The sequence below is a fragment of the Granulicella sibirica genome (assembly GCF_004115155.1).
GTDB classification, from domain to species: Bacteria; Acidobacteriota; Terriglobia; order Terriglobales; family Acidobacteriaceae; genus Edaphobacter; species Edaphobacter sibiricus.
On the sequence record NZ_RDSM01000001.1, the window covers coordinates 1,613,027 to 1,670,125 of the forward strand.

General features: G+C 55.2%; 51 protein-coding genes and 3 pseudogenes (1 of these 54 running past the window's edge). 26 read left to right on the forward strand and 28 right to left on the reverse strand.

What is annotated here, in order from left to right; translation table 11 throughout:
- The 10 genes from GRAN_RS06695 to GRAN_RS06735 all read right to left on the reverse strand — a co-directional run.
- On the reverse strand, nt 1-793 hold the beginning of the coding sequence (locus GRAN_RS06695; RefSeq protein ID WP_128912161.1) for a sensor histidine kinase. It extends 2,321 nt beyond the left edge of the window; the window shows 793 of its 3,114 coding nt (coding positions 1-793); the start codon lies at nt 791-793; the stop codon falls past the left edge of the window.
- Nucleotides 717-1,853 (reverse strand): hypothetical protein, encoded by a 1,137-nt coding sequence (locus GRAN_RS25420; RefSeq protein ID WP_161570873.1) that lies wholly within the window; start codon nt 1,851-1,853, stop codon nt 717-719. The genes GRAN_RS06695 and GRAN_RS25420 overlap by 77 nt, the downstream gene beginning before the upstream one ends.
- 878 nt (nt 1,854-2,731) lie before the next feature.
- Nucleotides 2,732-3,364, reverse strand: coding sequence for a response regulator (locus tag GRAN_RS06700; RefSeq protein WP_128913012.1), 633 nt, complete (start codon nt 3,362-3,364; stop codon nt 2,732-2,734).
- Nucleotides 3,361-6,420, reverse strand: coding sequence for a sensor histidine kinase (locus GRAN_RS06705; protein WP_161570874.1), 3,060 nt, complete (start codon nt 6,418-6,420; stop codon nt 3,361-3,363). Before GRAN_RS06705 ends, GRAN_RS06700 begins: the two co-directional genes overlap by 4 nt.
- Nucleotides 6,404-7,345, reverse strand: coding sequence for a LamG domain-containing protein (locus GRAN_RS06710; protein ID WP_150133252.1), 942 nt, complete (start codon nt 7,343-7,345; stop codon nt 6,404-6,406). The genes GRAN_RS06705 and GRAN_RS06710 overlap by 17 nt, the downstream gene beginning before the upstream one ends.
- Nucleotides 7,346-7,819: 474 nt before the next feature.
- Nucleotides 7,820-8,668, reverse strand: a complete 849-nt coding sequence (locus tag GRAN_RS06715) for an SDR family oxidoreductase (RefSeq protein ID WP_128912164.1) — start codon at nt 8,666-8,668, stop codon at nt 7,820-7,822.
- 110 nt (nt 8,669-8,778) lie between these two features.
- Complete coding sequence (locus tag GRAN_RS06720; protein WP_128912165.1) at nt 8,779-10,419, reverse strand: FAD-dependent oxidoreductase; 1,641 nt, start codon at nt 10,417-10,419, stop codon at nt 8,779-8,781.
- Between the two features lie 53 nt (nt 10,420-10,472).
- Complete coding sequence (locus GRAN_RS06725) at nt 10,473-10,658, reverse strand: hypothetical protein (protein ID WP_128912166.1); 186 nt, start codon at nt 10,656-10,658, stop codon at nt 10,473-10,475.
- A complete protein-coding gene (locus tag GRAN_RS06730; protein WP_128912167.1) occupies nt 10,651-11,268 on the reverse strand; it encodes a cytochrome b in 618 nt (205 codons plus the stop codon). The genes GRAN_RS06725 and GRAN_RS06730 overlap by 8 nt, the downstream gene beginning before the upstream one ends.
- Nucleotides 11,265-12,323 (reverse strand): catalase family peroxidase, encoded by a 1,059-nt coding sequence (locus GRAN_RS06735; protein WP_128912168.1) that lies wholly within the window; start codon nt 12,321-12,323, stop codon nt 11,265-11,267. The genes GRAN_RS06730 and GRAN_RS06735 overlap by 4 nt, the downstream gene beginning before the upstream one ends.
- A gap of 262 nt (nt 12,324-12,585) precedes the next feature.
- Between GRAN_RS06735 and budA the strand changes: the two genes are divergently transcribed.
- From budA to cydB, 6 genes are all read left to right on the forward strand, one after another.
- Complete coding sequence (gene budA / locus GRAN_RS06740; RefSeq protein ID WP_128912169.1) at nt 12,586-13,431, forward strand: acetolactate decarboxylase; 846 nt, start codon at nt 12,586-12,588, stop codon at nt 13,429-13,431.
- Complete coding sequence (alsS, locus tag GRAN_RS06745; RefSeq protein WP_128912170.1) at nt 13,428-15,110, forward strand: acetolactate synthase AlsS; 1,683 nt, start codon at nt 13,428-13,430, stop codon at nt 15,108-15,110. Before budA ends, alsS begins: the two co-directional genes overlap by 4 nt.
- Before the next feature lie 32 nt (nt 15,111-15,142).
- Nucleotides 15,143-16,630: a malate dehydrogenase (quinone) gene (gene mqo / locus GRAN_RS06750; protein ID WP_128912171.1), complete on the forward strand. Its 1,488-nt coding sequence runs from the start codon at nt 15,143-15,145 to the stop codon at nt 16,628-16,630.
- Between the two features lie 63 nt (nt 16,631-16,693).
- Nucleotides 16,694-17,050 (forward strand): cupin domain-containing protein, encoded by a 357-nt coding sequence (locus tag GRAN_RS06755; RefSeq protein WP_128912172.1) that lies wholly within the window; start codon nt 16,694-16,696, stop codon nt 17,048-17,050.
- Between the two features lie 522 nt (nt 17,051-17,572).
- Nucleotides 17,573-18,970 (forward strand): cytochrome ubiquinol oxidase subunit I, encoded by a 1,398-nt coding sequence (locus GRAN_RS06760; RefSeq protein WP_128912173.1) that lies wholly within the window; start codon nt 17,573-17,575, stop codon nt 18,968-18,970.
- Entirely contained in the window at nt 18,967-20,016 is a 1,050-nt protein-coding gene (cydB, locus tag GRAN_RS06765) for a cytochrome d ubiquinol oxidase subunit II (RefSeq protein ID WP_128912174.1), read from the forward strand. The genes GRAN_RS06760 and cydB overlap by 4 nt, the downstream gene beginning before the upstream one ends.
- Before the next feature lie 582 nt (nt 20,017-20,598).
- Here the strand turns inward: cydB and GRAN_RS06770 are convergent.
- On the reverse strand, nt 20,599-21,705 hold the full coding sequence (locus tag GRAN_RS06770; protein WP_128912175.1) for an NADH:flavin oxidoreductase/NADH oxidase: 1,107 nt from the start codon (nt 21,703-21,705) through the stop codon (nt 20,599-20,601).
- Between the two features lie 399 nt (nt 21,706-22,104).
- Here GRAN_RS06770 and GRAN_RS06775 point away from each other — a divergent pair, with 399 nt between their 5' ends.
- The 6 genes from GRAN_RS06775 to fumC all read left to right on the forward strand — a co-directional run bounded on the left by GRAN_RS06775 (nt 22,105) and on the right by fumC (nt 27,845).
- Nucleotides 22,105-23,202, forward strand: a complete 1,098-nt coding sequence (locus tag GRAN_RS06775) for an NAD(P)-dependent alcohol dehydrogenase (protein ID WP_128912176.1) — start codon at nt 22,105-22,107, stop codon at nt 23,200-23,202.
- A gap of 65 nt (nt 23,203-23,267) precedes the next feature.
- Nucleotides 23,268-23,843, forward strand: coding sequence for an alpha/beta fold hydrolase (locus GRAN_RS06780; protein ID WP_206662711.1), 576 nt, complete (start codon nt 23,268-23,270; stop codon nt 23,841-23,843).
- Nucleotides 23,774-24,061: a hypothetical protein gene (locus GRAN_RS25850; RefSeq protein ID WP_338323418.1), complete on the forward strand. Its 288-nt coding sequence runs from the start codon at nt 23,774-23,776 to the stop codon at nt 24,059-24,061. The genes GRAN_RS06780 and GRAN_RS25850 overlap by 70 nt, the downstream gene beginning before the upstream one ends.
- A gap of 65 nt (nt 24,062-24,126) precedes the next feature.
- Nucleotides 24,127-24,852 (forward strand): DJ-1/PfpI family protein, encoded by a 726-nt coding sequence (locus tag GRAN_RS06785; protein WP_128912177.1) that lies wholly within the window; start codon nt 24,127-24,129, stop codon nt 24,850-24,852.
- An 87-nt stretch (nt 24,853-24,939) separates the two neighbouring features.
- Nucleotides 24,940-26,481 carry an NAD-dependent succinate-semialdehyde dehydrogenase gene (locus tag GRAN_RS06790; protein WP_128912178.1) on the forward strand — a complete coding sequence of 514 codons (1,542 nt, stop codon included), beginning with the start codon at nt 24,940-24,942 and terminating at the stop codon, nt 26,479-26,481.
- Nucleotides 26,376-27,845, forward strand: coding sequence for a class II fumarate hydratase (fumC, locus tag GRAN_RS06795; RefSeq protein ID WP_128912179.1), 1,470 nt, complete (start codon nt 26,376-26,378; stop codon nt 27,843-27,845). Before GRAN_RS06790 ends, fumC begins: the two co-directional genes overlap by 106 nt.
- A 78-nt stretch (nt 27,846-27,923) precedes the next feature.
- Here the strand turns inward: fumC and GRAN_RS06800 are convergent, their stop codons facing one another.
- Both GRAN_RS06800 and GRAN_RS26945 read right to left on the reverse strand, forming a co-directional pair.
- A complete protein-coding gene (locus tag GRAN_RS06800; protein ID WP_128912180.1) occupies nt 27,924-28,361 on the reverse strand; it encodes a GlcG/HbpS family heme-binding protein in 438 nt (145 codons plus the stop codon).
- 408 nt (nt 28,362-28,769) lie between these two features.
- Nucleotides 28,770-29,027: a MarC family protein gene (locus GRAN_RS26945; RefSeq protein ID WP_128912181.1), complete on the reverse strand. Its 258-nt coding sequence runs from the start codon at nt 29,025-29,027 to the stop codon at nt 28,770-28,772.
- 262 nt (nt 29,028-29,289) lie between these two features.
- Between GRAN_RS26945 and GRAN_RS06810 the strand changes: the two genes are divergently transcribed.
- The 3 genes from GRAN_RS06810 to GRAN_RS06820 all read left to right on the forward strand — a co-directional run bounded on the left by GRAN_RS06810 (nt 29,290) and on the right by GRAN_RS06820 (nt 31,717).
- Nucleotides 29,290-30,306 carry an aldo/keto reductase gene (locus GRAN_RS06810; protein ID WP_128912182.1) on the forward strand — a complete coding sequence of 339 codons (1,017 nt, stop codon included), beginning with the start codon at nt 29,290-29,292 and terminating at the stop codon, nt 30,304-30,306.
- A gap of 493 nt (nt 30,307-30,799) precedes the next feature.
- The gene (locus GRAN_RS06815) at nt 30,800-31,321 is read left to right on the forward strand and encodes a Dps family protein (protein WP_128912183.1); all 522 of its coding nucleotides are present in this window, start codon (nt 30,800-30,802) and stop codon (nt 31,319-31,321) included.
- 108 nt (nt 31,322-31,429) lie between these two features.
- On the forward strand, nt 31,430-31,717 hold the full coding sequence (locus GRAN_RS06820) for a ubiquitin carboxyl-terminal hydrolase 14 (protein ID WP_128912184.1): 288 nt from the start codon (nt 31,430-31,432) through the stop codon (nt 31,715-31,717).
- 270 nt (nt 31,718-31,987) lie between these two features.
- On the opposite strand, the gene GRAN_RS06825 is transcribed toward GRAN_RS06820, so the two are convergent.
- Complete coding sequence (locus GRAN_RS06825; RefSeq protein ID WP_128912185.1) at nt 31,988-32,209, reverse strand: hypothetical protein; 222 nt, start codon at nt 32,207-32,209, stop codon at nt 31,988-31,990.
- Nucleotides 32,210-32,530: 321 nt separating this feature from the next.
- Between GRAN_RS06825 and GRAN_RS06830 the strand changes: the two genes are divergently transcribed.
- On the forward strand, nt 32,531-32,893 hold the full coding sequence (locus GRAN_RS06830; protein WP_128912186.1) for a tyrosine-type recombinase/integrase: 363 nt from the start codon (nt 32,531-32,533) through the stop codon (nt 32,891-32,893).
- A gap of 240 nt (nt 32,894-33,133) precedes the next feature.
- On the opposite strand, the pseudogene GRAN_RS06835 reads toward GRAN_RS06830, so the two are convergent.
- Together GRAN_RS06835 and GRAN_RS06840 are read right to left on the reverse strand one after the other, a co-directional pair.
- Nucleotides 33,134-33,334: pseudogene (locus GRAN_RS06835) on the reverse strand (relaxase domain-containing protein); the annotation flags it as partial.
- 838 nt (nt 33,335-34,172) lie between these two features.
- A complete protein-coding gene (locus tag GRAN_RS06840; protein WP_161570875.1) occupies nt 34,173-34,727 on the reverse strand; it encodes a TetR/AcrR family transcriptional regulator in 555 nt (184 codons plus the stop codon).
- A gap of 804 nt (nt 34,728-35,531) precedes the next feature.
- Between GRAN_RS06840 and GRAN_RS06845 the strand changes: the two genes are divergently transcribed.
- Nucleotides 35,532-36,152 (forward strand): NAD(P)-dependent oxidoreductase, encoded by a 621-nt coding sequence (locus GRAN_RS06845; RefSeq protein ID WP_128912188.1) that lies wholly within the window; start codon nt 35,532-35,534, stop codon nt 36,150-36,152.
- Nucleotides 36,153-37,230: 1,078 nt separating this feature from the next.
- Here the strand turns inward: GRAN_RS06845 and GRAN_RS06850 are convergent.
- Together GRAN_RS06850 and GRAN_RS25855 are read right to left on the reverse strand one after the other, a co-directional pair.
- Nucleotides 37,231-37,632: a GNAT family N-acetyltransferase gene (locus tag GRAN_RS06850; RefSeq protein ID WP_128912189.1), complete on the reverse strand. Its 402-nt coding sequence runs from the start codon at nt 37,630-37,632 to the stop codon at nt 37,231-37,233.
- 433 nt (nt 37,633-38,065) lie between these two features.
- The gene (locus GRAN_RS25855) at nt 38,066-38,671 is read right to left on the reverse strand and encodes a hypothetical protein (protein ID WP_206662713.1); all 606 of its coding nucleotides are present in this window, start codon (nt 38,669-38,671) and stop codon (nt 38,066-38,068) included.
- Nucleotides 38,672-38,909: 238 nt separating this feature from the next.
- Here GRAN_RS25855 and GRAN_RS06860 point away from each other — a divergent pair, with 238 nt between their 5' ends.
- Nucleotides 38,910-39,359, forward strand: coding sequence for an MmcQ/YjbR family DNA-binding protein (locus GRAN_RS06860; protein ID WP_128912190.1), 450 nt, complete (start codon nt 38,910-38,912; stop codon nt 39,357-39,359).
- Between the two features lie 252 nt (nt 39,360-39,611).
- Here the strand turns inward: GRAN_RS06860 and GRAN_RS06865 are convergent.
- Nucleotides 39,612-40,818 (reverse strand): annotated as a pseudogene (locus GRAN_RS06865) (IS3 family transposase).
- Between the two features lie 984 nt (nt 40,819-41,802).
- Between GRAN_RS06865 and GRAN_RS06870 the strand changes: the two are divergent.
- Entirely contained in the window at nt 41,803-42,690 is an 888-nt protein-coding gene (locus GRAN_RS06870; protein ID WP_128912191.1) for a hypothetical protein, read from the forward strand.
- Here GRAN_RS06870 and GRAN_RS06875 read toward each other — a convergent pair.
- The 3 genes from GRAN_RS06875 to GRAN_RS06885 form a co-directional block, all read right to left on the reverse strand.
- Complete coding sequence (locus tag GRAN_RS06875) at nt 42,680-43,444, reverse strand: DUF899 domain-containing protein (RefSeq protein ID WP_128912192.1); 765 nt, start codon at nt 43,442-43,444, stop codon at nt 42,680-42,682. The genes GRAN_RS06870 and GRAN_RS06875 overlap by 11 nt on opposite strands.
- Nucleotides 43,445-43,570: 126 nt before the next feature.
- Nucleotides 43,571-44,035, reverse strand: a complete 465-nt coding sequence (locus GRAN_RS06880) for an SRPBCC family protein (protein ID WP_128912193.1) — start codon at nt 44,033-44,035, stop codon at nt 43,571-43,573.
- 9 nt (nt 44,036-44,044) lie between these two features.
- Entirely contained in the window at nt 44,045-44,410 is a 366-nt protein-coding gene (locus GRAN_RS06885) for an ArsR/SmtB family transcription factor (RefSeq protein WP_128912194.1), read from the reverse strand.
- A gap of 1,023 nt (nt 44,411-45,433) precedes the next feature.
- Between GRAN_RS06885 and GRAN_RS26950 the strand changes: the two genes are divergently transcribed.
- Nucleotides 45,434-45,859, forward strand: coding sequence for a class I SAM-dependent methyltransferase (locus tag GRAN_RS26950; protein WP_128912195.1), 426 nt, complete (start codon nt 45,434-45,436; stop codon nt 45,857-45,859).
- Nucleotides 45,860-46,706: 847 nt separating this feature from the next.
- Here the strand turns inward: GRAN_RS26950 and GRAN_RS06895 are convergent.
- On the reverse strand, nt 46,707-47,108 hold the full coding sequence (locus tag GRAN_RS06895; RefSeq protein ID WP_241654483.1) for a GNAT family N-acetyltransferase: 402 nt from the start codon (nt 47,106-47,108) through the stop codon (nt 46,707-46,709).
- Here GRAN_RS06895 and GRAN_RS26080 point away from each other — a divergent pair.
- Nucleotides 47,043-47,240, forward strand: a complete 198-nt coding sequence (locus GRAN_RS26080) for a hypothetical protein (RefSeq protein ID WP_241654499.1) — start codon at nt 47,043-47,045, stop codon at nt 47,238-47,240. The two genes, GRAN_RS06895 and GRAN_RS26080, sit on opposite strands and share 66 nt — an antisense overlap.
- A gap of 184 nt (nt 47,241-47,424) precedes the next feature.
- On the opposite strand, the gene GRAN_RS06900 is transcribed toward GRAN_RS26080, so the two are convergent.
- Nucleotides 47,425-48,642: an acyltransferase family protein gene (locus GRAN_RS06900; RefSeq protein WP_128912197.1), complete on the reverse strand. Its 1,218-nt coding sequence runs from the start codon at nt 48,640-48,642 to the stop codon at nt 47,425-47,427.
- Between the two features lie 40 nt (nt 48,643-48,682).
- Here GRAN_RS06900 and GRAN_RS06905 point away from each other — a divergent pair, with 40 nt between their 5' ends.
- A complete protein-coding gene (locus tag GRAN_RS06905) occupies nt 48,683-49,840 on the forward strand; it encodes a sensor histidine kinase (RefSeq protein ID WP_128912198.1) in 1,158 nt (385 codons plus the stop codon).
- Nucleotides 49,837-50,538, forward strand: coding sequence for a LytR/AlgR family response regulator transcription factor (locus GRAN_RS06910; RefSeq protein WP_128912199.1), 702 nt, complete (start codon nt 49,837-49,839; stop codon nt 50,536-50,538). Before GRAN_RS06905 ends, GRAN_RS06910 begins: the two co-directional genes overlap by 4 nt.
- 247 nt (nt 50,539-50,785) lie before the next feature.
- Here the strand turns inward: GRAN_RS06910 and GRAN_RS06915 are convergent, their stop codons facing one another.
- Genes GRAN_RS06915 through GRAN_RS06925 form a run of 3 tightly spaced genes read right to left on the reverse strand, consistent with a single transcriptional unit; the run spans nt 50,786 to nt 52,134 of the window.
- A complete protein-coding gene (locus GRAN_RS06915) occupies nt 50,786-51,142 on the reverse strand; it encodes a nuclear transport factor 2 family protein (RefSeq protein ID WP_128912200.1) in 357 nt (118 codons plus the stop codon).
- 33 nt (nt 51,143-51,175) lie between these two features.
- Nucleotides 51,176-51,637, reverse strand: coding sequence for a nuclear transport factor 2 family protein (locus GRAN_RS06920; protein ID WP_128912201.1), 462 nt, complete (start codon nt 51,635-51,637; stop codon nt 51,176-51,178).
- Nucleotides 51,638-51,660: 23 nt separating this feature from the next.
- Nucleotides 51,661-52,134: a MauE/DoxX family redox-associated membrane protein gene (locus GRAN_RS06925; protein ID WP_128912202.1), complete on the reverse strand. Its 474-nt coding sequence runs from the start codon at nt 52,132-52,134 to the stop codon at nt 51,661-51,663.
- A 559-nt stretch (nt 52,135-52,693) separates the two neighbouring features.
- Here GRAN_RS06925 and pdxR point away from each other — a divergent pair.
- Nucleotides 52,694-54,184, forward strand: a complete 1,491-nt coding sequence (gene pdxR, locus GRAN_RS06930) for a MocR-like pyridoxine biosynthesis transcription factor PdxR (RefSeq protein WP_128912203.1) — start codon at nt 52,694-52,696, stop codon at nt 54,182-54,184.
- Between the two features lie 215 nt (nt 54,185-54,399).
- A pseudogene (locus GRAN_RS06935) lies at nt 54,400-55,221 on the forward strand (Tn3 family transposase); the annotation flags it as partial.
- Nucleotides 55,222-56,230: 1,009 nt separating this feature from the next.
- Here the strand turns inward: GRAN_RS06935 and GRAN_RS06940 are convergent.
- The gene (locus tag GRAN_RS06940) at nt 56,231-56,581 is read right to left on the reverse strand and encodes a hypothetical protein (protein ID WP_128912204.1); all 351 of its coding nucleotides are present in this window, start codon (nt 56,579-56,581) and stop codon (nt 56,231-56,233) included.
- Between the two features lie 194 nt (nt 56,582-56,775).
- On the opposite strand from GRAN_RS06940, the gene GRAN_RS06945 reads away from it, so the two are divergent.
- Entirely contained in the window at nt 56,776-56,961 is a 186-nt protein-coding gene (locus GRAN_RS06945; RefSeq protein WP_128912205.1) for a hypothetical protein, read from the forward strand.
- Nucleotides 56,962-57,099: the final 138 nt, after the last annotated feature.

Sequence of the window (57,099 nt, forward strand, 5' to 3'; positions counted from 1 at the left end):
TCCAGAGGTGTAGGCCATTATCGGAGCCGATCCAAACACCATCCTCGGCAGGCGCAAGAGCATTTATGCTCCGAAGCGCTGAGTGAGGAATCACTTGCGTGTAGGCACCATTGCCGAATTTGTATAGACCTGAGTCTCGCGTAGCAAGCCATAGCTCCCCGGGCGAAGTTTCGAGCATCGACACGACTATGCCGTCAATCTTGTCAGGTGATAAGAACTGACTGAATTGACCGTTCCGAAAACGGACGGTCTTCCGTTGCAGGCCCCACAAAAGCATATTCTTGCTAGAATCTCGCGACATGGCGGTGAAAGTTATGTCGAAGAGTTCAAACGCGGACTCCGCATCGTCAAATGTCCCGTCACGATATCTCAAGACACGTGATCCATTCAGACGGATCCATAGATTGCCGTCGGCATCTTCTACCAATCCACGAACTGCGCCGAATGGTCTATTGTCCGAAGGTAAATGAACAATAAGGGTGAATTCGTAGCCGTCGAACCGGAGCAATCCATGCTCAGTGCCGAACCAGAGGTAGCCGTCCCCGGATTGAGCGATGGCGAAAGCAGTACCACCTAAATATCCCTTATCCGGTCCCCAGGAAGAATGTACGTATTGATCGAGCGACGCCCGGCCGCCAAGCGCAGATGCGGATATCCAGCCGTGAAAGAGCACAAAAACTGCGAGGCCGCATATGACGGTCTTGAATCCGAATTGACTAGGGTAGGTATTCAAACTTTTGAACCACAATTTCAATGGGATGCTGAAGGCTGCTGTGCGAGTGATGAAAGTCATAGAAGTCGAGACGGATCGTCTCGTTTGACGGTATTGGGATATCCCCCCTAAAGACGTGATCCGTTATTCGATCACGAGAAGCGGTAGAAAGACCTCTGAAGCTCGCGAACTCTGCCATGCCGGGTTGCCAGTGTATTTCATGGGTTATCAGCCCATTTGGAATACTGAAGTGAGTTGAATTGCCGGGAACGTAGTACGGAGCAACTAGATAGCCAGCATTATCTTCGCTTGGCTTGCCCCACCGGCTCAGTTGGATGCCCAGGCCAGTTCGATGTGCTGAGTCTTCGCTGTCAAGGTAGGTAAAGACCTGCACAACCGCCGAGGGCGGTAGGCGGGCACTGTTCGAGACCACGAATCGGTATGATCCGTAGCCGAGGCTTCGCGTGAGACGAAGGCCCACGCAGTGCCATTGGCCTCCCTCCTGCCCCATCAACATGTGCAGAAATCCCTGACCATCGACCCACACATCCGATGCTTCGTAGTCACAGACCTCACCACTACGATCCCCAAGGCCAGTTTGAACCTTCCAGTCATAGCCGCTGAAGTGAAGAATCACTGGGTCCGTTGCATGGTTGGCAGATCCGTCCACAACCGTGATGGCAAGGATATTCTCATTCACCGTAGGTAAGGTGGAGATTGTCGAGGTTGGATGGTAGCCTGGCCGCACAAGGAGAGCTGCGTATCGCTGACCAAAATGGGTGACATTGCTCCAGCTTCCATCGCCTGCGACTTCGGTCAGTTGCCGACTCCGGAACGGTTGCACGAACCACGAGCGGCCGCTCTGTGCATAAATAACAACCTGGGTCCCTGGTTCTCCGTTTACTATCCGGCCGTCAATTTGGTCAAGTTGGTCAGGACCGCCAACTACAGACGGAGGGATATGGCCAAAGATTATTGAGGGCTTCCGCGACTCGACACGGCTTCGACATCCGGAGGCGAGTGTCAGGACGCTACATAGCAACGCCGTGGCAGCCACGATCCGAACCAAGTCCTTAGATCCGTATGGTTGAGAGGCGAAATCGCTTATGCAACCTGTCAACTTCTTCCGGGAAATCTTCATAAACTTTCTCCCAACTGGAGGACCCAATCAAGACATGATGTCACTCCAAGCGGTGATGCGGAAACAACTCGAAAGCGGCGTTCCTGGATCTGACGGTCGACGGGAAGACGACACGGGCGACCTGCGGTCCATCGAATTATATTGTTACCGAATCCGCGCAGCATGGCGGAGAAAAAGTATGTCAGAGAGCTCAAGGGGGGCCGCCGCGTCATGAAAGATGACCTTGACGGTGCCTCATTACGCGTCGGCCGTGCAAATGTTGATTGGGCATCGAACGATTGCCTATTCCATCACTGCAGATGCGAATCCCCACCCGTCGAAGAGCACGTCGACCGCGAGGCCTCATATCGCTCCAGGGTAGAAATGAGGCCTTATTGATCACGATTGAAGTTCTATGCTGAAGACCGCTGTGCGAACGATGGAAGTCATAGAAGTCCAAACAAATCGTCTCAGTAGACGGTATGGGAATGCCTGCCCGAAAGACGCGAGACGTTATTGGATTGCGCGGCCATGCCGCTGCACAGCAACATCAAAGCTCCGCGGCTCCGCAGTATGCAACTGGGGACACGAGGCTGAAAAGGGCGATTGCGTATCCAGGCTGGCAACGTGCTCCAGGGGCTCAAAGTGTTCTCGGAGAGCGCGGATAAACCGGCGCGAGGCACCGCAGCAACCATAGAGCGACGGTGGGTCTGGCGCAAGAAGAACGCAGACCCACCTCTCAAAATGGAGAAGGCCACCCCAAATCATCGGAGCGGACGTCAAATGCTTCTGGGAGAGCGGACATCAGCATTGCGTGATCGCCTTCAATCATCCTCGTTCCACCGTTCGTTGGCGGGTTGACAAGTGGCGAGTACTGCAAGACGATCCGTCATAAGAGGCTAGAGCCTGATGATCCCCCGCCGGACGGCGATTGCCACAGCTTCCGTCCGATCGCTGGCCTCCAGCTTTTCCATGATGTGCTTGATGTGTCCTTTTACCGTCTCTTCGCTAATGAAAAGACTAGTCGCGATATCTATATTGCGATTGCCTTCGGCGATCTTTTGAACCACCTCGATCTCTCGCCGGCTCAGAGGAGCCTGCCCCAAATGCTGCGCCAGTTGAGCAGCAACCTCAGGTGGCACATAACGTTTTCCTTGATGAACCTTCCGGATGGTCTCCAGTATCTCTGCACGGGGCATAGTCTTCAGGAGGTACGCCTGCGCTCCGGATTCAAGACAACGTCGAATGTCCGCATCGCCATCGAAGGTCGTCAGCATGATGATTCGTGCTTCGCTGAACTCTCTTCGTATCGCCAGCAATGCATCTAGACCGCTGATATCTGGAAGTCGCAGGTCCATCAGCGTTACATCTGGCTGATAGACACGATATTGCTCGATTGCTTCTTGTCCAGTCACGGCTTCCGCAACCATTTGCATATCTCCGGCAGCGCGGATATAGGCCGCAACACCTTCTCGCATGGCCGGGTGATCATCAACGCACAACACTCGGATTGCGGCTGGTTGAACTGTCATCTTGGTCTTTTCCTTTCGTTCTCTTGCCTGGAATAACGCCGAAGCATTTGCCATGGGGAATAGAATCGCTCGGAGTTTTGTGGGACGTAGGCGATCGCGGCTGGAATGCTAAGCTCCACTTCCGTGCCTCCCGGAGTGTGGCTCCGGATCTTTACAGCGCATCCGATCTCCCTTGCGCGTTCTTTCATACCGGCTAGTCCCCAGTGACCATCACGGCCACGCTTAAGTATTTCTGAATCGATTCCACAACCGTTGTCTGTCACCATGAAATGGAACGATCCCGATCCATACTCGACGGTGATGTTTATCTTGCTTGCTTTGGCATGTGAAACGGCATTGATATAGGCCTCCCGCCCTATGCGACACACCTCATCCCGGACAGCCGGCTTCAAATCTCGCGGAGTGCCACGAGAAGTTATTTCGTAAGTCGAGGTTGTAGTGTGAGAGAGCTCATCTGCCAGCTTTTTGAAGGCCTCTTCTAGACTCGCGGAGCTGTCGATGGTTCGGAGCCCACGTAATGCTGCTCTTCCTTCTGCTGTCGCTTGACGCATCAGGTGCAGTACACGGCGAACCTGAGGCTTAGCTGCCGAATCCTCCGGGACGTAGTCTTGCGCAACATCGAGTTGCATGGATGCACTTATGACGTCCTGTAATAGTGTGTCATGTAGATCCTGAGCGATTCGGGTACGCTCGGCGAGTCTGTCTTGGAAACGTCTGTTGAGTTGACTCGTGACCTGCATCAAGCGGAAGCGGTACAGCGCGACACCAAGGGCTCCGCCGAGGATGACACCGAGAGTTCGGAAGTACCAGGTTTGCCAGAGGGCAGGCTGGACCTGAAACACGATGTCACTCTCAGGGCCATTCCAAACTCCAAGGGCACTCGATGCCATGATGCGAAAGGTATGGCTGCCGGGTGAAAGTGGAGTGAAGACTACCTGGCGCGAAGAAGCGCCGATGCTCCAGCTTTGATCCAACCCATCCAGCCGATAGCGGAACCGTGTACGTTCCGGCATGGCCAGGTTTGTTCCGCCGTAGCGAAAAGTGATATTTTGCGTGTTTGGGGGCAGGATCATGCTCTGCTTTGATTCGGGAGAGATTCCTTCGGCTGTCGCGGATTCGATGCGGACGCGTACAGGCTGGGGGTACCCTGCGGCCCCCGACACATCGGCGACGGCAAGAGAATGAAGTGACGAAAACCAGATGCGCCCGGAAGGGTCTGAAACAAGGGAGCGATTTCGCCTGACTCCCTGCGTCTCAATCAGTCCGTCGTCGCCCCCGTAACTCACCACATCTTCCTTTTGCAGGTTCCCGGACATCAGTTTCGTTCGATCGATTTGCAGTACATGCTGACCCGTGACAACCCACAAAAATCCCATGGAGTCTTGCGCAATGTTTAGTATCTCCTCGCTGAGCGCCTGTGGCAGATTGTGCATCACTTCGATCTGACCCCCTTCGAAACGCGCAAGGCCGCGAGATGTGCCAACCCACAATACATGGCCGGAGTCTTCAAAGACGGTCAGCAGATCCAGGCGCGGAACAACCGCGACTGCCGGGTAGGTTACCCAATGATCTCCATCGAAAGACATTAGTCCGCCGGATGATGTGAACCACATTTTCTTGTCTGCCGCCTCCAACGACGAGAAGATAACCTTGGACTGAGGTTCGTTGTTCATCGCGTAGGTCTTGAATCGCCCATCGCGTAACACACTCACTCCGTTACTCACTGTCCCGGCCCATACCGACCCATCGTGTGCGCGTGTCACCGTATAAACGCTGTCTTGGGCCAACCCGTCCCGCTGGGTAAATGTTCGGGACACCCAATGGCCATTACGACGCATCAACTCGGTCAGGCCTCCGTGCTGTCTTCCTAGCCATAGCTCATCTTTGCTGCCGTCGATCGAATAAATAACGTCGCGGCCCAACCCGTCCACGGGAATACGCTTCACGGAGCTGCCTTCGAGGCAAAAGAGCCCTCCGGTCGCCGGGGCAAACCAAGTGCGATTCGCATCATCAGCAAACACAGGACCATCAACCTCGTTGAGTTCTGTCTCGCGTTTAGTGATCGCCGTAAACATGCCATCCCGAAATCTCTCGATGCTATGGGAGCCCGCGAACCACAGACCACCTTCGTCGTCTTCGTAGATCGATAAGATACGGGGATCGTCGGGATGCCGATAGAATCCGGTGACTACCTTGCGTTCAGAGTCAAGCCTATACATCCCGTTGTCCGTGCCCACCCAAAGGTTGCGGTAACGGTCACGTACAAGCGCGAGGACTTGAGCATGGCGAAGGGGACCCGGGAGTTCCAGAGGTACAAGCGCACCGTTCTCCCAAAGATGGAGGCCAGTCTCGGAGCCTATCCATACCCCTCCGTGTTCCGAGGGGGCCAGCGCGTTGACGCTATGAATTCCTGTTTCGGGCACTACCTGGATCGGTACACCAACGTCGACTCGGTACAAACCGGAATCCCGCGTGCCAAGCCATATGGAACCAGTGGTCGATTCCACGATGGAAATCATTAAGAAGTCTGGCGCTTCGTTAAGCAGCGGTTGAAATCGATTTCCACGGAATCGCAGGAGCTTTTTCTGTATACCCCATAGGAACATGTTCCCGGCGTGGTCGGGCGCCATCGCCGTCAACACAGGATCGAAGAACGAGAGCTTTATGGCGGCATCCTCGAAGATGCCATCGCGATATCTCAAGAGGCGCGGGCCATCAAGACGTATCCATAGAGTTCCATCGCGATCTTCGACCATGCCGCGCACCGCGCCGATGGGCCTCTGATCCGCAAGAGGTGCCTGTATCAACGTAAATTCGAAGCCATCGAAGCGAACAAGGCCATGCTCCGTGCCTAGCCAGAGAAAGCCGTCCGAGGACTTCGCGATGGCATAGACGTCGCCGCCGATGTAGCCGTTGTCCACTCCCCAGACGTTGTGAACGTACTGCGCAAGAGATCGTTTGCCATCAAGGGCTGAAGCAGGTCGAAGCCCTTGGGCCACTAGCAAAAGCGTGATGCCTAGCAATATACGGTTATAGCGGTCAAGGTAGATATTCAAATTTCTCGACCACGATCTCCACTGGATGCCGAAGACCGCTTTTGGAGTGATGAAAGTCATAGAAATTGAAGTGAACTCTCTCTTCGGACGGAATAGGTATGCCTGATCGGAACACCTGCTCCTTCACAGTTCCACGCGGCGTTGGCGATATGCCTGAGAAACCTTTGAACGCAGCGCTGCCAGGTTCCCATCGCAGAACGTAGGACATGATTCCCACCGGAGCATTGAAGCGAACGCTATTCCCTGGAACATAATATGGCTGAACAACAAAATCCCCGTTGGGACCATCTGCCTTATTTCCCTGACCCAGCGCGATGGAGAATCCGGTTCGCTGGTCCGGATCTTCGTGGTCTGGACGCATGAACATGTCGAACGTCGCGGACGGAGGAAAATGAGTGCTGTCGGCGATCACGAAGCGATAGGTCCCATAGCCAAGGCTGTGGGACATCTTGAGGCCAGCGCAATGCCACTCGCCTCCTTGTTCCTCCATCAGCAAATGGAGATATCCCTTGTCGTCTACCCATACATTGGATGCTTCGTAGCCACAGAAGTCCCCTCCAATGTCTCCTCCGCCGGATCGAATATCCCAATCGTAGCCGCTGAAGCGTATGGGCTTTGGGTCTGGCGGACGGTTGAAGTCGCCGGGAGTCGTAGCAACCGCGAGGACATCGCCGCCTACCGCTGGCAGCGTAGTGCGTCTCTGAATGATTGGATAAGTTCCATTAACGAGCAGGGCCGCATATTGCTCCCCCAGGTGAGAGTGATTGGTCCATGTCCCATCGGCCGCAATATCTGTGATCCCGCGGCTATGGAACGGCTGGACCCACCACGTCCCTTCAGTGAGCGCGTAGAGCATGATCTTGGCTCCGGGTGTGCTATTGGAAACAGTACCCTTGATAGGATCGATGGCGGCAGGTCCGCCCATCGATGCGTGCTTGGGTACCTGCGTGAAGTGAATAGAGGGACTAGGGGAATGATGGAAGGTGTGGCAACCCAGCACAAACAGGAGCGTGCCGCAAAGAACGCCGCACAGGGTTGCCCTGCGACCAGAAAGTCCGAGCAAAGGAATGCGGACGCCGGGATTTGCAAGGCGGGATGCCCAATTACCGTGCAAGTCTCACAACCTCCGTCCGAATGTCTTGACCTCGAAGCAAGTATGGCATTTGATAGCGTTTCGGACACCGCCTCAAAAGTGGTGTTTTTACCGAAGGGCATCTGCCAATCCATGGGCTTCCATCGCTGGCCGCTTTGAGAGCACCACCCCAAGCGAGCGTTGCAAAAGTTGGCATCGGGGCCTGGACCGATACCAAAAAGCTTGCCACCGGAAGAAGGGGAGGCTGTATAGCCTCCCCTTTCTGTTACTCCTGGCACATTCTCGTAGTGCAGCAATGCGTTAGGTTCACTCCGTTACAGGCGTTTCAGGCTTCATCTCAAAGGAGTGTTGCAAACTTGCTGGCCGAGTGCCGAGACCGTCCCGAATCTTCTTGGACCACGGCGCCTCGATGAGATGTTTGGTTTCTTCGAGCATCGATTTCGGCTCAAGATTGCGGTAGGTGTCGACTTCGCCGGCGGCAACCGCCGTTAGCGTTACATAGACAGCTTCGGGATCAAATTGGGCGCGGGGGAAGGCAAGTTTCGAGTAGTCGAAAAGGCGTTCGGAGGGATTGTCTTCCCAGCTCTTCCAAGTCTCAAAGCCTCGGTCATTGAAACCGGTGAGAAAGGGACCGGGGTTCACGGTAGCGACCTCGATCCCGAACTCCTGGAGTTCGAGACTCATCGTTTCCGCGATCGCTTCGACTGCATGCTTCGAGGCGGAATAGATGCCTGTAAACGGATTGGTGTTGAGACCTTCGCGAGACGAAACCCACACGATCCGCCCCTTGCCACGCTCGACCATCTGCTTGGCAATACCCTGGGTGAGCAAAAGCGGACCAAACACGTTCACATCGAACTGATGGGAAATGTTTTCACCAGGGATATCGAGAACGGAGCCGCCTTCCAACACTCCGGCATTGTTGACGAGAATCTCGATGCCCCAGCCTAGAGCCTTCCTTCTATCTCCATCGTTGGTGACGTCAAGCTTCTCTACTGTAAGAGTGACACCGCGCTGCGCCGCCTGGCGCTTTAGTGTCTGTACTTGAGACCAGATCTCGACTGTTGCGATCACGTCGAATCCCTTTTCAGCCAATCGCATGGCTGCTTCATATCCAAATCCCGTTCCTGCTCCCGTAATCAAGACTTTCTTCATGGTGTATCTCCTCCTTGTCAGTTGACAAGCTCAATGTAATTTTCAAAGCTGGTGGTGGCGGTTAATCAAGGTAAAAACAATAAACGGACTCGTAGTCGAATCAACTTTTATCAAGCTCCTAAAGTTCCCAAGTACCGGTGGATCGAAGCGACCACAACCGAACCCTCACCAACTGCCGAGGCCACACGCTTAACCGAGCCGGACCGCACGTCACCCACCGCAAAGATGCCTCGCACTGACGTTTCGAAAGGCCCTTGATCCTCCGAACTCGAAGATGTTTTCACGAAGCCGTTGGCATCGAGGGCCACGCAGTCCTGCTGCCATTTTGTGCAGGGGTCGGCACCGATCATTACAAACAAGTGTTCGGTCTCGAAACGCCTTGTCTCACCAGTAGCACGGGATTGCCAGGTTACCGAATCCAAGTGGCTTGTTCCATCGAGGGCGATGATTTCCGAACAGGTATGTAACGTGATCGATTTGGAAGCGTGTATGCGCTGTACCAGGTAATCTGACATCGTGTTCGAAAGTTGCGGTCTGCGGATGAGCATATGGACATGGCTAGCTCGGGTAGAGAGAAACATAGCTGCTTGTCCGGCAGAGTTCCCGCCGCCGACAATCACGATGGGCTGTCCAACGCACGGATGTACATCAATGGGTGTCGCCGAATAACGAAGCCCCGCCCCCTCGAATCGTTCGAGTCCCGGAACGTTGAGCTTGCGATAGTTAGCGCCAGTGGCGATCACTACGGTTCGCGCGGCGACTGTTTGATCATCCGCGAGGGTTACCGTGAAGGGCTCTTCCGAGCAATCGATTCCGATCACTGTCCTACAAATGGCGACGGTGGCGCCGAACTTCTCAGCCTGCACCTGAGCTTGTTTTGCGAGTTCAGCACCTGAAATACCGCTCGAAAAGCCCAGGTAGTTCTCAATCCGTGAGCTGGTTCCTGCCTGTCCTTGGGCGGCGTAGTTGTCCAATACAAGGGTCCGGAGACCTTCTGACGCGGCATAGACAGCAGTTGCAAGACCTGCCGGTCCTGCCCCCACGATGAGGACATCCCAGGTAATGCCTTCTCGGACGTCTTCTGAGATTCCCAGCTTGTCGGCGAGTTCGCGCAGTTCCGGACGTTGCAAGGTCCATTTCGCGCTCATGACTGCAGGGAGTCGGTCGAGCTGCACTTTCTCTGGCTTTATGACTGAATGTGCCTCGGAGAACTCTTCGGTGCTCATCGACTGAAATGGATATGAGTTTGCGGTAAGGAAAAGGGCAATTCTGTCAGACTCTTGGCTGACAACGAGAACAAGACCGCCCACGCCTAGCTGAATGAACCACTGGCGCCGGTGCACAATTGCTTTGATGACGAGTTCGCTGATCTCCGGCTCAGCGATAAGAAACTCACGGAGGCGCTCACGTGTTATCCGTAATACGGTGCTGCCGGCCATCGCGCGTGCAGCAATCAAAGTCTCCCTTTGGTTCAGCAGATTAAGTTCCCCGCTAAACTCGCCTGCCTCCAGTGTGATGAAATGCTCTTCGCCCGTGATCCCTTTTGACCAGAATGTCTGGACCGTTCCCTCCAGCACGATGTAGAAATCCGCCCCCCGTTCCCCTTGGCGATACAGCCTCGCGTTCGCCAGGTAGGACCGCTGAATGCCGTATCGTGCGGCTCTGGCGATCTGGTCCGGTTGTAGTCTGGCATATGCGCCCGGGGGCGCGGCGAGATGTTGCAGACCTTCTAATCCTTCGAACGTTGCCATTGTGATCTCCCGTCAATCCACTTCACTGTCATGCCTGATCAAGCCGCGTCGCTTTAACCTTGCCCTGGGTCCGCGCGTTGTTTGTCGCGCAAGATTCGTTCTTCAATGGCTTCGATTTCGGAGCGCAGCCGAGCTACGCGAGCCGCGTCCTCGTAGCCGTTGTGCGGCCGATTCTCCAAGGCACGTTTTTCGTCTTCAAGCTGTTGGAGTGCCCGCGTATCCTCTTCGAAGCTATTCATGACTTGGCCTCCCGCCGCTACTTCTGTCCATTTGGTCGTAAGGCATATCTGGAGCTGAATGGCGCGAATGAGGAAAGAGAGAGGGTGTCATTGTGTCGAACACTCCGTCGCGTCGCACCAACTTGTGAAAGAGAAGCGCCGCGACGTGCATCAGGATGAACGCAAAGAACACGAGTCCCAGGAAGTCGTGCGTACGCCGAAGAAGAGAATACAAATTCGGATTGACCGGCAGAATCGCCGGAAGAGTGAGGGCGTCGAAGAGGATGACTGGATGGGAAGCGGCAGACAACATTCCCCAACCGATCAAGGGCATCGCGACCATCAGCGCATAGAACAGGTACTGCGAAGACTCTGCTGCAAATCTTATGGAGAACGGGAGATCCGCCGGCAATGGGGGGACGCCATAATGCCTGCGCGTTGCGATACGAACCAATGCCAGAACGAGAATGACGATACCGAGCGACTTGTGGATATTGAGAAGGGTGAGATATTTCGGTGCCACGGTCGAGACCATTCCCACGCCGATGAATAGCATCGCGATGATCAACGCAGCCATTGACCAGTGCAGGAGCTTCTGAGGTGCGGCAAACTGTGTGCGAGGCGCTCTCATGGCCTTCCTTCCGGCTGTGTGCGGGGATACTGTGACGCTTCCTCGAGCCTTTTGTTGAATGAAACGCGATACGCGGCGGAGCGCGCTGCGGGAAACGGATCGTCCGAGGTCTCAATGCCTTTGGGAAGTACCGTGGGGTCAAAGCTAACATCACGGCACGGGCCATCGGCTTCGGGTTGAATCTGGTTCACATGCAGGATTCCAACGTCAACGGTGGGGCGGTCTACGGGCCATGCCCTGGTTGGATCCGCTGTAGGGTCATTTGCTCCGGCGACAGTGACCATCAAGCGCCAATCCTGCGGCTTTGACTGCACCCTTTGGACGATATCTTCTTGCAAGAAGTCAGGATCCCGCTTCGCCAGCTCGTCGGTGGGGATTGTAACCGCCTTCGACATAGGCACGAGAGACCAGCGGACGGTACTTCTGAGTCCTTCTCTGCTGACGAAAACAAAAGAATCGAGACTGTTGAAACGGTCTTCAGTCCAGCTTTCTGTTCGGTCATGGCTTTTTGCCCAAGAAGCGAATGTTTGCATCTCGGGGTGATGCTCACTGTACTGTTTGATTGCGTTGGGGTCTTTGCTCGCGCCTGCCTTCAAGAGTTCAAGGAAGGCTTGCGGTGTCGGAGCGACAAAGACGGGAGCGTCGATCATCGCGCTGCGCCACTCCTGGCCCGTGGGGGCCATGATGCGGACACCGAGTCCCCGCACTTGCGCCATGGGGTCGGGAGTTGCCGGGTCAGCGTTACCGATGTTGAATCGTCCGACTACCGGGTAGCTTCCCGACTCGAACAGCGTCGAGCGAGAAAGCTCTGATCCGGCACCGTTCGCGTCAAACGTTCCCATAAAACAGATGCCTTTCGCGTGGTTTCTCCGGTGTCCCAGTGCGGGACCGCCGGGGGGCTTCAGAGCGGAAACGATCTTCTCGGGCGTCAGCCGATGTGGCGTGAGCCACGCTGCTGTGAAAACGAATGCTAACGACGCAATGCCGATCGTGGTCCCAATGACGCCCAAGGCCTCAAGGGTGATCGGTTTCGACTTCTGGCCTGAGTTATCCATAGAGTCTCCGGGTGTGAGCTTGCAAGGGGAAAACTTCGCAACTCCAACGCGTAGCTGCGGTTTTTGTCGGCCGTGGCAGCCGATTCACAGCGATCGGTGCGAGTGTAACTCGCTAACTTTGTCGGTGGATATAACAGAAAGCCTGAATTGTGGCGCACCGCGCAGCTAAATAACATCCTCACCAGGACTGGTCTCTTTAAGGCCGATTCGGAAATGACACGGGTAAGCAGCATGCCCGAATGACTATGACTGAGCGAGGCCGATGGCAACCTTAGAGTGCGAAATCCCGGAGGGATTGTCCGATACTTTGCAACAGCGAGCGCACGCAACCGGTGAGGATACGTCCAGGTTCGTTACGCGGATCCTTCAGCGAGCTCTTGCAAAGTCGACTCACACCTTGTTTCAGATATCCACATCCAGGGCGCTCGTACAAGGTGTGTACGAAGAGGCGGTCTCTGCGGGCCAACTTTTGCTTCACGGCGATTTTGGACTGGGCACCTTCGATGCGCTTGATGGTGAGATGGTCTTGCTGGATGGCGTGATCTACCAGGTCAAGAGCGACGGAACAGTCCATCGTGTTCAGGACGATGCGGGGACACCTTTCGCGACGGTTCTGCACTTTTCCGATGACGATGAGTCTGTGCTAACTAACCTCATCAGCTTCGGCGATCTTTGCGATCTCTGCGACGAGCACCGCCGGTCGCAGAACGTCTTCTACGCTTTCCGGGTTGATGGACGTTTCAGCCGTATCCGCACGCGAGCGATGCCCCGAACGCAGGATGGTATTTCGTTGAAGACCGCCGCGGAGTCGCAACCTGAATTCAGCTTTAACGACGTGGAGGGAACCCTTGTCGGGTTCTGGTCGCCGCCGTATGTTAGCGCCGTGGGCATTCCGGGCTATCACTTTCACTTCCTCTCGAAGGACCGAAGCAAGGGCGGACATGTGCTGGACTGCGCTGGAAACGAGCTGCTTCTGAAGGTCGAAATGATCAAGGAATTTCACCTGGCTCTGCCCGACAACGAAGCGTTCCTTCGGGCGGACCTTACGGCGGATGTTTCGAAAGCTCTCAGTGCCGCTGAGGGAAACCACTCGGAGAAAAAGGCATGAGTCAGGAAAGCGCCGCACCGCAAAAAGCAAAGATTGGCGCCGAAGTCGTCGTCGAAGCACTGGAACGACGAGGCGTTAAGTGGATCTTCGGCGTTCCAGGCGCGAAGATCGACAGCGTATTCAATGCGCTCAAGGATTCAGCTATTCAGACTGTCGTCTGTCGTCACGAACAGAACGCCGCGTTCATTGCGGGGGGCATCGGTCGGATGACCGGCAGAGCTGGTGTCGCGATTGCGACGTCGGGTCCCGGCTCATCGAATCTGGTCACGGGTCTAGCCACAGCGAACACAGAAGGCGATCCGATCGTCGCCCTCGGGGGAGCCGTGGGTCTAGAGGACAGGCTGAAGAAGATCCATCAGACGCTAGACTCTGTGAACCTTTGCAAACCAGTGACGAAGTACAGTGTTGAAGTCGATTCTCCCAGAGCGGTCGCTGAGGTGATGGAGAATGCATTCCGCGCTGCTGAAGGAGGCCGGCCGGGAGCTTCGTTCGTCAGCTTGCCGACCGACGTAATGGCAGCACCTGCTGCCTGCGAAGTTCTTGAACCGAGTCTGGCGCCTCGCCTTGGTGCGGCAGATGCCGCAGCTATTCAGGAAGCGGCAAGGCTCATCAACAAAGCGAAGAAGCCGATCGTGTTGCTGGGTATGCTCGCGAGTAAAGTGTCCAATGTCGACGCGATTCGACGTCTTCTTCTCGATGGCAAGCTGCCGGTTGTCGGAACCTTTCAGGCTGCGGGCGCAGTCTCGTTGACGGAGTTTCCGAATTTTGCGGGGAGAGTATGGCAGACGAATAATCTTCCCGGGGATATGGCTCTGGCTCACGCGGATCTAGTAGTCACCATTGGCTACGATCCAGTGGAGTACTGGCCATCCATCTGGAACCGCGGAAAAGCGCGACCGATTATTCATATCGACGTGGAAGGCGCCGATATTGATAACAGTTATCGTCCCAGCGTGGAGCTGGTTGGTGATGTAGGCGCAACGGTGGCAGCGCTAACACCGCTGATCAAACATTCGGGACCTGATCTTGAGATGTCTAATCTCCTGGTCGAGATCGCCCGGGAACGCGAGGAGATGGCCCGGATCAGCGCCGCCAAGAACGGCACACCGATCCATCCTCTCCGCATCGTGAATGAACTTCAGTCACTCCTGTCGCCGGACATGAGCCTCTGCCTCGATATGGGTTCGTTTCATCTCTGGATCGCACGTAACCTACACAGCTTTCGCGCTCGGCAAATTCTCATCAGCAACGGGCAACAGACGCTCGGCGTTGCACTCCCGTGGGCAATTGCTGCGACGCTTGTGCGCCCGGCCGACAAAGTTGTGTCGATCTCCGGCGATGGGGGCTTCATGTTTTCTGCTATGGAGCTTGAGACAGCCGTCCGTCTTCAATCTCATCTTGTGCACATGGTCTGGATCGATGGAACCTACGACATGGTCGCAACGCAGGAGCGAGTGAAGTATGGGCGAGCCTCCGGTATCGAATTTGGCCCCGTCGATCCAGTCAAGTATGCGGAAGCTTTCGGAGCGACGGGAATGATGATCCGCTCCCCTGACGAGATCAGGCCTGTCATGAAGCAAGCTCTGGACGCGTCCGGGCCCGTCATCGTCGGGATCCATGTCGACTATCGAGATAATCACACACTCTTCGAAAGTGTCGATACACGGGCGATTCACTAACCAACGTTATGGCAAAACAAGGAGGCTTCACCATGGAGTCATTACAGCAGCCAGATGCGGTACTCATCGGAGCCGGCATCATGAGTGTCACGCTTGCGACACTTCTCAAACGTCTCGATCCTTCAATGGAAATCGTGATCTACGAGGTCTTGAATTCCGAAGCACAGGAGAGTTCCAACGCCTGGAACAATGCGGGCACTGGTCATGCGGCCTTGTGCGAACTGAACTATACCCCTCAAGACGCTTCAGGCAACGTCGATATCTCGAAAGCGTTGACCGTGAACACGGAGTTCGACCTGTCGCGCCAGTTCTGGTCCTATCTTGTGCGTGAGGGCGCTATTAAGGATCCTCAGGCGTTTATTCATTCGGTGCCGCACTGCAGTTTTGTGCGCGGCGAAGACAACGTCAATTTCCTGAAGCGACGCTATGCGGCTCTGACTGCGAACCCTAATTACCAGGGAATGGAATATACGGAAGACAAGGATAAGCTGAAAGAGTGGTTCCCGCTGGTGATGGATGGACGCAATCCAGAAGAGAAGGTCGCGGCGACCCGCATGCGTACAGGAACCGACGTTGACTACGGGGCCTTGACCTCGGTGTTGCTTGACGCGCTTCTCAAGACCGAAGGGTTCTCGATCAAGTTTCTACATCGCGTCCAAGACCTCAAGCGAGCGGGCGCACTCTGGAACGTTAAGGTGCGAGATGAGATGACCGGCGAGGTCGAAGAACTCGAAACCAAATTTGTCTTCATCGGTGCAGGCGGTGGTTCGCTGCCTCTTCTTCAGAAATCAGGCATCCCCGAAGGACAAGGCTACGCGGGCTTTCCAGTGAGTGGCATCTGGTTTCGTTGCGATGATCCAAAGGTCGCCTCGGAGCACAATGCGAAGGTCTATGGCAAGGCTTCTGTGGGGTCTCCGCCGATGTCAGTGCCGCATCTGGATACCCGCCACGTTGACGGGAAGGTGTCCATTCTTTTTGGGCCGTATGCGGGCTTCTCCACGAAGTTCCTGAAGCATGGATCCTATCTGGATCTTTTCGGCGCGATTGATCCAGAAAACTTGTTACCCCTGCTTGCCGTAGGGAGAGACAACGTCGCTTTGACGGAGTATCTCGTCGGGCAGGTGTTGGAATCCGATGAAGAACGGTTCGCCGCGCTTCGCGAGTTCTATCCCGACCTCAATGAGGAGGATTGGCGTCTGGAAGTCGCTGGCCAACGTGTGCAGATTATCAAGAAGGACCCGATTCATGGTGGGATTCTTCAATTCGGCACGGAGATCGTGAGCGCGGAAGACCAATCTCTGGCAGCAATGCTCGGGGCGTCCCCAGGCGCTTCGACATCGGTCGCGATCATGCTGGACGTCATAGAGCGGTGTTTCACGAACAAGTTGGACCATGGCGGCTGGATCGATAAGCTTCGCGAGATGATTCCCTCCTATGGACAGTCATTGATTACCAATACAGAACTATGCAAGAAGGTCCGCGCCGATACGGCAGCGGCTCTTAACATTGTGAACCTGTGAGGCTGAAGAGCCTTACAGCCGGTTGTCGGCCGCAAGGCTCTTCGCAATATTGAAGGAGGAAATATGATTCGCGCATATCGTCTTTACACCGGCCCCGACGGGGACTCACACGTAACTGTGGGATCGATCCGTCCGGATGTTCTCGTCAATGCCAGATCGATTCACTTCAAGGAAACAGCGGCACATTCCAACTATGACTGGCATAACGACCCAACGCCGCAATATGTTCTAACCCTAAGTGGCATCCTGGAGTTTGCAACTAAGGGAGGTGAGACGTTCGTCCTCAATCCGGGTGACGTCCTGCTTGCCGAAGACCATACAGGCACGGGACATAAGTGGCGTTTGCTAAACGATGACCCATGGCGTCGGGCGTATGTGATCTTCGAGCCTGGCGCAGACACACAGTTTGTTCCGGCTTGAATGCGGAAGAACTAAGAGGGCGGCGGCCGAATTATCGGCGGCCGCTTTTCTCTTTGTCTAACGCCCCCCCATACTCTTACCACGCGGTCGTCTGATGACCTGCTATCTCGGTTTCTGGATGCAAAGACGGCATTTTGTTCACGTTGGCCCTTGAAGCCCTAGAAGAGAGTGGCGAGGAAAGAAAGATGATGGCACCGGAAAGACAAGCAATCCATTGAGCCCGAAAATAACTTAGCAGCGTTGCACTAGCTCTTGTCGACGATGCGGTCGTAATCACCAGTGGGCTCTCTTGGGACTCGCTGGTTCCAGAAAGATGGAATGGGAAATCTTGCTTGCCCTCGTCATGATGTTCCTACAGTGTACGAGCAGGACTGGAGGCAGCGGACCACCTTGTTATCGAGCGACTCCAGTAGAAGGAAACTTGCAAGACAATCCGGTTGCCAAACTATCGCTGCCTCTCTCTTGACTTGTATTGGCTGGCGCACGATGACCAGCGAAAATAACTGGATTTAAAGGAACAACATGGATACGAGCCTGTCAGATCCTGCATTGTGGAGTCGGTTGCAGTTTGCCTTCACCATCGTGTACCACTACCTCTTCCCCCAACTTACGATGGGGTTGGCGTGGTTCTTGGTTTACTGGAAATGGCGCGCTTTCAAAACTGGTGATGAAGAGTACAACAAGGCAGCAAGATTCTGGGCGAAGATCTTCGGCCTTAACTTTGCGGTGGGGGTCGTCACTGGCATCCCCATGGAATTCCAGTTTGGAACGAACTGGCGTGGGTTTGCCCGCCACGCAGGCGGCGTGATCGGACAGACCCTTGCTATGGAAGGGATGCTCGCGTTTTTTCTGGAGAGCGCGTTCATTGGAGCATTGATTTGGGGAGAAAAGCGCCTCGGTCCACGCAATCACTTCCTCGCGGCCGTCGGAGTTGCACTTGGAAGCTGGTTATCGGGCTCCTTCATTATCGTTACGAACGCCTTCATGCAGCATCCCGTCGGTTACAGCGTAGGGCCGGACGGTTCACTGGCAATAGCCAATCTGCGCAGCTACCTCTTCAACCCTTGGGCATTCGTACAATTTGCGCATAATCAAAGTGCGGCGCTCGTCACGGGGTCCTTCGTAGTTGCGGCGGTCGGCGCCTATTACACATTACGTCAGGAACACACAGCGCAGAGCAGGCTTTACCTGAAAGCCGGAACGTTGGTTGGTCTGGTGGCATCGCTTCTTGTGGCAGGGCCTACTGGTGACCGGCAAGCGAAGATAGTCGCACGATATCAGCCTGTGACCCTTGCCGCCATGGAAGGGAAATTTGTAGGAAGTTCGAGGGCCGCTGTCGCAGTTATCGGCCAACCGAATGTTGCCGCACGGCGGCTAGATAACCCGATCGAATTCCCGGATGCTCTTAGCTTCCTCGCCTATGGGACCTTTACGAGCTACGTGCACGGCCTCGACGAATATCCGCAGAGTGTTTGGCCCGACAACATTGAGCTTTTGTACTACGCATATCACCTCATGATCACGCTCGGGGTGGCATTTATTGCATTGATGGGATTCGCGGTATTGCAGAATTTGCGTAGGCGGCTCATGTCTACCACTTGGCTCCTCTGGATCATCTTGCTGGCATTTCCACTCCCTTACATCGCCAATACCCTTGGCTGGATGACAGCGGAGCTTGGCCGCCAACCATGGCTGCTCTACAACATCTTTCGTACGAATGAAGGTTACAGCAGGGTTGTGAACAACGGCGATGCCACGTTCACACTGATTGGCTTTGTCGGGCTTTATTTTGTGCTCGGTCTGGCCTTTCTCTATTTGACCGGCCGCGAGCTTGAGCGTGGTCCAGATTGGCAAAGACCACAACAGCTAGCCGACGGAAGTGCATTGAGTACAGTCCAGGAAGGAAAGAAGCTCGCATGATCACCGCATGGTACATCATCGTCGGTTTGATGTTGATCATCTATGTCGTTCTGGATGGTCGTAACTTCGGTGCCGGCATGCTTCACCTATTTGTTGCGAGGACACCACAAGAACGGCGTCAAGTGATCGCGGCTATTGGCCCACTATGGTCGTGGCATGAGGTCTGGCTTGTTGGATTTGGGGGAACCCTGATGGCAGCATTCCCGCGCCTGATGGCTTCGGCCTTCTCGGGCTACTATCTGGCGCTCTTCTTGATTCTCTTTTGCCTGGTTTTTCGAGGCGTCTCCATTGAGGTTGGTGGCCACGCAGAGGATCGCCTTTGGCAACAGCTGTGGGACTTCGTCTTCTCCGCCGCGACCCTCCTGCTTGCCGTGCTTTTTGGCGCGGCCGCCGGTAATGTTGAACGCGGCGTTCCGATCAACGCGAATGGCGATTTCTCCATGGCATTTTTTACGAACTTTCGTGTGCGTGGGAATGTCGGACTCCTGGATTGGTATACGGTGTCCGTGGCGATCTTTGCAGTCGTCCTGCTGGCTGCTCACGGAGCAACTTATCTTGAGTTTAAAACGTCGGGTCCAGTACACGATCGCAGCGCATCTTACGCCAGGCAGCTCTGGCTTCTGGTACTGGTGCTGCTGCCTATCGTTTCTTTCGAGTCGTGGGTTGTGCGTCCTGCTGTGCTGCATAGCGCTCTTACAAATCCGCTCTGTTGGGTAGGCGTCCTCGTCATTGGGCTCTCCGGATTGGCACTTACCTTCGGACTCCGCACTCACTTTGAGGCTTGTGCGTTTGTTGCCTCGAACTTCTTCATCGTGGGACTGCTCGCGGTCGGGGGTGCGGCGATCTTCCCTGTGATGCTTTATTCGACGCTCGCACCTCAATATTCTCTTAGCGCTTACGCAGTTTGCGCAAACCACAATGCTTTGCTGATCGCTTCCGTCTGGTGGCCAATAGGCTTCGCTTTGGCAGCGGGATACTTCATCTTTGTCTCCAGGCACTATGCGGGTAAAGTCGACGTAAACCGCGACAACCAAGGCTTCTACTAATCCACATATGACATCTATGCATCCTGAGGCCTAATACAAGCGCGGACAACGAAGTTATTCGAGGAACTCACGTATGGGCCGGATCTCCTGGTGACGCGACCGATGGATCTGAAAGCCAAAGATATGCTTGCGAGAGAGTCCACTTGTGGATTTGAACCCCTACACAGGAGGACTGAGCAGGTATTCAACCATATTCATATGTCGCGAAATTATCTGCAAAGACACCCAATGGGGGTGAAGCTTTTTCAAATGAAAGTGTGAGGAAACATCTAAAATGAATCATTGAGAGTTTTTCCAAGGCACCGCGCGGCTCTCTCCGCCACAGAATCCAGCCTGATCGCCCAGCCGGCGAGCCCGTCCGTTGATGCGATCAACCCGGCTGGAATCAGAACGGCAGGTATCCGTATGGTCCCGTCTCCGACGGAAGTACAGGGTTTGGACGAAACGGACAGGCTCGGGCGCGTTCGCACTCTTACACTCGGCGCGATACGCGACGAGATCGACCCGAACGACATGCTGAATATCGCTAAAATAACGCTCAACTGGGCCATACGAAGGACGATTTAGACACATGCTCGTAGCTCAATCCGCTTCCAGCAGGGAATGGAAGCGGTTGGGCTGGGACCTAAGATATTGCTTTGGAACACGAACTGTGGCTCCAAGCTCGGCAGCCGCATGCCACGGCCATCGTGGGTCGTAGAGCATCGCTCGGGCTAGGGCCACCATGTCAGCGTCCCCCGTCAGAACGATCGCTTCGGCATGTTCGCAGTTGGTGATCAGGCCGACCGCGACAACTGGAATGTTAACCGCGTTTTTGACCGCGCGTGCGAGGGGCACCTGGTAACCCGGACCGACGGGAATCCGCTGGGCCAGACCGTTGCCACCACTCGAAACGTGAATGGCGCTACATCCACGGGATGCGAGAGCTCTTGAAAACGCCATCGTCTGATCGATATCCCATCCATCCGGTATCCAGTCCGTTGCGGAAATGCGAACGCTGACGGGCTTTTCTGCCGGGAAGACCTGCCGGACGGCGTCGAAGACCTCGAGTGGAAACCGCATGCGGTTTTCAAGTGATCCACCATATTCATCCTCGCGGCGGTTCGAGAGCGGAGACAGAAACTGGTGAAGAAGATAACCGTGGGCGGCATGCAGTTGCACCAGGTCCAATCCGAGGCGTGCAGCCCGCATTGCAGCGGTGACAAACGCCTGTCGAATGCGGAGCAGACCATCCCGGTCAAGTGTGGAAGGTGGAACATCGCCCTCCGTGAAGGGAATGCTTGACGGAGCGAGGGTCTCCCAGCCAAGCGGTTGTTCCGGGGGACATTGCGCGCCACCGTTCCATGAAACTTCCGTCGACGCTTTGCGACCCGCGTGGGAAAGCTGAATGCCAATAGGCATCGTGCTCCATTGCCGGATCGCGTCGACAACGCGCCGCATCGCGGCCTCCGTCGCGTCGTCGTAGAGCCCTACGTCTGCGTAGGTAATCCGGCCCTCTGGCGTGACGGCGCTAGCTTCGATTGTGAGCAGCGCGGCCCCGGAAAATGCCAGCTGTCCAAGGTGAATCAGGTGCCAATCGTTCATGCAGCCGTCCTGTGCGGAATACTGGCACATGGGTGCGATCACAATCCTATTTGCAAGCTCGAGACCACCAACTCGGATCCCTTTGAACAGCGCTGATTTAGACATAATCGCGACTCCGACCGGACATACTGCGCTGATGCGTGGCTTGCAGCGAAGGGGCCACCTTGCGTGATTGCGATTCTATGCAAGATGCGAGCGGTACCGTATTCCATGATTCGTGAACATCTCCCTTCAACAGATATCTCGCGACGTAAGTTCGCACGCCTTCCTGCGCGGTTCCATAAAAATGGAATTTGCAACGCCGCGCAATCGATTTATCAAAGTTATGCAGAGTAGGACTCTACGTAACGAGTTGAAGTAAGAATTGCGTACGGTCTCACGCAAGCGGATTTATCAGCACTAACTGGCGAAGCAAGACTCGCCACATTTGGCGACCGCCTGTTTCCACGTAGTTTGGGTAGACCGAAATGGTCTATGCGGCTTTGATCAAAGGAGGAAAACGAAATGCTTGCAGCAAGAATGTACGGTTATCATCACCCACTTGAGCTCGAAGACATTAAAGTCCCGGAGATAGGCCCGGACGACGTGCTGGTGCGGGTCGGCGGGGCCGGGATGTGCCGTTCGGACGTTCAACTCATTGATGGCTACTTCGAAGGAGCCCTCCACTCGACTTTCCCGCTGACACCCGGACATGAGATTGCCGGTCTTGTTATGGCCATCGGTGATCATGTTCCAGCGTCAGCGGAACTCACGATCGGAGATCAGGTTGTTGTCGCAGCAGGCTGGGGTGACGGGATTTGTCGGCAGTGCCGTGTTGGCGATGAGCAACTCTGCGAGCACGGCAGTTGGCCCGGTTTCGGACCTCCGGGTGGCTACGCCGAGTTCGTTCCCGTTCCTTACAGGCAGCTAATTCGAGTGCAACATCGCTTGAAGTGGGAAGAGCTGGCGCCTCTTACCGATGCTGGCGTGACGCCGTACCGCGCTATCAAGAAGCTGCGCGCGGCAGGCATGCTTGGTCCTGACCGAGTCATGGGAGTGTTTGGAGCGAGCGGCCTCGGAAGCTATGCGGTTCAATACGCGAAGTTGCTTTCCTCTGGCGCTACGGTTGTGGCCTTTGCACGGAATGATGAGAAGCTCGCGATTGCGAAACAGCGTGGCGCCGATGCAACCATCAATACGCGCGGGAAGAGCTTGGCGGATATCCAGGATGAACTGTACAAGTTGACCGGTTCTCGTAAGCTGGACGCCGCAATCGACTGCGTTGGTGCTGAGGAGACGATCCAGACCGGAATCGGCCTTCTCCATACCTCCGGGGCGTTTGTCTCGGTCGGTCTGGTTGGTACCAAGATCAATATCCCTCTCTTTCCATTTACAGCGAGCGAGCTGACCTACCATGGCTCGTTTTGGGCGAACTACAACGACTTGCAGGAAGTGCTCGCACTCGCGGAGAAGGGAAAGATCCAGCACACGATCAGGCGGATCGAGTTCAAAGACATCAACGAAAACCTCGAGTTGCTACGCGCCGGCGAGATCATCGGGAGAGCCGTCATCGTCTTCGATGTTCCGTGGGACGCTGCGAGCGCTCCCCCGGCGAAGCACTGATTCGACAGATTACTCAGGGGCGACACAACAGTTTTTATTCAGCAGTAACTCAACATAGGAGAAAGATGATGACAAAACTCGCTAAAACAGTCCTCGCAGGAAGCATCGGCGCTGCCACCGCTCTTGCCGGTTCTGGCCGGGCGCAACCGCCAGTACAACCCGTGAAGAACATCATTCTGGTGCATGGGGCTTTCGCGGATGGCACCAGCTGGGGGAAAGTAATTCCCATTCTGGAGGATCGTGGCTTCCACGTCGTTGCAGTACAAAATCCGCTTACATCGCTGTCGGATGATGTAGAGGCGACAAGTCGTTTGATTGCGCTGCAGGATGGGCCGGTTATCCTTGTAGGTCATTCCTGGGGCGGGGCTGTTATCACTGAGGCCGGAGATGACCCCAAGGTCGTTGGGCTCGTTTACGTCGCAGCATGGATGCCTGATATCGGGCACTCCGCAAATCAAGCCAGCGAGCCCTTCGGCCCAACCCCTGTACTGAAGGAAATCAAGGTAGATGCGAAGCATTTCGCGTCGCTGTCGGAGGATGGCGTCATCAACGATTTGCAAATGGACTTCCCATGGCGGAGCGGCGTCTCGTGCTCGCGGTTCAAGGACAGACGTACGGGCCTATGTTCGATGAAAAGCTGACCCACGCAGCCTGGAAGTCTAAACCTTCGTGGCACGTAATTTCACTGAACGATCGCACCCTAAGCCCCGCCATGGAAGAGGACGCAGCAAAGCGCTCCGGCGGCATCGCCATCAAGCTTCCAACCTGCCATGTCGCCATGCTGCAGGACCCTGAGAAGGTAGCCGACGTCATCACCGAAGCCGCCCGGAACAGCGTGAAGAGTGCGCCAAAGCACTAACGCATCAAGCCAGAAGAACGGCTCAACGTCTTATAACCCCTAACTTTTCTCGGCAAGGAGTAGTTATGTCCAAGAAGCTTCAACGCAAAGCGATCATTGCAATCTCCAGCTATCAGGGGGCCATCTATCCGGATGGCCACAAAACCGGCCTCTTCTTTGTGGAGGCGCTGCATCCGTTCGAGGTCCTTACGGCGGCTGGCTTCGAGGTGGACCTCGCCTCAGAGACCGGTACCTTCGGCTTCGACTTCAATTCCTTGCAGCCCCCCTTCCTCTCCGGAAGCGACAAAGCCATCTATAACAATCCCGATCATCCCTTCATGGTAAAGCTTGCCCACCTGAAGAAGGCGGAAGACATGAAGCTGGGAGAGTATGGGGTCTTCTTTGCGTCGGCCGGTCACGCCGCGCTCTACGACTATCCGACTGCCGAAAAATTGCAGGCAATCGCTTCGGACGTCTGGAATCGAGGCGGCATTGTCGGTACGGTATGCCACGGCCCCGCAATCCTACCCGGCGTCATTGATTCCGAGACAGGCAAGTCAATCGTTCAAGGCAGAACAGTGACAGGATTCATGATCGAAGGCGAGCTCGTCTTCAACATTCTCGGCAAGATGAGAGAAGACAAGGTCGTTCCAATTGTCGAGGCCGTTACGGCAGCGGGCGGCTACTACAGCACTGCGATGAATGCCTTCGACGACTATTCGGTCACCTCTGGTCGCCTTGTGTCGGGCACGAATCCCGAAAGCGGTCGCAGCACAGCGGAACGCATCGTTAGAGTCTTCGACAGCTTGTAACGTTTTTCGCCTCAAGGCTCCCGTGTGCATAAGCGGTAGCCTCGGCGGGAAGTTTCCAGGTAAAGGTTCGATGAAAAGGAGTGTGCCATGAGTGCTTCAAGCTTCGCAACAGTGAATCCCTCCACGGGAGAACAGATCGAGACGTTCACCTACTTCGCACCCGCACAGATCGATCAAGTGATCGGTCGCGCGGATAGGTCTTTTCAGTCATTCCGAAAACTTTCAGTCCACAAGCGGGCCCACTTGTTTTCTGCACTGGGGCAGGCTTTGAGAAACAACGAGGCACAGCTTGCCAAGGTGATCACCACCGAGATGGGAAAGGTATATGGCGAGGCTGAGGCCGAGGTTGAAAAGTGTGCCAATGAGGCCGATTGGTATGCCGAGCACGGCCCGAAGATCATGGCTGACGAACCCGCTGCTACTGGCGCGGTGGACGCATATGTTTCTTACTTGCCGCTTGGTCCCATACTTGCGATCATGCCGTGGAACTTCCCTATCTGGCAGCTCACCCGGATGGCTATTCCCACCATATTGGCCGGCAACACCGTGCTGGTAAAGCACTCGGCAAACACTCAAAGGAGTTCTCTTGAATTCGAGCGCGTAATGCTTGAGGCCGGCTTTCCGGAAGGTGTGTTTCAGAACCTGATCGTGAACCGAGAGCGTGTTGTGGATGTGATCAACGACTCTCGTATCCAAGGTGCATCCGTAACAGGAAGCGTTGGAGCCGGGTCCGCTGTCGCTTCTGAGGCAGGAAAGGTAATCAAGAAAACAGTGATGGAATTGGGCGGCTCCGATGCCTTCATCGTCTGTGAAGACGCTGACATTCCAAAGGCGGTTGCGGCCGGCATCAAAGGCAGGTTCCACAACTGTGGTCAGGTCTGTCTGGCGGCGAAGCGCTTCATTCTTGTCGGGAGAATTGCTGACGAGTTCGAGCGTCTTTTCGTAGAAGCTACGGAGGCCCTTACAATCGGCAATCCGTTTGAATCGGGGATACAGCTTGGCCCCATGGCTCGCGTAGATCTGAGAGACTCGCTCCACAAACAAGTGGAAGACAGCGTCGCGAAAGGTGCCGAAGTGCTCTGCGGCGGAAAGACAATCAGCGGCAAAGGAGCTTTCTACTCGCCGACCGTCTTGACGCGAGTGACAGAAGGCATGGCTGCCTTTGACGATGAGACGTTCGGCCCCGTTGCGGCCATCACACGAGTGCCAGACCTGGATGCGGCGGTGCGCGCCGCCAACGCGAGCCAGTTCGGATTGAGTGGCAACCTTTGGACGAAAGATGTTGAGAATGCCCGTAAGATCGCTCGCGACCTTTACACAGGTGGCGTATTCATCAATGGTGTCACTGCGACGGATCCACGTGTGCCTGTCGGTGGAGTGAAGAATAGCGGCTATGGCCGTGAACTTTCAAGCTTCGGAGCACATGCGTTCGTCAATGCCCAAACTGTTTGCTGGCAGGGAGCCCGCAACACAGTCCAAGTTTGGGAAGCTATCATTTCACCGTTCGGAGCAAGGAGCCTGCAATGTCAAAAGTTGAAGACACCCAGATCAAAGACGGTACTTACAAGCCTGGAACACTCCTGGAGAACGGTCGCTGGAGAGTCGAATTTGATTCCATGGGACAAGTGAAGGTACCAGCTGAGCACTTATGGGGCGCGCAAACCCAGCGATCGCTGATTCATTTCTCCATCGGCAACGACCGTATGCCCATTGAGGTGTATCACGCCTATGGGTACGTGAAGAAGGCTGCGGCTATCGTGAATGAGCGGTTGGGACATCTGCCCAAGGAAACAGCCGACCTGATCGTGAAGAGCGCGGATGAAGTCATTGCAGGCATGCTCGACGCGAACTTCCCGTTATATGTCTGGCAGACGGGTAGCGGTACGCAAAGCAATATGAACGTGAATGAAGTGATTTCCAATCGTGCCATTCAGATCGTGAATGGCACCGTTGGAACCCAGGCGCCTGTGCATCCGAATGACCACGTGAACATGTCGCAGAGCTCCAACGATACGTTTCCCACGGCTATGCATATCGCCGCGGTGAAAGAGATCAAGGAGACGTTGTTGCCCAAGGTTCAAGCCCTGCAAGCAGAAATTGTAAGCAAAGCCACGCTGTGGGAGCGCATTGTCAAGATCGGCCGAACGCATCTGGAAGACGCGGTACCACTGACTGTTGGCCAAGAATGGTCGGGCTACGCAATGCAGATACATAATGCGCTTGAACGCGTGGAAGGTTCGCTTACTGGAATGTATCAGCTCGCCGCTGGGGGGACGGCTGTTGGCACAGGACTCAATACGCCTAAACAATTTGGCCAGGACGTTGCGGAAGAGATCGCGAATCTGACCGGGTGTCCGTTTATCACGGCTCGGAACAAGTTCGAGGCGCAAGGCTCTCTCGATGCGATTGTCGCGGCTCATGCTTCGCTCCGTGGACTGGCGGTGGCATTGATGAAGATCGCGAATGACATGCGTTGGCTCGGCTCGGGACCACGCTGCGGCATCGGCGAGCTAATTCTGCCGGAGAACGAGCCCGGTTCCTCCATTATGCCTGGCAAAGTAAATCCGACGCAGTGCGAGGCAATCGTGATGATTTGTATCCAAGTCATCGGCAATGACACGGCCGTTGCGTTTGCTGGTTCTCAGGGGAATTTCGAACTGAACGCGATGCGCCCGATAATCATCAAGAATTTCCTGCATTCGGCACGGATCCTGGCGGATGGATGCGAGAAGTTCCTGACATACTCTGTGCAGGGTACTCAGGTCAACGAGAAAAAGATTGCAGAGTACCTTGAGAAGTCGCTTATGCTCGTTACCGCGTTGAGCCCGGTGATCGGCTATGACAATGCGTCGAAGATCGCGCACACCGCGCACCATGACGGAAGCACCTTGCGGCAGGCCGCAATCAAGACGCAACTCATCGACGGGGCAACTTTCGATAAAGTCGTCAATCCGCTCCAGATGGTAGGTGACACCGCACTGAGTCTGCCATGATTGAGCGAGGTCCTCTTACAGACAAAGGGACGCAAACCGCGTCGCTTTGTCTGTACCGTCGTTCCTTTGTCTGTACCATTACGACATCGTCGGCTGCTTTGAAAGAAACGCCGCGAATCCTGCCTCAGCGACGGCTATATCCTGCTCAACCGTTCCGGCGCTCGCGCCTACAGCGCCAATGATCTTCCCGTCGAACACCACTGGAATACCGCCACCGAAAACGACAACCTTGCCTTCATTACTCTCCTGAATACCGAACAAGGGATCTCCAGACTGGGCGAGTGTCGCGAGGTAGGCGGTTGACTTATCGAAGATGCGTGAAGTGGATGCTTTGTCGATCGCAAGATCGATGCTGCCGATCAGTGCGCCGTCCTGCCGGGAGAAAGCGAGCAGATGACCGCCGGCGTCGACAACAGCGATGTTGTAGGGGATGCCCAAACTTTCCGCTTTGGCTTCGGAACCGGCAAGGATTTGTCTCGCCTCGGCAAGGGTGAGGGTACTGTATTGACGCGGCATAACAGCCTCCAGGTTGATTTGTGAATCAGTATTCGATCAGCGAATCTCGCCAAAACCTTTTCTAAGTTCCTGTCCGTGTCGCAAGGCATAATGCCGTTCGCGGAACTTCGTAGAGCGCCTTCGGGTGGTGTCCGTCTGTTGGGAGACGCCTCCCTGAGATACCGATGGCGGCTCGACCCGCGGAAAGAGGATCGAAGCTCCGATCGAGACAAGCAGCAAGGCCACTCGCTTGTGTGCTGAGTATCAGGATGACGGTTACGGAGTAAAGTCCAACCGGGATGGGATAGGTAAGCGGGTAGAAGGTACGAGACCTCCAATAGCCCTGTTCGGCTTCTTTGCTGCCACGGGTGCCTTGAAGCCTACCCTCTTCCTCGTCGTTTCCCCGGTGGAGCATGCCCCAGCCAAGCTCTACGAGGAATAGGCCTCCCATGATTTGAAGATGCCTATCGAAATACCGAAGCACCGCAGTACATACGGTCCTCCGACTACCATGACCGCGAGCAAGAGAGCCGTGTTGATGGCGACTTTCCGTGCGAGGCTACGGTAGAGTCCTCGATTGCCAAGACCGACGATACCCAGGACCTCGGCTGCGCATCCAGGAGGATTGATGAGGGGAACGAGGGACGTGAAGCTCGAAAGAAAATAACTTGACAACTCGTTCATCATTGGCTGCTCCGACCGCAAGATATGTCTGTTCAATAGAGTATGCAAGCGGTTAAGCAACTGCTATTCCATCTTTCCTATACAGCGCGAACATCATTTGAATGAATCTGGGACGACTACATCGGGCATTCAATAATGATGGAATTGCACCGCAAACTTGAGCCACCAATACTACGGATAGTGTGACCACGAAGGCATTAACCCTCGTGACTCCACTTGCGACAGATGCAGTCATTACTTGGGAAAGGAAGGTTGGATAGCGACTATGGGAATCAGGCAGTATCTAAAGAATGGCCCGTTAGGCTTCGGTGCTGCACCTCTCGGTAACATGTTCCGCAATATCCCTGACGACGAGGCCGAGGCGACAGTCCGGGCAGCATGGGATGCAGGAACGCGCTTCTTCGACACGGCTCCCTTCTACGGCGCGGGACTCTCGGAGATTCGGCTTGGTAAAGAGCTCGCGAAGCACAAGCGTTCCGATTACGTGCTTAGCAGCAAAGTTGGCCGGCTGATCCTTGATGACTTGGAGGAGGAGGCGCAGAGCTTCGGCGAAAAAGGCACCCTCTTCGAGCATGGTCACCGAAACAAAGTGGTCTATGACTACAGCGAAGAAGGTACCGTCCGGTCTATCGAGGAGAGCCTCAGGCGACTCGGCGTAAGCGAACTGGACTTTGTGTGGATTCACGATGTTGCCCGTGACTTTTACGGCGATGACTGGGTCCGTATGTTTGAAGAGGCCCATCGAGGAGCCATGGTGGCCCTCACGAGGCTGAGAGAGCAGAAGGTCATCAAAGGTTGGGGCCTTGGTGTGAACAGGGTTGAATCGTGCGAACTGGCGATCGACATGACGGCGACACATCCTGATGCATTTCTGCTTGCCGGCCGTTATACGCTTCTCGATCACGATCTTGCTCTGCAGCGCCTGATGCCGGCATGCGAGGCCAAGAAGGTGGACATCGTTGTGGGCGGCCCATATTCGTCCGGGGTGCTGGCAGGGGGCAAAAACTTTGAATATGCTCCTGCGTCACAAGAGATTCTCGTCAAGGTCCAGAAGATTAAAGCTCTCTGCACAAAGTATGGGATTCCCATCAAAGCCGCCGCCCTTCACTTTTCGCTGGCTCATCCAGCAAGCGCTGCAGTTATCCCGGGCGCAAGCAAGCCGGATCGTATCCATGAAGATCATGAAGCAATGAACACGGCAGTTCCAGAGGATTTCTGGAAGGAATTGCGCAAACAGAAGCTCGTATCACCCTTGGCTCCTCTACCCATCGACAAAAAGTAAGGAGAAGCTCGTGGCTTCAGCAAGAGCAATATTTTGATCTTGATGCATCCCCCGCATGATGTGTGGTAGCTCATAGGCGCATTCGGCTCAATTCCTGACTGGGTTCCGACGATGTCTCAGAGTAAGCTCGCCGACCGTGGACGGGTTCAACATCTTCATGATCCGACCGGCCACACGTTTGTGGAACAGTTATAGAACTACGAGCGTGTGGTACGGCGTTATAGCCATTCCATTCCGCAGTCGCCGTTCGCGGTGACCGATTATCTGGCAATGATTGTTGTGTCCTCTGCAGAGAGTGGGGGATGCCATATCGAGGGGTGCGCCACATTTATCCCCCTTGGGAATCAGTGAACCCGAGGCTGAAACCATCTTCCGCGAGATATTCGCAGGGGCCTCAAAGGCCTGACATCTAAATTTCCCGCCACCAAGTAGTTAGAGGGGGCCGACCACATCGGTCCCGTGCGACCTCAAGCTGTTACAAAGGAGAATCATCATGGCGAAGTCAACGAAAGAAGAACTTGAAGAACACCGCGTGGCAGTCCACTCACAGCATACGGACATCACTCCGGAGTCTGTGAAAGAGATCTCTGCTGGGCTCACGGCATTGCTGGCAGATGTATTTGCGCTCTATGTCAAAACAAAGAACTTCCATTGGCACATGAGTGGACCCCACTTCCGCGACTATCATCTCCTGCTTGATGATCAGGGTGACCAGCTCTTTGACGTGACCGATGACATCGCAGAGCGAGTACGCAAAATTGGCGGCACGACGCTAAGATCGATTGGACACATCGCCCGAATCAAGAGAATTGCTGACAATGATGCGGATTACGTGACCCCTAAAGATATGCTCAGCGAGCTTTGGGAAGACAATAAGGCCCTCACTCTTTCTATGCGAAGCCTTCACGAACTCTGCGATGAGGCCAGCGATGTTGCAACCGCGAGCGCGCTCGAGAACTGGATCGACGAGACACAGAGGCGTTCATGGTTCCTTTATGAAATGAGCAGAGCTTAGAAACGCTCGGGCCGTGGGAACGTGAGGTTCGCCTCGTTTCCCACGGCCGAAACTGGTCGGGAGCAAATGGTCTTTGAATAGAAGCCAGCATAACCGAACGGAGTCTTTATGGCACAAGAATGCACGCATCTGGACACGATTCGCGATGTGAGCCCGAATACTCAGGGCTGCGAAGATTGTCTGAAAATGGGTGATACATGGGTCCATCTTCGGATGTGCCTACATTGCGGACACGTGGGCTGTTGCAACAGCTCAAAGAACAAGCACGCAGGCAAACACTTTCGCGGGACCAAACATCCGATTATGCGGTCGATCGAACCGGACGAGACCTGGGCCTGGTGCTACGCGGATGAGCTCATGCTTGAGCTCCAAGATTATGGGGACGGCACCCTGTAGGCGCCGTCGCTCCTCCATCGTTTACATGAACGTCGCAGGCGCGATGGGATGTCCTACCGCCCTGAGTCAATGAAGATGCTTGCTCACCATGTACAAAGGAATAGATTGCCGCTCCCGGCCATCTCTGGCCCAAGGTCGCCTCGAAGCGCATCATCTAGTCCCTCTTTTGTGTCCGGCCAATGAATCGTCCCATAAAAGTGTCCGGACAACTTAGTGTCCTCTAAAACCGTGACGCGATATTTATCTTCGATTAGGTCCGCAATACCTTGCCTACTTAGGTTTGAGAACGAAACCTCCGTGGCGCTTCTCTCTATCCCGGGAGGGGCCACCCATGTCGTCAGCTGCCTGCATCTTGAACGACGTATCAGTAGATCGCTTCAAGACCAAGGCATCTTCTGTCACGTCCGTCTTCTTGATGTCAAGGTCGCTGACAAGCGGCTTCGCGTCGCGGCCAATATGCGTCTGCTTCCCTTCAGAGTCATGCTCAAACATATACGCCCGCTCAGCTGGCAGCTTCTTACGCGCGGATGCACCCGCAAGCGTCTCGCTTACTTCGGGCACTGTCTTTGGTGGCTCTTCGGCGTGAGTCACAGGAGGAGTGTAAAGCACCGAATTCTTCGTGGCGTGATTACCCTGTCGCGGAGGACCGCTTCGCAATGCTGATTGCGAGTAGCTGCCTGAGCGTGAGGTCTTTTGGTTGAGTAACGAGGGCGACCTTACCCATTGGATCGATCAGATCGCGCGCGGGCGTTCGTCGACCCCGAATGCTTTGAATGTAGATCCATCTCCGTCCAGTGCGACGATGGAAGCGATATGTCTTTTGCCGTGAACTTTGTGATTGGCCAGGATCGAATCTTTCCTCCGAAGGGCGGCCCAACCAGCAAGCTTCAGAGATTGGAGGGAAGTTTTGAGGACTTGCTCGAAAGAGCAAACATCCATGACTTCTGGTTCCACGATCTGCGTCACACCTTCGCGTCCTGGTACATGATGAACGGCGGCGATCTTTACGAGTTGGCCAAGCTCATGGGGCACGCCAACATCAAGATGACGGAGCGCTGCGCCAAGCTGGGACGTGCCCATATCACCAAGACTGGAAACAGAGCCAAGGTGATTTGGAACATGATAGACAAGAACGAGACGGGGCAGGAGCAAGGCGACAAAGCGAACATCGCGTGAGCAATGTTCGCGTATTGTTCGCGCGACTAAAACACTAACTCTACGGTTGCCGCTAAGTTGTTTAGAATGTGGTGGCCAGAGACGGGATCGAACCGCCGACGCCGGCCTTTTCAGGGCCGCCTTCCAATTTGCTAAGCGGTTTAGATTCAACGTAAGTGATAGATAATAAATACCGGAATGTTTGGCTGCCGTAGTCCTGAGTGGTGCTAAAAGGTCTCTTTTCGGATGCGAAATGTGTCCCATATGTGTCTTGAACGTTTCGAGGCGAGCCTCGCGTATGCGGTCGTCTCCTCCTATCAGTGCCGTTAATGAGACCGACTTCGGCGCTGAGAAGGTCGCGTCCCATCCTGCCAGTGCTGTAATTAGGTCACTTCTCGTCCGAACTGGTTCTCGCGGGTCTTTGCCGACAGATGCCGGACGAGTTCCTATTCGGCTTGCCATGCAACTCGCTATCGCCTTGCTGGTTTTTACTACTCCAGTAGTTCGCTGACTTGGACTTGAACTCACGAGCGTGATACATCCGAACTTGGGCGCTAGAGGGGGGCTTCGAGATCGTCAGCACAGAAATAGTTTATGTCGGCATCCAAGATCCCTGAGTCATCTTGCGCTGGGCAGAGATTGCTGGTTAGTCCAAACAAAAATACAGCCAGTACAAATCGTTGTTCCACTGTGAGGCACCTTCGCTTTTATGCGTCACCATTCATCGAACCAGTGCATGACGGAAACTTCGCCGCGAGACGCTTTCAGATTGTCCGTTCCGGGAATCCTACTCGCGGGTAAAGCGAGACCTGCATGTCCTCTGAAAGTTAGCTTATGGGGTCGCCGTTCTTCTAGCGCAATACCGCAAAACTAGTCGCGAATATCCAATAGCCAAAAACACTACCGACGAGCGCCGAATTTCCCCAACCAAGTGCGCTGTAGAAGCGGGTCACGTCGTGTCCGAAGAAACTAGGTGGGACAACATTAGATTACAAAGAGCCACGGTGTAGGCGCTAATTGCTGCCCAAGAAGGGAGAATTCCGGTATGTTTGATCCCGCTTGCACCAGCCATAAGCGCCGTTGTGGTCAGCAAGCGTTCGATTGAGCCGTGCATCAAAAGATTCGAGTCAGCAAGCGGTCCATCGATGGAATCGAAGCTCGTCCGAGCTTGCATCCTGACGCTGCCATTCCAAAGGTCATACGTTAACCCGGCGTCGCTCATTGACGGTTCCTGGCCGCGCGAGATGAATTCTTCCGGTATGGGCAGCATCGCAGACAAGCCGGCTCTGTGAAACGGAGGCTACTTCTCAAAGAGAAGCGCTGTGACGAGGGCATCCGATAACCAATCTTCGTATTCGCCTACACTCCATGCGCGCTTCCGCACATGGAGCGTAAAGAGTTCCCGGCTCGTCAAGCTCCACAGAATGTCTCTTGCCTTGGTGAGCTTTAGATTTGTCTTGAGTTCCTTACGCTGATGAATGAATTTCACTACATGTTCTTGACTATCAAAGCGCCGGCACTCACGTTCTTCCATCGGACGTTCCAATTCTGATCGGATAATACCCGCGCCTGAGAGAAGGTTCATGGTTTCGCCCTCCGCCTGATAGATGTGGCAAGCGATCGAGGCGGCTATCCGGAGCTTTTGCTCGGAGGATTGGCTCTCTCGAGAACGGCGGATAAGCTCGTCGTAGCCCTGTCCAAACGAAGCGCGCTCCAGCAGCTCTGCCAAAATCCCTGACTTTGAGCGGAAGATTCCATAGACCGTTGGAGAGGATACGCCGGCTTTTTCAGCTATGAGTTGTATGGTCATTCCGTCATAGCGTTTCTCTTGGATCAATTCGAAAGCCGCGTCCACGATTCGCTCTCTTGTCGCTTCCGACTGTTTTCTCCGCGACTGCGAATTGTACTGCCTCTTCGTCGGGACGCCCATTCATTGATTATATGAGACGATATTGGATATTGTGTACTATAGCCATTCGAGGACGCTGAAGAGATACGAACAAACACGCACGACGCGACGATTGCAACGCCAAAGTGTGCGACGAGAGGACAACACCAGAAAATGAACGCTTACACGGGAGTTCTTGCACTGCATGGTCCTCGTTGTGGCTCTTGCAGTCGGCCTAGGCATGGAGTGGCAATTGCCCTTTCAGAGCAGAGGTATCAGCGCCGGATCGTTAGGACCGCACCAATTAAATACCGTAACTGTCTTCTTCTCCGTCCAACTCGTTCCTTGGTAGCAATCCAGGTAACAGTGTCTATCTAACTCAAGCGGCAGCGAATGAATCGCGGCGTGGCCGAAGGCCGCCAGCGTCGGAGTGCTTCTCATTGTGATCGCAAGCGCGTATTCAACGCGAAGCCTTCTTCGCGAGCGCTCAAAAGGGAGCGGTAGACAAACGTCAGGCCGGGGGTCCGCCTTACTCATTTCGGCGTCGGTACGCTCGCTCCTGGTCGTCGGGACATTACTCCTGACCGCTATTAAGCCGGCACTTCCCTTGGCATCACTGATTTTGCTAATCCCGATTGTCGCTGGGACCATCATCGGCAACTGGCCAGTCGGGATTCTCAGAAGGGGATGGCCAACTGAGCGATTTTAGAGTGACCACCTCTCGCAAAGCGCGGAACGGGTCTCTATTCAGCTGCTAGAGAAAGGGTCATTATGAAACTTATCGTTTTTGGGGCAACTGGTCGCGTCGGAAAGCTCTTCATCGAGAAGGCGATCGCGCGAGGATATGAGGTAACTGCATTTGTGCGCAAGAAAGGCAGTGGAAGAAACCTTGGCACATCAGAGGTCGTCGGCGACGTCAAGGAGTTCGAATCCGTTCGAAGAGGAATGGCTCGAGGATATGATGCGGTCTTAGTTGCAATAGGCGAAGGTGCGCTGCGGTCCTCGACCGTCATGACCAAAGGTGTCACGAACATCTCGAACGTAGCAGAAGAGACTGGCGTTTGCCGTTATGTCGGAGTGTCGGGTAGTGCGGAAATCGCAAATCAGACTTGGACCGGCCGCCTTTACACACGCATCTTGAAGCTGACACCTGTCGGGCACGCGGTCAGAGATCACGACGGCGCTCTGCACGCGTTTGAGCGCTCGAATCTCGACTGGACGCTAGCAGGCTGTAACTATCTTGGTGACGGACCCGCACGCGGCCACTACCAAACCGCACTCACTTTCAGTGGAGTTGCGAAGAAGATTTTCCCTGCAGATGTGGCTAGTTTTCTCCTCAAGGAAATGACAGAGCGGAGGTTCGTCAGAAAGGTTGTCGGGATCTGGTATTGAGAAGCCATGGCGAGCAGCCCAGCCACGAGCCGCAACGGGACGGCGTTTCGAGGAGATGTGATTATTATGCTTGACCGAACTTTGAGCCGCGCACCAAATTCACTGGAAAAACTCGCAGCAGCCATTTTCGCGAGCGCTCTTATGCTCCTCGGCTGGGTCAAGATAGGATGGCCGCCAGTCGCGATCGTTGGAGGCTCTAGTGTCGCGGGCTTCTTCCTGTGGCTCCGAACATACCGAAGAGGCCCGATGCACCCGGAGGTGATACTGCCGCCATTCCTGTTGACGGTCGCAGGGCTCGAAACTCATATGATTGAGGAATACGTTTCTCACTTTGGGCCGGCTATGAGCAGGTTGTTCTGTATCAGTTGGAGCGAATTTTCATTCCTGTTGATTTTCACATTTGTCGGACCTATACTTTACGCCCTCACAGCGCTCGGACTTTTTTGGCGAGTCCGTTTGGCGGGATTCGTCGCTTGTTTCATATTCATTGGGCCGGGCTGTGCTGAGATTGTTCATTTCGTTTTTCCATTCATCCGTCCTGCGCTTGCGCCGAATGTGACTGAAGCTATATCCGCTACACTGAACGGTCATCAATTGGTCAATTTGCCTAACTACTGGTTGTCGGCAACGGGCAGGTATTACTTTCCAGGTCTGTATACCGCAATACTTCCTATGATTCCAGGAATCTGGGGCATCCGCTCACTTTTGCCGAGATCCGACCGCTCCCCTGTGAATGTCGTATCGGCATAAGACAAAGAACGATGACGTTTTCCGTCGCAGGCAGAGTCTGACCTTGCTTGCATCCGAGGAAGGAACGGTAGATGACATCGGCCTCTCGCTAGGCATAGGGCAGCGATCGGTCTGCCGCGGCTGGCCCGCGTGTAGTGTCAGGGACACGAAAGTTTCGATCGCACCGATGCCATTGCGTTCCGTCCACTCTTCCAGTGGACGAATTCTTGGGGCAGTCGCTAGCGGCATTAGCGCCAGTTGACAGTTCAGTAACGATAAGACATCTTTTGCGGGCATCAACTGCGCATGGATGAATCGTCCGATCTACCAGAGGCGCAGGCTAAACGGCTTACTTGCGAGGAATCATCCAGCAGCTCGAAACATGCTTCATACCAATCTTGGGGTAGTATCCTTCTGCCGCAGGTGCGGCGACAAGAACTAACGCCGTGTTCACGCCTGCGGCTTCATGAGTCTTCTCAATCAACTTTTTCCCTATTCCCTTTCGCTGGTGATCAACATCGACCGCAAGGTCTGAGAGGTAGCAGCAGTAGCAAAAGTCGGTAATAGCCCGAGATATGCCGATGAGTTTGATGTCAAGACGAGCCGTCACAATCAAATCAGCCTCGCGCAGCATCTTGTCGAGGCGCATGATATCCTGCGCGGGCCGTCTCTCGGCCAAAGTGGATCGCATCAATATCGATTGAAACTCCTCAGCACTAAGATCGGTTTCGATTGCAAAGCTTAGCTTCATAACTTTTCGCTCTCTATGTTTCCTTCCCCGTCAGCTAATTGGATATTTTCCTTGCACGATGGATGCCAAACATGGATGCCAGTCCTCTGTGCTCTGCCCGCTGAGAAGCGCTATCCTGTGGCCGCGTTGCTGCGTCATTCGATCGCTGCCGCAGAACTGGATGTGGTAGCGAACTCAGAACATCACTTCCTAACGCGCACGGCAAGCGAAGGCCGGGTGGGATAACTGAGCAATCCGTGCCTATCCCTGCTCCAGCCACTCGCGCTCGGCGGCCCGTACAGCGGCGACCAACTCAGGTTGATCGACGCCTGGCAGATCGTTGTGAGGAGGGGCCCCGTTCGCGGTGAGAATGTAGCTAAGGAAACGATAGGAGGGCGGAACCCACGAAGCTTCGCTTCATCTAATTTTGGCACCTTGGTAGGATCGCGCGGGATCAGCATATCCCGAATGTAGATGCCGCGAAGACCACAAATGAGCCACTTTCCCTCAAACCGCTGGACCCGCACAACAAGCGCGTATAGCTCGTAGTGCTGACCTCGATGCCGTCCAAAAGTGAAAAGGTATGAACGGCACATGCTGTGTCGGCAATTGCGCGATCGTTCTTGAGCCAGACGACGCCGGGGCTCATAGAATCGAAATGGACGGTTTCCGTGTCATGGTTGTTTTTTACCGCCTCGATAAACTTGGCGGCACTTCCCTTGAACCAGGAGACTTCAACGACTGCATCGGGATGAAAGCAAGCTGCCTCATCCGTCGCGTTGTGGGTCTCCCGGGCCAAGCGCTCGCGCAGGATTACGTCGGTGACAGCGCTGGAGTCTGCTGCGACTTGCTGCGTAGTCCGACCGTCGCCACGGCCCCCGCCTGACGAGTTGACTCGACCACTTCCAGTTCCCATAACTTGTAGCATCTTGATAGGAGCCTCCGCCGTCAAATTGGTTATCAACCCCGAAGCTAGCAGCGATGCCCAAGCCAAGGCGCGGCGCCGGGTGACTGCAAAGTAGTCCACGCCTATGCGTGATGGATGCACCTTAGAAAGCATTGAAGATTCCTCTTATGCGAGCAATCGGGCTCGACGACAGAAAAAGTGATTCTGTAGAAGACGTTCCCCAGCTTAGCTGTAGTTGAACCTACATATAGCGCGGGAATCTGTGCAATTTGGCCAGCTGCCGGCACCACAATCAGGTCTGTACTGTCTGAAACCGCGGTTCCAGTCGCCTACGCGGTTTTACCTCTTTGGGTATGAACCCAACGAGGCCGCAGTAATTCATACTGAAAGCATGGACGCCGAAAGCGCACGCACCTTTCTCTTGTCTCCGCCGCATGTGGTTGAAAGCGTCAGCGAGACAACGCGGAGGGGCAACAAACTTGTTTTCCGGGTTGGAGATCAGTCGGTAGGTGGGAAGATGTTCTCCCAAATCGACTTTGAAGAAGACGGCAGCGCGGTTCTCTCTTTGGCCGCTGGCCCCGAACGCTTTCACGAGCTTATCGAAAGAGAAGGGGTGATCGCAGCTCCCTATCGAGCGCGTCTGTATTGGATCGCACTCATGCGATGGAATGCAATTCAAGATTCTGAACTGAAAGGCCTGCTCCGTAGCTCGAGGGGGCTAATATTTATCAAATTGCCAAAGCGTACCCGAGATTCCCTCGACGGGAGCATGGACGCTTCAGAGACAGCGCTCATGCCATTCATCCCATGTCAAACAGGCAGCGTAAAATCTAAGCGTTAGGGATAGGATTGCAGAGTGGCGAAGAGGTGCGCATTCTGAACCAGTCCCAATGTGCTTCAGCCTACTCGGCAGTGCAGCGGATCCATCTGCCCCGCAGCCCCAACAGCCAGCACGATCAACCGTTCTTCCCAAGTGCCCGCTCTGCGGCGCAACCATGCGCGTCGTCGAACGGCTCACCGCAGCCCAACTGCTGAGTCGACCTCCACCCCTGGCAGGCAGTGCAGTGCCCGATCTTTTGTGCCGGTTAGCTTGTTAGGTTAGCGCAGCTTCTTTTGAGTTCAAGTAGCCGCCGTCGAGGGTGTGGGGAAGTGGGAAGCGCACTCTGCTTTCCACTTCTCCATACCCTGTTTTGATCTCGGGCTGCCACGTCTTTGGAGCGGGCGATCGGTAGCCGAGTGAGGAGTATGGACGGATGGTTTTGTAGTGGATGCGCCAGCGTTCGGCCAGCACCTGCACCTCCTTGAGCGAGTAGAAGATCTCTCCGTTGAGGAACTCATCGCGGAGCTTCGAGTTAAACGATTCGCAGTAGCCGTTCTCCCACGGAATTCCAGGTTCGATGTACAACGTCCTGGCTCCGGTGGCCGCTAGCCACTGGCGAAGATCTCGAGCCACGAACTCAGGGCCGTTGTCTGACCGTATATGTTCCGGCACACCCTTTATCACTATTACATCAGCCAGCGCCTCGATCACCTTCGCGCTCGACCAACGCCGCTCCGGACGTACAAGCAAGCTTTCTCGGGTGTGCTCATCGATCAGGTTCAGCATCCTCACTGTCCTTCCATCATGGTCTTAGCGCTCACGAAGTCGTAGCTCCAGACATGGTTCGCGTGCTCGGGGCGAAGCCGTACGCACGACCCGTCGTTGAGCCATAAACGTCCTCTTGGCTTCTGCTTCTTTGGAACCTTCAGCCCCTCACGACGCCAGATCCTCTCCACCCGATCCTTGCCGACGTTCCAGGCTGCTCGTCGTAAGAGTGCTGTGATGCGTCGATAACCATAGCGCCCGTACTGGCTGGCCAGGCTCACGATCGCCCGGGTGAGTTCCTCTTCATCGTCCCGCTGTGTCGGACGGTAGCGTTGCGTGCCTCGTGGCTGCTTCACCACCAGGCACGCACGCCGCTCGCTCAGCCCATGTGCTTCACGCGCATGGCTCACCGCACAACGACGCCGTTCAGGGCTTAGAAGTTTCCCTCCGCGATGTCCTTCAACACCAGCTTCTCAAGGCTCAGGTTCGCCACCAGACGCGTCAGCTTCGCGTTCTCAAGCTCCAGTTCCTTCAGCCGTCGAGCCTGGTCCACCTTCAACCCACCGAACTCCCGACGCCAACGGTAGTACGTCTGTTCCACGATCTCGGCTTCTTTACACGCCAGCGGCAACGTCCTGCCGTTCGCCACGCCGACCTCAACCTGCCGCAGCAGGTTCACAATCTGCTCTGCCGTATGCTTCTTGCCTCGTGCCATCGAAGGATCCTCTCAATACCAGTTTTATCGTTCCTAACTGGTACAGAAAATACCGGGCATTCCACCCCTCCGAGCACTGTCAATGGGATTGTGGTGTCGCAATTTCCTAAGCTCACCCTCAGTGAGAAGGTTCAAAGTTTTTCAAATAAAAATCCGGATGCTGTCCTCGCGCAGAGCTATCTTACCAATGGGGCTTTGTATTCGGCGCAAATCGAAGGCGGAAAGAACAACGGCTCCGGGCTGCGGATCGATTCACAAGCACTGATGGAGACCTGCGGGTTACAAACGAGAAACTCTACGGGAATGTTCTCGATAACCGGATCTTCGGCGCACAGGGTACTGGAAAGACGCTCAAGGCTTTGTCCGTCCCGGACAATACAAGCTGCCAGCTGCGTCGGGTCTCGACGCAAGCGTCCAGGATCTCTTCTATTTGTATGCGGCCCATGCCGGGACCATGGGAAGCGCATTAGGTCATGCGCCCGGGTTCTTCAAGGCGGTACGAATTCACCGTTTCATCGACGCTATAGTTCGTTCGTCAGATTCGGGGCGGACCGAGTTCGTCAAATGAAAATTATCTCTCCCTCTTTGTCCATCAATGCCTCCAAATCATCTCAGAGGTGGTCTGGTGCTGTGAACCGGCGCAATTCATCACGACTTGAAGAGAGAACCGCCATGATTTCACTTCTCCTGCATGTTTTCATAGCCGCCCTTTTCTTGGTAGCACCCGTTGAGTTCTCCGCAGAGACTACCGTCACCATACATACAGGAGAAGACAAACCACGATTAAGGCACTTCAAAACCAGGCCCTTAGTAGGGAGGAGGCCAAAGCGGTAGCGATGATGTACGGCAACCAGGCTGTCATTCGGAAGCTTCAGAAATTCAAGATACCCGCGACCGCTCAAAGCTTCGCGGACGCCCTCTACTCGGCAGCTCATGGGCAAACGGCCCACGGTCTAGCAGAGCTAGGCCATCGGATTCGATCAAGTGAAGCCCAAAATACCCAAACTTACCGCGCTGCTCGACGCAATCCAGGCAAATACGGCGAACTTTCAAAAGCCCATTGAAAGCCGCATCGCCTTATTCACATCACCGAAGGCGGACAGTCATCTCGATGGTTATGTTGTTGCCTCTAGAGATGGAGGTGGTTATGCCTTTGGTGATACCTCATTCTTTCTCAACATTGGCGTCGTCGACGACCTTGTAGTCGCGAGAAGTACGACCGTCCATGAGATGTATCACGCGGTTCAAGGATTTTATGCGGCAGAGCGCCGGGCAAAAATCAACCAAGCTACGACTTCATCAATGGCATCCTGTTTGAATTCGGAGCACTTGTTCGCAGATCTCTACGAAGAGGGCTCCGCGAGGTATGTGGAAGATTTCGCGCTTTTGGAACAGTCTCACTCGCAGGCAGCCAAGCAAATGCTCTCAGACATCCGCGACGGAGTTGCCAATGCAGAAGATGGTTCTACGCTGTTGGACATGTCGGTCACGTCCTTGACAGCCTCACAGCCTCTTCCTTATGACGACGTGTACGCAGTCGGATTTCTCGGACACGGGTTGCGCTTGGTAGTCGTTCACCAAACGGAGCCGACGGTTCGTGAGCAGGCGAGGTACGTGGAGGCGAAGCGGGTGCTATCGCCACGATGGTATGTAGCAGCGCGAGCCGGTTATACGCACGTGCGGCCAGACGATACGGACTGGAACTTCGAGGTGGTTGCGGGGTTGAGGCCGAACCGGCTCCAGATCATTAAGTCTGGTCACGAGCTGTATCGCGAGGGCGGCGACGACGTGGAGTACGACCACAAGGTGACGGCGCAGCTGGTGAGCACGATCAAGCTCTTCTCGCACGCGGGTAATGCAGTCATAGCTTGAGTTCGACCATGGCGCTGTCGACGACATCGTGCCATTTGGCGTCCTTGTTGCCGTAGGTGTCGTGCCAGCTCCACCACTTGTAACGTGGGGTTTTGGGGTAGCCCTCGGGTGAGTCTTCCCAGTCTTCCTGGCGGCCGAGCGGGGTGATGTCGAGATAGCTCCAGAGGCTGCCCATGGCTTCGTCGCCGCGGTTGTTGATGAAGTACGTGCGGAAGATGCGGTCGTTCTCGTCGCGGAAGAAGACGTTGTGGCCGTGCCATTGGTCTACACCGAAGTCGATGTCGTAGTCGCTGGTGATGGTGTACCAGGGAATCTTCTGCCAGCCCATGCGGTCCTTGAGGCGGGCGATGTTCTCCTGCGAGCCTCGGGAGGCGTAGGCGAGGGTGGTGTCGCGCTGATGAAGATGGGAGAGGTGCGAGACCTGGTCGGCTCCGAGGGAGCAGCCGACGCAGGCGTGATCGGGCCAGCCGTGGACGTCGGGATCGAAGAAGGCGCGGTAGAGGACCAGCTGGCGACGGCCCTCGAAGAGATCGAGGAGCGAAAGGGTGCCCTGTGGACCTTCGAAGGTGTAGGGCTTTTCGACGGCGACCCAGGGCATGCGACGGCGGGCGGCGGCTAGAGCGTCGCGGGAGCGGGTGAGTTCCTTCTCTTTGACCAGCAGCTCTTCCCACGACTTCTGCCACTCCTGGGGTGAGACTACCGGAGGCTTCTTCATGTTTGCGATCTGCTCATTGCTTGGCTGGCTGTTGGTCATGCTTCCCTCTTTGTTCGGGTTTTTTGCTGTTACAGAATTTGGTGACGACGAGTAAAGAGAGGCCGCCGGTGGAGACGGCGCCGGCCGCGATCCATAGGCTGGTGGCCATGCAGAAGGGGCACATGGCTATCTCTCTGCCCGGTTTGCCGCTCGTTCGGCGGCGGCTGCTTGGATGCGATCGATGAGTTGGCCCCAGCCGGATTCGACGCCGCGATCCGACTCGCCGATCCAGCCCATGGCGCGGTGAATGAAACGCATGTGGGTGAGGCCGTCGACCTCGGTGAGACGGTACTGGACGTTGGAGACGGCGGGCGTGGACATGAAAAGCGGGCCGGAGATCTCGAGCAGCAAGGGCGATTTGATGGCCTGGACGTGGCCCCAAAAGTGGCCGGTGTCGTTGCCGAGATCGCGGTACCATCGGCCACCAGGCCACGCTTCGAGCACCATCGGCATGGGCTTTTCGGGTGTGGAGTTCAGCGGACCCATCTGCTCGAGGATGGTCTCGAAGACGATGTCGATGGGGGCTGCGATCTCCTCTTGGCGGACGATCTCGAAGGCTTGAACGACGCCTTCCTTCACGATGGCTGGCATGGGTTCTCCTTACTTCTCTGGGGTGTCTTCGAAGCGGATTAAGCGTTCAAGGGCCCTGCGTTCGGAGCGAAGTTTGATCTGGTCGATCTGGTGGTTCCAATGGCGTTCGAAGGTCTTCATCCACTCGCGGACCGGCTTCAGGCCTTCGGGGTTGAGGCGGTACATGCGGTGCTGACCGCGTGTGGATGCCGAGACTACGCCAGCTTTGCGCAGGATGGCAAGGTGTTTGGAGACGGCGGGCTGAGGAAGGTTGATGCGGAGGATGATCTCGTTGACGGCGTACTCGTGACCGTCCGAGAGGATGGCGATGACGTCGCGTCGTCGGGGTTCGGCGATGGCGGCGAAGACGTCAGCGGGATGGGCGATTTGGGGCACGGGGTTAATATATGCCAATCATGGAATATATCAAGGAAGAAATTCATTGCCGATTTGGTGGTGCCCGGGGCTAGGTAGTGTCTGACGCCGGAACGCTAGCCCAGAGACGATCTTTCCGTCAGCTTTGAACGGTAGGCAAGACGACGAGGCGGATAGTTCCCTTCCTGTTTCATCTTCCGCATTTCGTAATCATTCCACGGCCATCCCTCCCCTCGCTCGATGAGCTGCACGAGCTAGCGATCCGAGAGCTGCCACACAACGCTAGAACCCCCCAGCGCCGAATGTTGGTTCTATGCTCTTCAAGGTGTTCCGTAGAGATATTCCCCCGCGCCAAGAGCTTTTCTACCTCCTCGGCGGTGTCGTGCAATAGCCAAGGACCAATGCGCGCGCGACCGTCAGGGGCAATGAAATGTACCGCCAATCGCTCGAAGAGACGTTTACCAGAACACGGTTTCGAGATTCAGCAATCACTCATAGATCGTAACCAGATCGTCCAGCGTCACTGGAAACAGACATCCTTGGCCCCTACTTCACCTCGTATGTGACTTATTGTCCTCTCCTTGGGAACTTGGACGTGCAGCTAACTAATTCGATCAATTAGCTTTTGAATCGTGACCAAGGCAGCAGACAGGTTCTCCTGTTCAACCTTCTCCAGGCGCCGTACCTGCTCGGCGAGGAATCGGACCCGACGAGCGCTTCAAAATCCCATCGCACCTCACTGCATCCGCCACGACAGCGGCTTCCTTCAAACGACCCTATCAAACTGCCCCGACAGTCTCCTCAGCACGTCCAGCTTCGTGCGCGGGGCAGCCCTGATAGGGTTCTACCGTTTGTCGGGACGTGAGCGCGACGGACCAAATGCCTTCATTCGTATTTCTTATGTTCCTTGAGAATTGCATCAAGCCTGCTTATATTCGGTGATGTGAGCTTATCGACTGAGCACGCCTTTTCTTCTACTGCTGGCCTTTATGATTCGAACCGCTCCCGACTCATTCCGGGCTTTGAGGCCTTTATCGCTGGGCCGTGGATTTGGTACCCGCTAACGCTACTACTGAGATTCTCAACTTGGGCGCTGGGACTGGGCTGCTTACATCCCTCGTGAGAACACGTTTTCCGGATGCCAGTTTTCACCTCATCGAACTTTCGGCAGCCATGCTCGACAAAGCTAAGGAACGGTTCGCAGGTGACCAGCGAGCCACCTTCGAGGTCGGAGCCTATTCAGTTGGAACTATTCGAGGCCGGTATCACGCCGTTGTTTCAGCACTTTCCATTCATCACCTCAAGGATGATGCAAAGCGCACTCTGTTTGAGACGATCAGGAACATTCTCCCGCCAGGAGGCGTGTTCGTGAATGCCGAACAGGTTCTTGGCTCCACGCCCGCGCTGGAGAAACGATACAAAAGAGAATGGCTCCACAAAGTTAAGGCGCTTGGAGCTACAGAACAGTAAATCAACGATTCGCTCTTTCGACAGCAGGAAGATCATTGTGCTTCCGTTGAAGACCAGATGACCTGGATGCGTGCAGCAGGCTTTGCTGACGTGGATTGCTGGTGCAAAGACGGACGGTTCGCAACCCTCGCTGGTACCAGATCTCACTAGAGGCGGCCTGGATAGGTATTGATATGTCGGCTTCGCGTCAGTAATAATTTGGAGCTGGAGTGGGGCATGAAACAAGCTTGGCGACGAGCCTCTCATGGCCGGCGATGCCGTCCTCCACGGCCGGCGGTTCGTCTTCGTTTAGCGGAATCTCTTGAGTAAGTCGTAGCAGGTTGGCTTTCGCTTCAATGCTCTGTGCCTTGCTGGACTGCTATGGCACGTAGAAGTCGCAACGAGCACAAGCCATTCGATGCAGGCCTTGATCGAAGAAGTCGTAAGAGCAGTAGCCGTGGCCGAGATCGTAGAGCTTCCATGGCTCGTCCGGCGAGCTTCCGCGTCGAACGGCATCCCGATCGATAAGGACCTCGACGGCCCGGAGGTTTCGGGCGAAGTAGCCAGCGTCCTGGTAAGACTTGGCCAGCTTTGTTGGCGTGATCTTTGTGTAATGGCGCGTCGATTCGGAGAGCTGTGGCCGAGCCTCTCCTGCAGTTCGAACAGGTTCAACACGGCACGGGTCTCGTGCCACGGACGTCCGCGGTTATCTTCGCGACGAGCCGGACGAAGCACCGGCTCAACCAACACCCACTGTTCTTCGGTCAACTCCCAACGTCCAGTCATGGCCGAACGCGGAGCCGCTCAGAGCATCTCCAGAATGCAACAGATCACAGCCCTTGGGTATTTATGAGACTGGGTTCTAGCCTTATGTTAATCTTCCCGATTCAAACGAGAAGAGGAGCCCATGTCTACCATCCTTATCAACATAGACAGACGGGGCGGGCTCGCGAGTAAAGTCTGAGATCGCACGCTCCCAGAACAAGAGCGCCGAGGAATTAGATTCCATCACGCGAACCTCCCAGGGACCTGGGAAGCGCTTCCAAATCGCATGCGCAGCGTGCGTCCCAATTCCATGCCTTCGATAGCGGCGAAGAACAAAGAATTCCGCCATATCCCAGACTGCTCCGTTCCCAGAGAGTTCTGAACCCCTTTTCACCAAAGCCAGTCCTGCTAGCTTCCCATCGACCCTGATCAGGAATGAATGTCGATCGAGTTCGCTCCAATAGAGCGGGAGCGATTCATAGCCGAACCGTCCATCCTCACCGATGTCTACCCGGCAAAATTTGCTGAAATCGTGCGAATAGAGTTCAAGAAGATTCAGAAGGATCGACGCATGCTCGAATTGGGCCGGTTGAAGCTCGACACGCGCGAATTGTTTGTTTGCAACAGTCACGGCTAGAGTAGTCCCAGTCTATTATCGTTCTCCCACTTCGATCTGAGACCGATACGGTCTGTTACTTCCAGAGCTAATCTACGAGCGCCTCCGGCCTATTATCGTCAAATTAGATCTCGCTGTCCGCGATGTATCGCTTTTGGAGATACAAGGAAACCGCAGAGCCGGAGGCCGGCCATTTGCCAACATATCAAAGGATGTTCTTAAGCTTGGGTATTCGTAAGAGACATTGCGCGGTCAGCCAACTGAGCAGTGTCGTGGTAAGGAATACGAACAGGAACTTAAGTGCAGCAGGGATTGGTCGGTAGAGCAGTAGCCGCTGCATCCAGGTGATGTAGACGTAATGCACTAGGTACATCACATAGGCGCTCTTGCTGAGCGAGAGCATCCATGAACGTGCTTGTAAAGATGCTCCGCGAAAGAAGGCGAGAAAGCCGACTGAACTCATCACACAGCTCCCCACCCAGAGCGTCGCTTCGATCGCTCCTTGGGTCAAGGTTGAAAGTCCGTGCAGGAGAGGGCACTTGGGAACGAACCATAGTGCGTTATAGGCGAGGATGCAGGCTGCGACCCAAAGCGGCCAGTGTCGCGCGAGGCTGCCTTCGCGAGAGAGGATGCCGTCGTTGAGCCCGGTTCCTCCGATCAAGAATCCAAAGAGAAACCAGAGGGCGTAGAGCCCAATGCGGGAGACTTGAAATGACAAGGGAGATGTCAGGAATTGGCTCCAGGTTCCAAATCCATACATTTTGAGCATTGGCAGGTACGTAATCGCCGACAAGACAAAGGCTCCGCAGACTGCCGCAATCGTGTGCCTTCTCAAACTCCGCATAGAGCGCTCTGCCAAAGGCACCGCGAGCTGGAAGGGCGCCAGGGCTAGGGCGAGGACAACATCGAAGAAAAGCAGAACCCAGACGAACCAAGGCGGCCCGGCGGCGAAGCCAGCCAGAGCCAGCCGCTCATAGAAATCGAAAAAACCGGCATTCCTGTCGGAGAGTTGCCACGAAGCGTAATACGCAATCGGCATTAGCAGGGTGACTGCGAAGACGAACGGGACACCGAGCCGGAGGAGACGATCGCGGAGGAATCGAAGCGTACCGTGCTTGCGCAGAGCGGGATAGACGAAGAGTCCTGAGACAAGAAACATCAGCGACATGAAAAATACGTCGTTGAAGTTCTCCGCATAGTCGAAGAACGCCCACCTCGTCGTATCGACGATTGGGGCGGTCGACAGGAAAATGTGCTCTCGATTGAAATGAGCCCAACTCGTGTACGCAAGCGAGCTGTGGTGGGCTAGGACCAGCAACGTAAGCGTTGTGCGCAGATAGTCGATAGAGAGATCCCGACCTCCCGGAGCACTGGAGACAATCTCGACCTTTGAATCTTCGCGCAGCTCCTGGGCCAGTGCCATGAAAGGATTCTGCAGGTTCGCGCGCCCGTAATCCACGACGTTGGGACGAACCACCTGTTTTCAGGGACGAAGCGGGTGGTTTTGGTCGAGAGCGCTGGTTACTTACGACTATGCTGAAAGCTGGTTCTGCAGGTTATTTGGAATTTGTTCATGTTCCCCGGCTCGGTCGATGATGCGAATCCGGCTCTACCTCTTTCTCTATTTCACCGGCACCGTCCTGTTGCAGTTTGCCTACCGGAGCCTCGACCGGCTCGCGCGAGGGTCGGCAAGCGACTGGCAGGTCATCGTCGTGGAGCAGGCAACCGGTGTCTACGGCACGGCAGTCTTGCTTCCGTTGCTGCTTTGGGGATATCGACGGGTTCCGTTCTGGCGCTCGATCTTTCCCTGTCTCGAGCACGCTCTCCTGCTCGTTCTGTTTTCCATACTGCATACCTCATGGAACTGGGGCACGCGCATCTTACTTTTCCGTTTGTTTGGTCTGGGTGGTTACGACTACGGAAAGATGCCGCTGCGGTATCTGATGGAGTTTCCTGCGGACATCATCACCTATGTCCTGGCGGCCGGTGCCTACCTGGTCTATCGGAATTGGATGAGGAGCCGTGCGATTGAGTCGGAACTGGCGATGGCACGACTCGATGGCCTGACGCGTCAGTTGCAGCCGCACTTCCTATTCAACGCGTTGAATGCTGTCTCAGGGCTGATGTATGAAGATGTGGATCGGGCCGACCTAATGCTGGAACGCATTTGCACGTTTCTTCGCTCGACGATACGCTTGCCAGACTCGCCCTTGAACTCAATTGCCAACGAACTGCTGCTCGCACGGCAATATCTGGAGATCATGCAGACCCGCTTTGAGAGTAAGCTCGCTTATTCCATTCAATGCGATCCCAAAGCAGAAGCGATTCAAATTCCCACGTTGCTGCTTCAACCGTTGATCGAAAATGCGGTGAAGTATGGACACGATCCCGGTTCCGGGGACCTGAACATACAGATCGACATTGAGCTCTCGGACCGAAGAATTGAGATCAGGATTCGAGACCACGGATCCGGGCTTTCGCCGGTCTGGGAGGGCGAAGAGGGCCAGGGTCTCACGAACACAAAGCGACGTCTGGCGAGCTACTACGGTGGTGCGGCGGTGTTTCGGCTGAGCGCCCATGCTGAGGGTGGCGCGATCTCAGAGCTGGAGATACCGGCATGATCCGGGTCTTCGTGGTGGAAGACGAACCTCCTGCACTCCGCAAGGTGAAGCGGCTGCTGGAGGCGGAGCGTGATCTAATTCTCTGTGGTTCTGCCGGGTCATGTGCAGAGGCCATTGCTGCTATTCGCCGGACACAGCCTGAACTGTTGCTGCTGGATATTCTTCTGCCGGATGGATCAGGATTCGAGGTGTTGCAAGGTATTGGCGATCTGCCGAAAATTCTGCCGATCTTTCTGACCGCTCTAGAGGCGCATGCGCTCGAAGCATTTGAGGTCGCAGCAATTGATTACCTGGTCAAGCCTGTGGCGCAAGAACGGTTTTCTCAGGCCATCCAGCGTGCACGCGAACGGCTATGGGGATTTACCTTGGCGAGTGGCCCCACGTACACGAGACGTTTCCTGGTGGAACGCCTGCGTCTGGCATACATGCTCCCGGTGGACAGCATTGAATGGATCGGCGCTGATCGCAACTACGCGCGTCTCTTTAGCAGCAAGGGAGAGTTTGTTCTGCGCACGACGATGGATCGATTACAGCAGCAGCTTGATCCTGCGGTCTTCGCCCGCGTCAGCAGGAGCTCGATGGTGCGGCTGGATGCAATCGAGGAGTTGCGTGTACGAGCGGATGGAAGCTATCTGGCGCGACTCAAGAGCGGTACACACGTGGCCTGTTCAAAAACATACTGGGAACCAGGCCAGTGAGCCGCCAACTGTACTAAGTTGTTGCCAAATCACCAATGCCCTCAGCGAGTTTTTAGATCCTCTTTTCGCGCATGATAATGTGCGTTGCCATTCGTAAACTTGGGCGGCTTCTAGTCGATTGAGGAAGTTTAGTCCGTGAAAAGCGGCACGGCGATGGCCACCGGACCAGGTTTCTCAAAGCACAGGATGTCATCAGGGCTTGCGGAAGTCTGCAATACAGAGTCGCTCAATGACACTAACTTTCAGGCTACTTCTCGAAGGGCCGCGCGTCGAAGAAGAGTTCAATACGAGCGATGAGGTTGTCCTTGAGTGAGATAAGCGCTAAAGAGCGGATGACTCCGAAGGGCTCGCCAAAGTCGACATCATAATTCACGACGGCTTGATCCCCGGAGCCGAAGCTAACGTTCACGCGCAGGCTCTTCAGAAGGCCCGCGAATCTCATGACAGCCTGGAGGACCGATTCTTTACCTTCTGCGTTCCCGAGCGGCCCGATCAAACGGACATCATGGTGCAGTAGTGTGGCTACGCTCTCGGATTCTTTTTTGCTCACCGCCTCGTAGTAGGCACCGGCGATGGTTACGCTTTCTTCTCGCACGACTTCCATAATGCAATTCCTCTCCTGCTTTTAGAACAGCGGTTATTTGGTTGAGTCAGTGTGCCAACCGGGGTTGATCCACTGACTGTTCTGACGCACGAAGATCTCGCTCGCACGGCCGGTGAAGACTGAGCGCCTGCCTTGTAATTCGGTCTCAACGAGATAGTCGCTCCACACGATGGCTACATCGCCGAAGTGCTGAACCTCGGTATGTGGAAATTCGAGTCGGATCAGTCGGTTCCCGCCGGAACGGAAATCTGCAGCGGATTGAAAGACCTCGGCCTGATGCTTCCATTTCTCTTCACCGCCGCTTATCACGATGGTGCCTGGTGGTACCAGGGCTTTGAGAGTCTTTTCATCGTCTGAGAACCACGCGCGCCAGACGGCATCGCGTACCTGCAGCAGTTGGGTATCATTATGGGGCTGACCATTGAGTTTTGCGCTGCTCGCGCCAGCGATCAAGAGCCCAATGATGAGGGTGAGGCGAATTGGCTTCAATTCCATATCTGTTTCTCCTTATCGGATAGTCACAGCCTGTTCGCGGCGTTCCGACGTGCGTGCAATGACAGCAGGACCGCCGCTCCTGACGCAGAAAAGACCGAGTAATCCAAGGGTGACTTGATACCGAATGAGATTGCCATCGCGGTACCAAACATGACCAGCAGAGCGGCAGCCGCGAGTGATATTGAGCGCGGCCAGAATCCCAGGATCAAGAGGATTCCGAGGCCTGCTTCCGCGGCGGTGGCCGCCCAGGCAAGCGATGGAATGAGTGCCGAAGGTAGGAACGCGAGCACTTGGCCGGTGTATTGGATGAAACCAGCAAAGTGCCTAAGGTCGAGGCTTTTGTCCCAGAGCCCAAACCGCGAAGCAACAGCTGAGAGGAAGGCGGCGCCTAGCGCAGTGCGGGAATAGAGAGCGGCGTACCGCTCCCAATTGAAGTCGCTCACCCTCCTCTCGCCTGGTAACGCCTGAGCCGGTGCGGTCGGCAAAGTGTTCTCCATGGCTATTTCTCTCCCGGCGTTGTTGCGGATGACAGGTCCGAACTGAGCGCAGCGTCGTGGTCGCAAACGAAGAATGCAAGAAAGCTTGCCGGCTCTGTCCGGCTTGCGTTCTCGGAAACGAGATGAACGGCGTAGGGCGGTTCATAGAAACTTTCACCCATTCTGGCGATTGTTTGGAGCTGTCCCTTAACCTGGGTGCGAATCGACCCCTGGTCACATAGCCGATGACGGGACAGGGATGACTATGAGGCATCGATGATTCGCCGGGGCCATAGTTGACTTCAAGCACCGTCGTCTTCAGTCGATTGCCATCAAGTACCGGCAAAGGATGAGAAAACGCAACTCTTGCGCGTGCCTTAGGCCCAACGGGAGCGGCTCCACTCTTCGCTTGTGCAAGAGCGATTTGGCCCAGTGCAGCGACAGAAACCAGAATTGCCATGCGTCCGAACAATACCTTGAACCCTGTTTCACTCAATGACGGGCTCCTTTCTGTATGGAGATTAAATGCTATTGGTACATTCACAAGTGCCATTTATGATATTTGAGGTAGGCCATTATCATGCCCAAATTGTCGTCTGCATCCGAACTCACAATCGCGGAACGAGATACCAAAGTTCCCGCGTACAAGTGGCTCTACGCAGCTCTGCGGGACGAGATCGTGAAGGGCCGACTTCGTCCGGGCGCAAGACTGCCAGCGACACGGGAGTTGGCTAAACAGTACGGTCTCGCGCGCGGCACCATTATGAACAGTTTCGATCAACTCAAGGCCGAGGGATATCTCGATGCCGGCGTGGGATCCGGTACCTACGTAAGCAGTGTCCTTCCCGACGAGCTACTCGAAGTGGGCGCCAAGGGCGGAACGAAGCCGACGGCGATCGAAAGGGCGGAGCGAAGGAGGTCGACTTATGCGCAGCGTGTCGATCTCTTTCCCAACCTTGAACTTCGCCCCAGCCGTGCATTCCGAACGAACTTGCCTGCGTTGGATCTCTTTCCCACCACATTATGGGCGCAAGTCGCATCTAGCCGTCTGCGACGTGTCTCTATGAATCTCCTGTTGGGCTGCGATGCGATGGGCTACCAGCCACTTCGTGAGGCTGTGGCTTCGTATCTGACGCCCTCGCGTGGTGTGCATTGTGTCCCCGAACAGGTGGCCATCGTTTCCGGTGTTCAGGAGTCACTCGATCTTGTGGCACGATTGCTGCTGAATCCGGGAGATCGGGTCTGCATGGAGGATCCTGGATATCCAGGTGCGGCAGCGGCCTTCAAGGCTGCCTGCACCAGGGTGTCGCTTGCACCTACAGATGACAGCGGCATGACGCTGCACAAGCAGGCACTGCGCGGAACGCGGCTGGTTTACGTCACGCCGGGCCATCAATTTCCATTGGGAATGACAATGAGCCTTCCACGGCGTTTGCAGTTGCTGGAGTGGGCTGCAAAATCGCGGGCAATGATTCTCGAGGATGATTACGACAGCGAGTTCCGGTACTCAGGGCGTCCCGTACCGTCCTTACAGGGACTCGATCAGCACGGAGTCGTTCTCTTCACCGGTAGCTTCAGCAAGGTGCTGTTTCCATCTCTGAGATTGGGGTATCTCGTGATCCCGCCCGACCTCGTCGATTCGGTCTCTGCACTCATCTCGATCACCCAACGGCACGCGCCGCTGCTCGAACAAGCGGTGCTTTGTGACTTCATCACCGAAGGACATTTCGGCCGGCATCTGCGGCGCATGCGCCAAGTCTATGCGGAACGACGGTCTGTTCTGCAGGAGAGTGCGGCGAAGCACCTCGCTGGGCTGCTTGAAATCACAGGTGTCGAAGCCGGCCTGCAGACGGCAGCCTGGTTATGTGGTAGGTTGACCGGCGAAGCTGCAGCTGCTGCGGCGGCAAAGAGAAAGGTGGAGGTCACTCCCCTCAGCCGATACTGCCAGGGCAGGAACCTGCGCGAGGGACTACACCTGGGGTTTGCCGCGGTGAGCGCGAGAGAGATTCGCAGCGGAATCAAAGACCTCGCAATCGCGCTCGAGAATATTCCGATTGAGAAGAGCTTGTAGTTTTCAAAGTTATCTGTCGTAGGCTTTCAGAGCTATTTGTCGTGAGCTCACTTCATGTTGGAACTAACCGAGCTTCGGAGGAACCGCGCGCCAGCAGATCAAGGCGGGGTTCCGCTTGGTAGAGCCGCATTTTGTGCATGGTCAAAAACTCCGCCAGCCACGGCCGTTCCGCCATCAGAGCAAAACCTACCTCAGTGGCTAGCCGCATCCCTAACGGCGGCCGCGGCGTCATGATCTATTGGCACGTCGACCGCAAATTCGCTTGTATCTACTCACAGCTCAAGCGGTGCTCCTCCTCCGAAGTCGCGGCCATGATCGAAGGCGTCCTCCGGCACTGCACCGACATGGAGGTGCAGAGGTAGTACACCGACAGCCACGGCCAGAGCGAAGTGGCCTTCGCCTTCTGCAGGCTTCTGGGCTTCGAGCTGTTGCCCCGGCTGAAGGCCATCGCAACGCAACGGCTCTACCGGCCGGATGATTCGACCGAGTACCCCGGCCTTGCGCCGGTCCTGTCGCGGACGATCAACTGGGAGCTGATCGCGCAACAGTACGACCAAATGGTCAAGTATGCGACTGCGCTGAAACTGGGCACCGCCGACACCGGAGACATCCTGCGCCGCTTCCGCCGCGCCAATGTGCAGCATCCCGTCTACAAAGCGCTCGCGGAGTTGGGAAAGGCGACCAAGACCATCTTCCTCTGTCGCTACCTGCACTCGCTGGAGTTGCGTCGAGAGATCCACGAAGGTCTGAACGTTATCGAAAACTGGAACAACGTCAACGACTTCATCTTCTTCGGCAAAGGCGGCGAGAGGGCTACCAACCGGATCGACGATCAGGAGATCGGGATGCTCTGTCTCCATCTGATCCAACTGTCGCTCGTCTACATCAATACCCTCATGATCCAACAGGTACTGGCCGAAACCGCCTGGAGCGGCCGCCTCAACACAGACGACCGGCGAGGCATCACTCCTATGACCCACAGTCACATCAATCCCTATGGCAGTTTCCGGCTTGACCTCACCACCCGCTTACCTCTCGACCCGCCGCGTTTCGGGCCGCAATCGGTCGGAGCCCAGCTCCTGCTCGGCTACGATCAACTGACCGGATGACAGATTGCCCCTGGTGACAGCAATGTTGGGTCTACCCCGCTCTGGCATTTCCACGGCTCCATCTTAGGCTTTGCCTTCAAAATAGTGTCATTACAGCCGTGTGGAATGCGTAATTGCAAAGTTGGAAACGCGGCCAGGACTCACCCGCTATCCTTCAGTCAGTCTGCGGGCTAAAGACCAACGCCTTCCGTTCATGGACCCACCACAACCAAACGTCACGAATAAGCTGTAGTATACGAAACCGCAGTGTATCTGAATGCAAAGACAAGGCCGGTCTCCGATTAGACGTTTCTGGTTCAATCGTTTTAGACTCGTTGTAACGATTGACTCCGAGTAAGGTGCGGGCTATCGGCAGGCTCTGCTAGTGGTGCGTGTTAAAACTCCCGCCGCTCGATCGCTTTGACTGCTATCCTCAGCAGAATTGCGGAGATGACCAACGTTACCCCCACAGCACTGGCTGGGAAAGGCCAAGTCAGCAATGCAGTACGTTCATTCGTGTAGCGAAATCCCATCATCAATCCCCAAGGGTTGTAAGGGTGAAGTCGTTCATTTTTGAACGAAAGAGCCAAAGTTGCTATGAGGCCGAAGGCCAACAGCGGTGCCGTATACTCGCCATCAATAACAGAAGACACGAGAAATGCGGTCGACAGAAAGAGAGATGACTCTTGCGGCGTCGGCTACCTTACAAAACGCTCATCGGAAACCCTTATGAAAGGCCGATCCATGCTCAGACAAAAAGCCGATGGTTCGTTCAATTCGATCTGCCTGATTTGCCTGCAAACGGTTTAGCGGCTCAATGGGAACAAGAGCGCGGGTGGTGCGCATGAAGCCAACAAAGCGCATGTGTGCGATCGCGAGACGTTGCTGCAAAACGATAAGCGGCAAAGACAGCGTATGAACTGAATCGAGCACCTGTTGCGGAAGCTGTCCAGCGACTCTAGGGGATGGCGACAAGGGTTCTTAGGGCCTTGAGCAAGGCATCCGGCCCGTTCCAGACATCTACTGTCGGAACGTCCCCGGAAATGAATCCGTCGTGCTTATTTGCGTTCAAAACGAGTGTTTTTATCCCGTGTGGCAGCATTTTTACCTTGAGCAACAGAGCTTCATCTTCTTGGGCAGAAACGGTGTGGCAGAGAATGAGCGCATCGGCGGGTCCAGCCTCAATGAGCTTCTCTACCTCCTCGCGAGTGTAGGCACAAAGGACGTCGAATCCCGCGCTTCGCACGAGTTCGCCCCGGATATCTAGCAAGGATTTGTCGTGTCCATAGTTCAAAATTCGCCGCTTCATCGAGTCGTACCCCGCGCGAACTATATGATCCGCAGCCTAGTAACATACCTGCTTTTTTTCATTTAGTCAGTACGCTCGCTGACGGATAAGGATCATCCTAGAGCATGCGTTCTTGAAGTCCGAAGCCCGAAAATGTAGGCATAACCGGCTCCCTATCCAACCGATCTTCAGCATTCCTCATCGGATTGATCAGTATGTTGAACCAACCAACAAACCGTTCGGCGTCTCTGAGCGAGATCAATAACACGCTCGAAATCGTCGTCAACCTAATCTATCTCGCCAAGGCATCCGTCGAGGATTCGGCGAAGGTCATCGAGTATCTGAAGCAGGCCGAACGCCTCGCGTTGCAACTCGGTAAAGAGCTACAACTCGAATCGTAGCCCAACTCCATCCTTGTTGCTCCGCATCCCTGTCGATTAGTGATTCCCATTGCCCTTAGTGGCAGCAATATTGCTGTCACCAGGGCCAATCAGCTAGGTCTAACAGTGTCGGCCGAGGCTCGACAAACGTGTCTATGC

Coding starts and splice junctions, on each gene's coding strand:
- GRAN_RS25420 (WP_161570873.1), bottom strand. CDS start 1,853: ATGAAGATTTCCCGGAAGAAGTTGACAGGTTGCATAAGCGATTTCGCC.
- GRAN_RS06700 (WP_128913012.1), bottom strand. CDS start 3,364: ATGACAGTTCAACCAGCCGCAATCCGAGTGTTGTGCGTTGATGATCAC.
- GRAN_RS06710 (WP_150133252.1), bottom strand. CDS start 7,345: ATGGGCGGACCTGCCGCCATCGATCCTATCAAGGGTACTGTTTCCAAT.
- GRAN_RS06715 (WP_128912164.1), bottom strand. CDS start 8,668: ATGAAGAAAGTCTTGATTACGGGAGCAGGAACGGGATTTGGATATGAA.
- GRAN_RS06720 (WP_128912165.1), bottom strand. CDS start 10,419: ATGGCAACGTTCGAAGGATTAGAAGGTCTGCAACATCTCGCCGCGCCC.
- GRAN_RS06725 (WP_128912166.1), bottom strand. CDS start 10,658: ATGAATAGCTTCGAAGAGGATACGCGGGCACTCCAACAGCTTGAAGAC.
- GRAN_RS06730 (WP_128912167.1), bottom strand. CDS start 11,268: ATGAGAGCGCCTCGCACACAGTTTGCCGCACCTCAGAAGCTCCTGCAC.
- GRAN_RS06735 (WP_128912168.1), bottom strand. CDS start 12,323: ATGGATAACTCAGGCCAGAAGTCGAAACCGATCACCCTTGAGGCCTTG.
- budA (WP_128912169.1), top strand. CDS start 12,586: ATGGCAACCTTAGAGTGCGAAATCCCGGAGGGATTGTCCGATACTTTG.
- alsS (WP_128912170.1), top strand. CDS start 13,428: ATGAGTCAGGAAAGCGCCGCACCGCAAAAAGCAAAGATTGGCGCCGAA.
- mqo (WP_128912171.1), top strand. CDS start 15,143: ATGGAGTCATTACAGCAGCCAGATGCGGTACTCATCGGAGCCGGCATC.
- GRAN_RS06755 (WP_128912172.1), top strand. CDS start 16,694: ATGATTCGCGCATATCGTCTTTACACCGGCCCCGACGGGGACTCACAC.
- GRAN_RS06760 (WP_128912173.1), top strand. CDS start 17,573: ATGGATACGAGCCTGTCAGATCCTGCATTGTGGAGTCGGTTGCAGTTT.
- cydB (WP_128912174.1), top strand. CDS start 18,967: ATGATCACCGCATGGTACATCATCGTCGGTTTGATGTTGATCATCTAT.
- GRAN_RS06770 (WP_128912175.1), bottom strand. CDS start 21,705: ATGTCTAAATCAGCGCTGTTCAAAGGGATCCGAGTTGGTGGTCTCGAG.
- GRAN_RS06775 (WP_128912176.1), top strand. CDS start 22,105: ATGCTTGCAGCAAGAATGTACGGTTATCATCACCCACTTGAGCTCGAA.
- GRAN_RS06780 (WP_206662711.1), top strand. CDS start 23,268: ATGATGACAAAACTCGCTAAAACAGTCCTCGCAGGAAGCATCGGCGCT.
- GRAN_RS25850 (WP_338323418.1), top strand. CDS start 23,774: ATGGCGGAGCGGCGTCTCGTGCTCGCGGTTCAAGGACAGACGTACGGG.
- GRAN_RS06785 (WP_128912177.1), top strand. CDS start 24,127: ATGTCCAAGAAGCTTCAACGCAAAGCGATCATTGCAATCTCCAGCTAT.
- GRAN_RS06790 (WP_128912178.1), top strand. CDS start 24,940: ATGAGTGCTTCAAGCTTCGCAACAGTGAATCCCTCCACGGGAGAACAG.
- fumC (WP_128912179.1), top strand. CDS start 26,376: ATGTCAAAAGTTGAAGACACCCAGATCAAAGACGGTACTTACAAGCCT.
- GRAN_RS06800 (WP_128912180.1), bottom strand. CDS start 28,361: ATGCCGCGTCAATACAGTACCCTCACCCTTGCCGAGGCGAGACAAATC.
- GRAN_RS26945 (WP_128912181.1), bottom strand. CDS start 29,027: ATGATGAACGAGTTGTCAAGTTATTTTCTTTCGAGCTTCACGTCCCTC.
- GRAN_RS06810 (WP_128912182.1), top strand. CDS start 29,290: ATGGGAATCAGGCAGTATCTAAAGAATGGCCCGTTAGGCTTCGGTGCT.
- GRAN_RS06815 (WP_128912183.1), top strand. CDS start 30,800: ATGGCGAAGTCAACGAAAGAAGAACTTGAAGAACACCGCGTGGCAGTC.
- GRAN_RS06820 (WP_128912184.1), top strand. CDS start 31,430: ATGGCACAAGAATGCACGCATCTGGACACGATTCGCGATGTGAGCCCG.
- GRAN_RS06825 (WP_128912185.1), bottom strand. CDS start 32,209: ATGTTTGAGCATGACTCTGAAGGGAAGCAGACGCATATTGGCCGCGAC.
- GRAN_RS06830 (WP_128912186.1), top strand. CDS start 32,531: ATGTCTTTTGCCGTGAACTTTGTGATTGGCCAGGATCGAATCTTTCCT.
- GRAN_RS06845 (WP_128912188.1), top strand. CDS start 35,532: ATGAAACTTATCGTTTTTGGGGCAACTGGTCGCGTCGGAAAGCTCTTC.
- GRAN_RS06850 (WP_128912189.1), bottom strand. CDS start 37,632: ATGAAGCTAAGCTTTGCAATCGAAACCGATCTTAGTGCTGAGGAGTTT.
- GRAN_RS25855 (WP_206662713.1), bottom strand. CDS start 38,671: ATGCTTTCTAAGGTGCATCCATCACGCATAGGCGTGGACTACTTTGCA.
- GRAN_RS06860 (WP_128912190.1), top strand. CDS start 38,910: ATGGACGCCGAAAGCGCACGCACCTTTCTCTTGTCTCCGCCGCATGTG.
- GRAN_RS06875 (WP_128912192.1), bottom strand. CDS start 43,444: ATGACCAACAGCCAGCCAAGCAATGAGCAGATCGCAAACATGAAGAAG.
- GRAN_RS06880 (WP_128912193.1), bottom strand. CDS start 44,035: ATGCCAGCCATCGTGAAGGAAGGCGTCGTTCAAGCCTTCGAGATCGTC.
- GRAN_RS26080 (WP_241654499.1), top strand. CDS start 47,043: ATGTCGATCGAGTTCGCTCCAATAGAGCGGGAGCGATTCATAGCCGAA.
- GRAN_RS06900 (WP_128912197.1), bottom strand. CDS start 48,642: ATGGCACTGGCCCAGGAGCTGCGCGAAGATTCAAAGGTCGAGATTGTC.
- GRAN_RS06910 (WP_128912199.1), top strand. CDS start 49,837: ATGATCCGGGTCTTCGTGGTGGAAGACGAACCTCCTGCACTCCGCAAG.
- GRAN_RS06915 (WP_128912200.1), bottom strand. CDS start 51,142: ATGGAAGTCGTGCGAGAAGAAAGCGTAACCATCGCCGGTGCCTACTAC.
- GRAN_RS06920 (WP_128912201.1), bottom strand. CDS start 51,637: ATGGAATTGAAGCCAATTCGCCTCACCCTCATCATTGGGCTCTTGATC.
- GRAN_RS06925 (WP_128912202.1), bottom strand. CDS start 52,134: ATGGAGAACACTTTGCCGACCGCACCGGCTCAGGCGTTACCAGGCGAG.
- pdxR (WP_128912203.1), top strand. CDS start 52,694: ATGCCCAAATTGTCGTCTGCATCCGAACTCACAATCGCGGAACGAGAT.
- GRAN_RS06940 (WP_128912204.1), bottom strand. CDS start 56,581: ATGAAGCGGCGAATTTTGAACTATGGACACGACAAATCCTTGCTAGAT.
- GRAN_RS06945 (WP_128912205.1), top strand. CDS start 56,776: ATGTTGAACCAACCAACAAACCGTTCGGCGTCTCTGAGCGAGATCAAT.